Genomic DNA, 44,736 nt, shown 5'->3' with positions numbered 1-44,736 from the left:
CCGGCGAAGTCATGGCCACCTAAGTTAGTAAGGACAATCCCCGACTTAGTCATGGCTACTCTCCCCGAAGTCATGGCTATCCCCAGCGTAGTCATGGCTACCTAAGTTAGTAAGGGCAAACGCCAACTTAGTCATGGCTACTCTCCCCGAAGTCATGGCCGTCCCCAGCGTAGTCATGGCGACCTAAGTTAGTAAGGACAATCCCCGCCTTAGTCAGGGCTACTCTCTCCGAAGTCATGGCAATCCCCGCCGAAGTCATGGCGACCTAAGTTAGTCATGGCAAACCCCAACTTAGTCATGGCTACTCCCCGCCGTAGTCATGGCAATCCCCACCGAAGTCACGGCCGCCCCCACCCAAAAAAACCAAAAAAACTCCCGACGGCTAACGTCAGGAGTCCCCTTTTACTTTCCAGCCACTATATGATGGATATAGCCAATTGCCATTTGCAGCTGATCGTCATTTTTACGGTCATTTCGGAATTCTTCCACTTTAAGTTTTACAGTTGAGTAAAATAATCTATCCATGGTCGGTCCCGCTTCTACTTCAGAAGCTGCTCGAAAAGCATTAACCGCACGGGATGTTGATTCGTCAAAAAATCCGTCTACCCGGGCAACGCTATATCCTAGACCCGTCAGCAACTTCTGGCCATAAGCGATATCGTCGTGGTAATCGCCTTCCGTATAGACCTCTGAGACGAGTCGAATATGCTCGCCAAACAATTCACTTTGAACAACTTCAAGGTCTTCTTTTACACCTTTACCGTGAATCCACTTTTCTTTTGGTGTGAGCCATTTATGAGTCGACAATTTCATTTCTCCGCCGTTTGACAAATCTAATGTTTCTTGAACCGTTCCTTTTCCGAAACTCGTTGCACCGATGATATAGCCTCTTTTTAAATCTTTCAATGCAGCGCTCATCACTTCACTTGCGGAGGCACTGCCTTTATCCTGCAGTAAAACAACCGGCATTTTCTTCAGCTTTTCATCATACGGAAACTTCTCTAATTTTTCCGTAACGAGCGGTTCCAGTGTTCCGGCCGCATCTTGCATGTAAGCAAAAACCGTGTCTTTCTTCACCAAACTGCCCACGATACCGCCAACAGTATGCAAGTAACCGCCGGGATTGCCGCGCACATCGATAATCAGTGACTGTGCCCCATCCTTCACAAGCTTATCTGTTGCGTCCAGCCACTCTTGGCGGCTTTCATTGCCGAACATCGTAATCGATATGTAACCGATCTTCTGTCCACGCTCTTCAATTATTTCAGCGGATACAGTTTTTACAGGAATACTGTCTCGCACGACCGACACTTCGATATGCTTATCCAAATCCGGTCTAAAAATTGTCAAGGAAACCGGTGTCCCTTTCTTACCGCGGATTCGCTGAACTACGTCTTGCAGTGCTTCCCCTTCAATCCGCTCGCCGTCAATACGAATAATTTCGTCATACGGCTGCAAACCGGCTTTATCAGCTGGTGAACCTTTCACCGGAGCCACAATGATGTATTTCCCATTCGAACGCGTAATTTCAGCGCCGATCCCGATTCGCTCTCCTGCCAGCGATTCCTTATGGGCGGCCGCCTCTTCCTGCGACAGATACGTCGAATACGGATCGCCGATGACATCCGCCATTCCGCGAAGAGCCCCTTCAATCAACATGTCCCTATCCACTGGGTATACCCCTTGTTTCTTGATGACGTTGAACGCTTCATCGATGACTGGAAACGACGCACTTAGCGTTCCCTCTTCCTTCTTGGCACTTCCTTCTCCTGCACAACCATCCAACAGAAGAAAGACGACCGTCGCCAAAGCGGCCAGAACGACGAATAACATAAACCGGCTTCTTTGCATAATGCAATGTCCCCTCCTCCGTCCATTATATGAACGACATAGGAACATTACGACAGCAGTAAACCGGCTTTCTTCAATCTAAATTTTTAACTAGGTCCCTCAATGTCTTTTCATCCATCGGCCCGACGATTTTCTGACTAATCTTACCGTCCGTGCCTATCATAAACGTTGTTGGAATCGGGATAATCCGGTAGTCATCCATAACCGTACCTTCTTTATCCAGCGGAATCGGGAACGTCAATCTATAGATATCGATGAATTCCTCAACGCCCTTAATGCCCCGCCTCTCCGCCGTCGTCAAATTGACCGCAACAATTTCAACATTGTCTTTCTCCTTATATTTCTTATAGTATTTCTGCATATGCGGCATTTCCGCCTTACACGGTCCGCACCACGACGCCCAGAAATTTAAAATTACTTTTTTGCCCTTCAAATCCGATAGCTTAACCACTTCACCAGAAAGCGTAGACAGTTCAAAGTCAGGTGGAATCGAACCTTTTTCCAAACCAGGCACTTCGTCTAATGCACTAAAATCTGCACCAATCAGAAACTTATCGATCTCTTTTGGTTTATCCAAATTCGATTTCACCATCACGATCACCATCGACCCGATAAGCAATGCAGCTAGGATGAATCCAAGTGTTTTCTTATTCATAGTTGATCCTCCAATCTAACTTCCGCATAAACACAATCACAAAAAATAACCCCATAACTACAGTCGAAATAAGCGGTGTCTGAATAAATTCATCGGGTTGAACAGCAGCTACAAAAACATGAACCGCCATAAACACAAGCGCAAGTTGAACCGGCCAATTACTAGCTTTCCTACTATTCATCCAGAAAAACACCGTGAATAACCCAAATACAACAACCGTCACTACCTGGGCAATCATTTCACCTTCATTCAATAAAACCATCATCACCTGATACACAACTTGAACAAAAACCGCACCCGTAAAGAGTGCCCGAAACCCATCTGCACCCAGCCGGCCCTTCTTGATATCCCATAAAGTCTTCCCGGCAATAAATAGCAGCCCTAAGTAAAAACCAACTACCCCACCGTGGAAATAAACAAGCGCAAGAGGTGACCGAAGAATCGATTCGTAATCAGTGAGTACGATACTCAATTTCCAAACAATCACCAAATAAAAAAAAGCATCCCCTATGATTACCGCATGCTTTTTCCCATATCGGAACCGAACTGCACTATATGCAACAAAAAATGCTGCCATGATGGCAATCCAAGACGCTGGAACGCTGAGGCTTCCTATCGTAAAAAACGAAGTTACTGGCATACGCATAAAATCCCTTCGATAATTAATACCATAATCGTATCCAATAATAGCCTCGAAAGCCATCATTCAAGTTTATAAAAACAAAAAAAATCCGCCCCAGTCTTGGGACGGACACAATTAGTTAAAATGATACATAACGTAACGGATTAACGGCACTTGGTCCAGATGCTGACCAGTTTCCAATATGCATTTCAAAATGGAGGTGAGGCCCGGTCGATGCGCCTGTGGTTCCAATCTTCCCGATGAACTGGCCTTTTGCAACTTGCTGACCAGCGCTTGTATTAATGCTGGACAGATGTGCATAGACTGTTGTGAAAATCTGTCCATCAATTGAATGTGTCACCATGATAACATTGCCATAAGTTCCCATTTGTCCAGCATGGGAAACAACTCCGTCACCCGCCGAGACTACAGACGTTCCAGTGCTATTCGCAATGTCGGCTCCACGGTGTTGTCTTTGAGTACCGTAGATTGGATGCGTTCTCCAACCGAATGACGATGTGTAAGTTCCAGAAGCTGGTTTTGTCCATGTACCATTTGATACGGGTGGAAGATAAGACGATGAACCTCCACCACCACTTCCACCGCTACTACTATTTTGTTTGTCTCTCGCAGCTTGAGCTGCCGCTGCTTTACGTGCAATTTCAGCTTGACGCGCAATTTCAGCTATACGTTTTTGCTCCGTAATAATCTTCGTTTCAAGATCTTTACTAACCTCATACGTTTCATGCAAATCAACTTCCAATTTTTCTTTTTCGTTGGCTAATTTCTGTTGTTCAGCTTCTAGCTTATCGATTAACTTATTCTTATCTTTTTTCTGTGCTAAAAGAGAGGCTCTCAAACTTTGCAGTTGTTCTTTAGCGGCTTCTTGCTTCGCCAGTTTGGATTCGACAAGTGCTTTCTCTTCTTCAAGCTGCGCAATATCACTTGCCTGTTGCTCCATAATATCCCGATCTGCATCCATTAAAGAATTGACAGCCGAAAAACGGTCTATGAAATCTGCAAAACTATTTGCTCCAAGGAGAACGTCAAGATAGCTAACTTGTCCACCTTTTACTTGCATGGCACGAACACGTTCACGCAATACTACATCACGCTCTTCAATTTTCTTTTCAAGATCAGCAATTGAAATACGTAGCGCATCAATTTCATCGTTTGTTTGATTTATTTGTCCGATAACACGGTTAATCTGTTCATTGGATTCGGTAATTTTAGCATTAAGCGCTAAAATTTGATCCGTAATTTTTTCGATTGTTGTTTTTTTGCTTTGAATTTCAGTATTCTTTTTACTAATTCCCGTATTCAATTCACTTTTCTTCATATCAAGTAATTTCTGTTCTTTTTTAAGGTCATCCAAAGGACTTGCTAAAACGCCCGCTCCACTAATAATACTGGACAGGAAAACGATTGCAATTGTGCCCGACAACAGCTTTTTGTATCTACTCAACTTCCCAGTTCCCCTCTCACACTCTATCTATTATTTACACTTTAAGAAATTTACGCACAGACATAAAGCTGCCCCAAACACCAATCGAAATCCCCATAAATAGAATCAGTCCATTTAGTTGGTATATGAAGGGTGCCGTGTTAAGTAATTGGAACAGTTCTCCTTGCAGTTTCGGTTCCAAAAGTTCGAATAACTTGTAATAGGATATAGATATGATGAGCATTGGAGCGATTGCCCCCATAATGCCAAGCCACATTCCTTCTAATACAAACGGAATACGCACGAAGTTATTCGTCGCTCCGACTAATTTCATAATTTCAATTTCAGTTCGTCTAGCAACGATAGTTATACGGATTGTATTCGAAATAAGGAACATCGCCGTAAATAACAGTGCTAGTATCAAAACAAGACCGATATTTCGGCTCATGTTTAGTACATTGAAGAGCTTCTCCACTTTTTCTTCGCCATACACGACATCATATGTATAGTCATATGTATCAATTTTCTTTGCAATAGCGGCAGTCTGTTGTGGGTCCTTCGCTTTTACATACAGTGCATCACCAAGCGGATTGCTCTGTTTATATAGACTTAGTTCATCACCAAATGATTTAATCATCTTGTCAAGCTCAGCATCTCGCGACGAATAGACAACTTCAAGAACTCCATCTGTTGATTGGACTTTTTCTACCAGCTCTTTAATTATCACCTTGTCTGCTGCTGGATCGGCAACAACTTTAATTTCCACGTCATTCTCGATACTTTTCGCAAGATGGTTAAAATTCATCATAATCACGATAAATACACCGACCAGCAGGAGAGTGACGGTAACAGCACTAACTGACGCAAATGTCATCCAACTGTTACGGCGAATGCTCTTAAAACTTTCGCGTACATGCCGACCGAGCGTTCTAGCCTTCATAGTACTCACCTCCGTATTCGTCACGGGTAATGAGTCCGCCTTCTATAGCAATTACACGGTGTTTTATAGCGTTAACAATCTCCCGATTATGGGTAGCCATGACAATCGTCGTTCCACGAGCATTGATCTGTTCGAAAATCTTCATGATGTCCCATGATGTTTCAGGGTCAAGATTTCCTGTCGGTTCATCTGCAATGACAACTTTCGGTACATTGACGATTGACCTAGCGATGGAAACACGTTGCTCTTCTCCACCTGATAATTCGTTCGGGAACATCCGCGCTTTTTGCGTAAGTCCGACAAGCGCAAGAACATCATTCACTTTTTTTCGGATTTCTGCTGGCGGTGCTTCTATTACTTCGAGCGCAAACGCCACATTCTCGTAAACATTCAATTTAGGTAATAATTTAAAGTCTTGAAAAACAACGCCAATCTGCCTGCGCAATTGCGGTACACGTTTGTTACGCAATGTTGCAAGATTTATGCCATTAATAATAATCTCTCCACTTGTTGGTCTTTCTTCACGGTACATCATTTTAATGAACGTCGACTTACCTGCACCACTCGGACCGACCACATAAACAAATTCTCCACGGTCAATTTCGATGTTAATGCCATTTGCTGCAACGACGCCGTTCGGATACTTTTTATAGACATTTTTCATCACAATCATTCTAAAACCACCTGAATATTTTTGTCTCTCTTTTTTTCCAACAGCCCTATTATAACATGATTCGACTTTCTAAGTATTACAGTTGTGTTTCATTTAATTCTTGACTATAACATCGATAAACATAGACGATAGTTCTATTATCCGACAAAACCACTAGACCAAAAGACTGTCTCACTTGATTGTATTCGACCTTTAGGAGGGAATTCCTCTATTATTAGCAATATTTTTTGGATTAGTGGTTGATTTTATCAAATGACGAAGAGTGCCGTCGAACTGTGTGAGGAATGCGCGGACTGTAAGGGCTAACTATGTAACTGTTATGGCTAATCGACAAACAATGAGGGCAAGCAGCCGAACTGTTATGGCTAATCGACAAGCTCTACTGACTAACTCCAGCTCAGCCCACCACAAAACAAAAAAACCGCCCCAGGCATATAGCCCAGTAGCGGTTTCATCGTAAGCTTTATTTTTTATCAGAAAGCCATTTTGCAACTGCAGTTGCTTCTTCGTCACTAACTTTAATCGCTGGCATACTACCGCGACCATTGACGATTACGTCATGAATTTCCTTTTCAGACAAACGGCCACCTACTTGTGATAGATCGGGACCCATGCCACCTTTAAGTTCAAGGTTACCACCGTGACAAGCGATACAGCTCGTGCTAACCACTTTTTCAACATCAACAGATGCTGTTTCAGTACCAGTACCTGGAGTGACTGTTTCTTTCTCTTTTGCTTTGTCGCCGCCACATGCCCCAAGGACAAGAACAGCTCCCAGCATAACTGCTAAAAACTTAGTTTTCATTTTCTTACCTCCATTTATGAATTTTGTACTACCTACCTAAGTATACCAAAACAACGGGCATTTAAATCACCTAGGGATTCCCCTATATTTATCAAATCGACAACAAATACCGTCTTATCAACCTCCATCACAGTTTGTCTCAACTTTGTGAACACCGTTCGTAAACGCATCAGACGACTAATTACAGTTAATTATGCCTTCATTACTTAATATACACATAATCCATGCTTCCAAAACCTCTTAAAAGGACTATCCATTATTTTCATTAAACAGGTGGGCAAAAGAAAAAGCGCACCGAAGTGCACTCCATTGAATTCGCTACGGCGATTGAAGATGCCGCCAGTCTTAGTGCATTTCAGCTACCTTGAATGGCGACGTCACTCCGTTTACTTTAGCTATTCAGTTAGTCAACAATTCTATTAAGAAATACGTGAACGCAAGTAAGCATTGATGAACAGGTCGATATCGCCGTCCATTACCGCACTGACGTTTCCTGTTTCTGCACTCGTCCGGTGATCTTTCACCATGGAATACGGGTGGAAAACGTATGAACGGATCTGGCTTCCCCAACCGATTTCTTTTTGATCTCCCCGAATTTCAAGAAGACGTGCTTCCTCTTCTTCGACTCTGATCTGGTAAATCTTCGCTTTCAATAAATTGATTGCGCGATCTCGGTTTTTAATTTGTGAACGTTCTGTCTGACAGGTAACAATTGCGCCAGTTGGAAGATGCGTCATACGGACTGCTGAATCTGTCGTATTGACGTGCTGTCCACCCGCACCACTTGAACGATACGTATCGATTTTAACGTCTTCCATCTTAAGGTCAATATCAACTTCGCCTTCAAACTCCGGCATTACTTCAATCGAAGAGAATGACGTATGGCGTCGACCTGATGAGTCAAACGGAGAAATCCGAACAAGACGGTGAACGCCTTTTTCTGCTTTTAAATAACCATATGCATTATGGCCTTTAATCGCCAATGTTACGGATTTCACGCCGGCTTCATCCCCAGCTTGGTAGTCGAGTGTTTCGACTTTAAAGCCACGGTGTTCAGCCCAACGCGTGTACATGCGAAGCAGCATAGAAGCCCAGTCCTGGGATTCCGTACCGCCTGCACCCGAATGAAGTTCAAGAACCGCACTATTACTATCAAATTCATCACTTAGAAGCATTTGTAGTTCAAATTCATCGAGCTTCTTCTTGAATCCCTTCAACTCTACGCCAAGATCTTCTTGCATCTCTGCATCGTTTTCCTCGCGTAATAGTTCAAGCGTCATTTCAAGGTTTTCCTGTTCATCAGTCAACTCCGTATACTCGCCGACAACGTCTTTCAACGCATTCGACTCGGAGATTACTTTTTGCGCGCCGTCCTGGCTATCCCAGAAACCTGGCTCTAGCATTGCTTCATCTAACTCTTGGATTCGTGCCTCTTTGTTTTCTAAGTCAAAGAGACCCCCTAAAGTCCGCTAATTTCTTAGCTGATTTGTCGAGCTCGTTGCGTACATCGGATAATTCCATCATAATAGTTTCCTCCTGAATTTGGGTTGCCCGGTAGCTTACGCATTACCGTGGCAGTTTTTATATTTCTTCCCGCTGCCGCATGGGCATGGATCGTTACGACCGATGTTAACTGCGCGACGCACTGGTTTCTTGCGCACTTGCTCGCCATCCTCTTTCGGATTAACGGCCTGTGCTTTGACAACTTCTTCACGTTCAAGGTTGTTGCGGATTTCTGCTTTCATCACATACTTCGCTGAATCGGCTTCAATCGATGCAACCATTTCCTCAAACATTGCAAATCCTTCCGCCTGGTATTCACGAAGCGGATCCGTTTGACCATAGGCACGCAAATGGATACCGTGACGCAATTGATCCATCGCGTCAATATGATCCGTCCATTTCGAGTCAATCGCACGAAGCAAGACGACTTTTTCGAATTCGCGCATGCGCTCTTCCGACATTTCCGCTTCCTTCTCATCATACCGTTCAGTGATTGCCTGTTGGATGAACGACGTCAATTCCTCAACCGATTTCCCTTCCATAGCCGCAATTGTTACGCTTCCGTCTGGAAGTACGTTAGCACCTAGGAAATCTTCGAGTCCTTTTAGATTCCAATCGCTTTCTTTCTCTTCTGTCGTATGAATGGCTACAGCATTTGCAAGAACATTCGACAGCATTTGCTCTAGTACGCCACGGATGTTTTCTGACTCCAGAATTTCATTCCGTTCTTTGTAGATGATTTCACGCTGTAGGCGTAATACATCATCATACTGCAGCAAACGTTTCCGTGCATCAAAGTTATTACCCTCTACCCGTTTCTGAGCAGCTTCAACCGAACGCGATACCATTTTCGACTGAATGGGTGTCGTGTCGTCCATACCAAGTTTCGTCATCATCGACTTCATTTGGTCAGAACCAAAACGGCGCATCAATTCATCTTCAAGAGATAAATAGAACTGCGTCACACCCGGATCCCCTTGACGACCGGAACGTCCACGGAGCTGGTTGTCAATTCGACGCGACTCATGTCGTTCTGTTCCTAGAACCGCGAGACCGCCAAGTTCCTGCACGCCTTCTTCAAGTTTTATATCCGTACCACGCCCCGCCATATTCGTCGCGATTGTAACAGCGCCTTTTTGACCGGCTTCCAAAATAATTTCCGCTTCACGACTGTGGTTTTTCGCATTTAAAACATTATGCTTCACACCGTATTTTGTCAAATGCTTTGAAATAATCTCAGACGTTTCAATCGCTACCGTACCGACAAGTACAGGCTGGCCTTTTTCATTGCGTTCTTTGATGTCTTCCGCAACTGCCTTGTACTTACCTTCCATTGAAGAGTAAATAAGATCTGCACGGTCATCACGGATTAGCGGACGATTCGTCGGAATCGCAATGACGTTCATGTTGTAAATATTACGGAACTCTTCTTCTTCCGTTTTCGCTGTCCCCGTCATACCTGACAGTTTGTCGTACATACGGAAGTAGTTTTGGAACGTAATTGTCGCAAGAGTCATCGTTTCATTCTGAACTTCCAGGCCTTCTTTCGCTTCAATCGCCTGGTGGAGCCCGTCACTGTAGCGACGCCCTTTCATAAGACGTCCTGTAAATGAATCGACGATGACGACTTCGCCTTCTTGAACAACGTAATCGACATCGATATGCATACTCGCATGTGCTTTCAACGATTGGTTAATCGCATGGTTAAGCGTCACATGCTGTAAATCGAATAAGTTATCGATGCTGAACGCAGATTCCGATTTCTCGATACCGCTTTCCGTCAACACGACACCCTTCGTCGACTCATCATATGAATAATCTTCTTCTTTTTTGAGTGATTGTGTAAATTTATTCGCCAAGCGATACAATTCGGCCGCTTTTGCAGCTTGTCCAGAGATGATTAGTGGTGTACGCGCTTCGTCAATTAAGATTGAGTCAACCTCATCTATAACTGCGTAGAATAGCGGACGCTGCACTTTATGTTCATTATAAAGCACCATGTTATCACGTAGGTAGTCGAAACCGAGTTCATTGTTCGTGCTGTACGTTATATCCGCACTGTACGCTTCTCGTTTCTCTTCCTTTGATAAACTATTTAAGTTCAGACCGACTGAGAATCCAAGAAACTCATAAAGTAGCGCCATTTCCGTTGCATCACGGCTGGCAAGGTATTCGTTCACGGTTACAACGTGTACACCTTGACCGGCAAGCGCGTTCAAATAAACCGACAGCGTCGACGTCAATGTCTTCCCTTCACCGGTTTTCATCTCCGCTATATTACCTTCGTGTAAAGCGGCAGCCCCAATAATTTGCACGCGGAATGGATACATGCCAAGGACTCGTTTCGACGCTTCGCGAACGACTGCAAAAGCCTCAGCCTGAAGATCATCAAGCGTTTCTCCTTTTAAGAAACGTTCTTTGAATTCAACTGTTTTCGCTGTCAGCTGTTCATCTGAAAGCTGTTCCATCTGTGTTGCGAGCGCTTCGACCTTGTCCGCAATCTTGTCAAGACGCTTCAAATCCCTTTTATTCATATCAAACATTTTATTCAATACGCTAAGCATTTAGGTCACATCCTCATTAGGTTCACCCTTCATTTTAACACTGTGAATTGCACGGTGCAAATGGTCTAGCCAAAACATGTAAAAGAATTTTTTTATGCGCAGCGGGAGTGCTGTTATGTATGTAGCATCGCTGCTTGCGTAGGGCTTCAGTCACCTATATTTGTGCACTGTCCCCTGTTATAAAATAAAACAAACCCCCTATGCAGTATGACCGCTTAGGGGGTTTCCAAACTCAATCTTCTAGTTAGCTTGTTTCGATTAAGCCATATTTACCATCGCTACGCTTATAAACGATGTTTGTGCCGTCAGAATCTGCATCTGTGAAGACGAAGAATTCGTGGCCAAGCATGTTCATTTGAAGAATAGCTTCTTCTTGGTCCATCGGTTTTAGATCGAAATTCTTAGTACGGACGATTGCAAATGCCTGATCCTCTTCCGCAGTTGCATCACTGTTCTTCTCTTCGCTCTTATTGACGGATGCGAAGAAAGCTGCAACACCTTCACGTTCGCGGAACTTGCGGTTTACTTTTGTTTTATATTTACGAATTTGACGCTCTAGCTTGTCGACGATCAAGTCAATAGCTGCATATAGATCGTTATGGCGTTCCTCTGCACGGAGTGTCAAATTTTTCATTGGAATTGTTACTTCTACTTTAGTTTGCTTGTCATTATAAACTTTCAAATTCACATGTGCAGTTGCGTTCGCGCTTTCATCGAAGTATCTTTCGATTTTTTGCAATTTCTTTTCGACGTGTTCACGAATCGCTGGAGTTACCTCGATATTTTCACCACGGATATTAAAATCTAACATATGAACTCCTCCTTTAAAGTTAACCTATACAGTACACTTCTACACATTCCCCATAAAGTCCTTCTAAAAACATTTAGATTATTAAATATATTGTCGATTTGTGACGAATTCGTTCAAAAACTACTTTTATTCGTCATCTGTAGCGCGTCCTGATGCGATTTCTGAACGTCGACGAAGTTTAAGCTCCTCTACTATTAACTGTTCAATTTCTAGGTTTTCATCAAAATCATAACCATACATATATCCACCACTATATGGCTTCTTCCACACAATTACGCCTTGCAGGTCGATTATCTTTTCATAAAGTGTGAATTTGATATGCAAGCGGACAGATTCACGTTCAATAGGAATATCGAACTTCGCAAAAAGCTTTGCACCACCTGGACTGATGTCCAAGAAACAACATTCGCCCGGGCTCGATTCTACATCCGTTCCATTTTCAACGACAATCCGGAATTCAGCTACAAGTGGTTCCCCAAATGTATACCTGAAATATTCAGTCCGTTTATAAAGCATTTTCTCCACTCCGTTCTAGCGCACCAAAATCTGTTTCTCCTATTGTAGCAGACTACTTAGTTTTCAACGAACTTCAGCCAAGCTTTTCGTTCGTCGCATTGTCCCATCCAACGTCGTCACAATTTGTTCATTGTCTGCAACCGTTTCATGAATTGTTGCGTTCACTTCTTCCAGTGATGCACTCGATTCGGTCAGTAAGTCAGCAAATGAGCTAGTCATATGCCCGATGTCCGTCGTCTCCTTTGTAATCGAAGCCATCTTGTCGTCAAACATGCCGAACTTGCGGTGAAGCTCACTCAATGTGTTGTGCATGAGCCCGATTTTCATTTCAGCGTCCACCGACAATGCCGCCTGTGTAACAAGTTTTCCTGTACTGCTCGTCAAATTGGCACGCGAGCGATCATTCATCGTGTTGACATTTTCCAAATTGCCATTTATTTCAACCAACGTCACCGCTGTCAGTCCAGCAAGTTTCCTGATTTCATCCGCAACGACCGCAAAACCTTTACCGTGCTCGCCCGCTCTAGCCGCTTCAATTGACGCGTTCAATGCAAGAAGGTTCGTTTGTCCCGTAATCGTCTCGATCGACTTGGCAAGCGCATTCGTCTTCTCAATATTCTCAGTAAGCGCATCAAACGACCCGTTCAATTCAGCGAGATAGGTTTCCACTTCTTGCATACCCGAACGCAAGGTTTGCATCAGTTCCACCATGTCAGCAGATTCAGCGCGCAAACTAGCTGTGTCTTCATTCATTAAATGCGTTTCCTTGTGCATATCAGCTACATCGTCTTGTGTGCGCTCCGCATTTTTTGCGATGTTCGCAATTTGAAATGCTTCCTGTTCAACACTCGTTGAAACACTGTCCATAATTGTCAGCAGTTCCTTCTGTGCCTCCAAATGACGTCCAGCCGTCTCACCAATCGCCGTCAAGTCAGCCGCAACCTGTTCAATCCCTTCATTCAACGAACGATGCTTGCTCTCTTCTAGCAGCCTGTGTGCTGCCTGCTCAGTCGTAAACAAATCGACTTGTACCTCTAGCTTTTTCGTCTGTTTTATTTGGATGAACAGCCCCACTGCCATCAATATCAGCACAAGCACCAAACTGCCTTTACTCGCTGCAATTTGCTCCTGATACGGATAGTTCGTTAAAAATACGCCCAGAACAGCAAGCGACAATGCAAAACCATAGGTCATAATCCGCATGGATAAATGAACACTTGCAATACCAGCTATGAAAAACGCGATTCCAGCTGTCGCAACAGACGGTTCCCCTACAACCCCATTGAATATCGCCGCAAATCCTGTCAGCCCAAGAACAATCCATGGAAACATCTTTTCAATAATTGCGACCTTTTTTGCCAATGCATAAAATAATAGCGTAACAACAACCGGTATCGCCATACTCACCGTCTTCAGCATCCCTTGCCCCGTCACAAAATAAAATATCAAGCCGATGAAACTCGAACCGCCAAGCGTCACAAATAGAATGAAGTTCTTATTCGCAAATTCCTTCTGCCGAATGGTATCCACAGTGTGCATTCATAATCCCCCTTAGAAGTTCCTATCTATATACCTATTTTACTTCAAATTGATTGAATTATCCAACAGATTTCTGTAAACCTAGCATATACTCCCGATAACCGAGCATATAACACGCCGACCGAGCATATACCTCGCCAACCGATCATAAACAACGCACGACCGATCATATACCACGCTTACCAAGCATATACAACGCATAACCGATCATATATCACGCTTACCAAGCATAAACAATGCACAACCGATCATATATCACGCTTACCAAGCATAAACAATGCACAACCGATCATATATCACGCTTACCAAGCATAAACAACGCACAACCGATCATATATCATGCTTACCGATCATAAACAACGCACAACCAAGCATATACAACGCTTACCGATCATAAATAACGCACGACAGGCCAATAATTTCCCCTATTAACAGGAGCAACACTGCGTTAATTTCTTATCCGAACTGCTTCCTCATGCGTTTCATTGATATATGTGGCAATTTGTTGTTGTTCTTCAGTCAATTCGGTCAGCGTAGCATTCAACTCTTCGACGGCCGCGGTACTTTGCTCGACGATTGCCGCGAAATCCATCGTTCTTTCCTGAATTAATGCACTGTCTTCCGTAATCTTGCCGAAGTCTTGGATGAAAGTCGATAATACCTGCTGCAACTTTGTCATCGTGTCAAATAAATCTATAAAGGAGGCACTTGACTCGTCCGCTACTGCATTCTGCATCGTCACTTGTTCCAATCCATCACCAAGTTTTTTAACGGCTATTTCGTTGTAATTATTCACTTCTATCAAGTTTGCGTCAATTTTAGTTAAGGTCTCTCTTGTGAGTCCAGCCTATTTCCGAATTTCTTCCGCAACTACCGCAAACCCTTTTCCTTGTTCACCTGCACGCGCAGCTTCTATCGAGGCGTTTAGCGCAAGTAAATTTGTCTGTTCCGTGATGGCTTTAATCGCACTTGCAAAAACGTTGGTTTCGTCAATTTTACTCGATAATATACCAAACGTTTCATTTAAATCGGTGAAAAATGTGGTAAATGAATCAATGCTTTCTTTTAATTGCCCAATTTTCATAGTTCCATCTTCCGCTTTGCGACCTGCTTCATTCGCCTGGATCACGACCTGACCTAAGCCTTTTGCAATGACTTGAACCGATTCATAAGTGTTTTCTGCATTTTCCGCAATGTCCGAAATATGATCCGCTTGATGTTGACTGCCGACACTTACTTCATTAACAGCGGCAAGCATTTCACGCTGAGACGTGGCAGATGTCTCCGAATTTGAACGAAGATACGCAAGGTTCGATGTAATCTTTCCAACCGCCTCGTCAAGCTTTGCAGCAAGCGCTCCTTCTTCGCGCACCTTTTGTTCTGTCAGTTCGACAAGTTCTTCCACATGCATGAACATCCGCCCATTTTGACGGACAAGCAAGAATAAGACAAGTCCGGCTAGGAAATGAAGAAGTAATAGATTTGTTCCGCTTCCTTCAACAAGTTCAGGAGCAGTAAAAAATTGATTATTAATAAGCATGGCAATGAAACTCAATGCAAAACCAAACGCCATAATAACCATCTTGCCGTGAATTGAACCTATCACCAAAATAAGGATGATAATACCTATTGTCCCTAGATTCGCTTCCGAAAAAAAGATGACCCCCAACGCAATTGCAAAATTCATGATGAGTAATAGATAAGGCAAAAGAAGCGACAATACCTCAACTTTTTTACTTAAAAAATAGAAGAGTATCGCAAGTGCAAAAGGTATGGCAACAGACAATTGAATAGCAATCGGTGAGCGCTGTACAAGTTGGGCTAGCAAACCCAGCCCTGCAGCGAGTGCAAATCCAATCATCATAATCGAGTTTTTCCGAAGCCAATCTTCCCGCTTTAACTGAGTAATATTCATCATCTATATCCCCTTTAACATCAATTTCCCGCACACTAAAGTTTCCTTTAATCGCTCTATGTAAAATGTACCATTAATGAATCACCATTCATACAGGCGTAATTAACTAATTTTTCATTTAAAAAACCAGTCAGAGAAATAATCTCCAACCGGTTAGTAGTTATTGCTTCGTATCGTAAAATGTACCATCTCGCGCCACATTGCTGTAAGGATTGACGTAATTTTTCATATTGTCTTTCTTGGCTTGTGATTCCGCGATATCTGTACGAATCAGGTTTGTAAATAGAGCAAGTTTTTTTTGGACATCCGCTTCCGTCGCGACAAGACTTTTACCGAATACTTCTTCTTCGGGCGTGAAAGGGCCGGTAATATGCGGTTGCAACTTATCACGATCATCGAGAAGTGCCTCGATGCCCGCAATCGTCTCATCCCGACTATCTAGCGCTGTTTCTTGCGTCAACCTCACTAATTTCCCCGTCACATCACGCCATGCTGTCAGTGCGGGCCGAATCATATTTCATCTACGTTCGCGTACTGTTTCTGCCGGTTGATCTGAATAACCTGCTTCCATGTATCGCGGAACTCCGTAATGATAGCGGACGCTTCATCGAATAGGGCGCTGTCGTTTTTTATATTGCCGTCAATCAGCCGGCTGTTTGCGAACTCATAGAGGACAAGCATATTTTGTGAAACCGGGTACGACTTATCGAGTGTCAACATGAGTTCTGAAATAATTGCTTGTGCTTTTTGAATGGCCTTGTTCTTTTCTTCAATATTATTGTCATTCATCGCTCTTTTTGCTTGTAGAATAAATTTCAAACAACCGTTATAGAGCATAAGTGTCAGTTCGCCTGGCGTTGATGTATTTACTGAGTTGTTCTGGTAAGTTGCGTAAGGATTGTTAATAGCCATTTATATTCTATCTCCTTTAAGTTCACTGCTGTTGTTAATTATTACTGAATGCATTCATTAGGCTGGCCGATTGCGAGTTGGCACGATTGATTGCCGTTTCCATTGCGGAGAATTGTTTCCAGTAGCGACTTTCCATCGTTTTCAGACGTGCTTCAAAACGTTCAATTTGGCTGTTCATTTCTTTCAATGAGCGACCGAGTGAAAACGTATCGTTGACTGCCCCAGTTTTCCCTGCGCGCTGTGCTATTGATGTTTGAGTTTTATCAACGATAGTTCGTAGTCTCCGTGCAAATCCTTGATTATCCACATTAGCATCGTCTTTTGAGAACATTTCATGGACTTTATTCGGATCGTCACTTATTGCTTTTTTCAAAACTGCTTCATCAATGACAAGTTTACCATTAGCTGTATAGTCTTTCGAAGTTGAAATACCGAGACTCTTTAATGTATCGCTGCCTACAGTTCCCATAAGAGCTGTTCTCATTTGCGTCAGCATACTGGAAATGGTGGAATCATTACGAAGCGTACCACTCTTCGCTTTTTCTTCCCATTGCTTAATTTCATCTTCCTTCATATCTTTCTTCTGTTCCGCAGATAGCGGCTGGAAATCACGATATTTAGGTTCACGGATTTGTTTGTTTAAGTCTTCGATAAGTTTGTTATATTCGTCGACGAACTTAGTGACAGAGTCGAAGATTTTATTGGTGTCTGGTGCGGAACTGAATGTTACAGGCGGTGCGCCGTCCGCAGTCACCTGTTTTAATGTGAATTCAAACCCATTGACTTGAAATGTGTTGGATGAACGTTCCATATTTTCAAGTCCATTTAGTGTGAATTCAGCATTCATTCCATCAGTACTAGATTTAGGTATGCCAAGAGATTCAGCAAGTTTCCCCATAATCTCAATTGATTTACCGCCAGCGGTATCACTGTTGTCTACGCCACTATTCTTGGCAGTCATCGCGATTTTCCCGGTAGATGAATCGAAAAACGCTGTTACCCCAGTTTCTTTATTAATTTTATCCAAAACTGTTTTCAATGTATCTATTTTTGGATCGAATATTAACTTCACAGCTTCGGAAGACATTTTTCCGTCCTTGTCAATCGCATTGATTGTTATCTCTGTTTCAGTTATACCCAAATCTGCTAATGTAGATTTGGCGAATTGTTCGTCGGAAACTTTATTTGAGTTAGGAGGAATTGTATTCTTGTTCGTAATAGGGGCACTTTGCATCGTAGCATTTTTCGCTAACCTCGTAACCTTAATCGACCCCGAAAAATCACTAGTAGAACCCATATTCCTAATCGCTACATCATTTGGCGATGAAATATTCACTGTCTTCGCTGAAAACGAAGTCGACAGAATCATCGTGTCGAACGTCTTTTTACTGAAATCAAACAGCTGACGATTCGTCGTGCGGTAATCGTCCAACTGCCATTCTAAGTATTGTTTTTTCTGTGTAATTTTATCGAGAGGAATACGGTGTGCGTTCATTAAATCCGTTACCATTTTCTCCGTATCCATACCTGAAGCTAATCCACTAATTCGCATATCATCTCACGCCTTCCTTAAATTTTCCGGTCGACAAGCAAGCCGACGAACTCACGCATTGCCGCATGGATGTCCAGTAGTTTTTTGGACGGGATTTCCCGTATGACTTCGTCCGTTGTCGAATCGACGATCGTCACATAGTATTCGTTGAGCTTCTCATGAAACTTGAATCGCAATTGTGTATTCGCACTTTCTAAAAACGTGTTCATGCTGTCAGTCACTTGCTTTGCCTTGTCAGCTGGCAATTGTTTTTCATTGTCGGCTTTCTGCTGCACTTTCTCCTGAATCGCTTGCACTTGCACCACCGCGATTTCCGTGTCCGGTGCCATTTTTTCTGCTAATACATTCGCTTGATTCACTACGGCTCCGCCACCCATACGACTTACCATTCGCCAAACCTCCCTGTACTTAACAACATTCATTATGATTTATATCGGCAAGCCCAATAGGAAGTTGAGCAAATTGGCAATAAAAAGTATTGAATTTACAACAAAGTCATGTTTACTCGTTTGGATGAAAATAGGATAACACTACTATTCACTTAAGTTTATTTCATCTACTAGCTAAATAAATAAGAATAATTGCCGAAGACTATAGAGTAGTTCATTTAATGTAAGAGAAAGCGAAGGTGCTAGATATATGTTCAAATCCATCCGAACAAAAATAATTATGACAGTTATGGTGCTATTTCTTATCGGAATCTCCATTATGACCGTCATCAGCAGTACGCAGGCAAAAAATAGAACCGAAGAGAATGTTGTTAGTTCAAACGGTGCGCTCATTAATGAAATGGGTTTTGCAATTGAGAACCTCCTTGGACAATACGGCAAAGGTCTGGCACAATTGTCGACTTCTAGTTCAATTACTAACTTTGCTCTCGAAGATAGTGCAGAACCAAAAGAGTTTCTTGACACTCTTAATAAGGAGCTCTCAGGATTCTTAGATTTGTACAGTGATGCACTAATAGTTTACTTCTCGAATCCCGATCACCATATCAATTTTCCGTATGAAGATCTTGGTCCTGATTACGATCCCACTACACGTGACTGGTACTCAAACGCTGCCGCACATCCTAGTGAAGTCCAGTGGTCCACACCCTATATCGACAAAGCAACAGGAGATTATGTAATCACCGCTTCAATAGCTGTAAATGCGGGTGGTAAACTCATTGGAGTGGTAGGAATCGATTTGCAACTCATGACACTTAGTGAGAAAATTTCATCCAGTGAAGTTGGCTATAAAGGCTACCCTGTCGTATTTGATACAGAAGGGACAGCAATTGTACACCCTACATTGCAAGGCGAAAATCTTATGAACCTGCCTTTCATCGCGGAAATGTACCAAGACGGTAAGGAACAAGGCTCGATTGACTATGAATACGAAAGTATCTCTAAAGTGAATGTATACTCCACAATTCCAAATTTCGGTTGGAAGATTGGTGCTATCTATGATAAAAAGAATATTAATCAGATTGCAAGCGACTTACGCAACTCGATGTTACTTGTTGCTTTTGCCACACTTCTAGTTATTTTTGTCGTACTCTACTTCGTAATCAGCCGGACCATCAAACCGATTGTCAAGTTAAAATCACTAATGGATTCTGTTTCAGAAGGTGATTTGACCGTTCGTTCCGACATCAAAACAAATGATGAAATCGGAGAACTTAGTGATAACTTCAATATTATGATCGATAACATGAACGCCATCATTACCGTCGTCAACGGCTCTGCATCGAACGTCCGGGCAAGCTCCGAAAGTTTAAGCGCAGTCGCGGAAGAAACGAATGCATCGGGCGAAGAAGTTGCGCACGCAGTAACTGAAATTGCACATGGCGCGTCCAAATCTGCTGAGGATGCTGAAATCGTAACTGAAAAGTCCTATCTTCTAGGGCAACAAATTAACGAAATCACAACGAAAGCCGGCGTGATGTCTGACATCGCAACAAAGGCCGGTGAAATGAATACGAGTGGTCAAGGTCAAATGCAAGAGTTGAAACTGTCCTTTAACGACTGGGAAACCAATTTACAGTCCATGTCCGAAGTGATTGGTACACTTGAAAGTAAAGTGAATGCAATCGGCGGTGTCATGGAAACCATCACTCAAATTTCATCTCAAACGAATCTACTCGCACTTAACGCCAGCATCGAGGCAGCACGCGCTGGCGAACATGGCAAAGGATTCGCGGTCGTTGCGGATGAAGTTCGTAAACTCGCAGAACAATCGGCCCGTTCAACAGAAGAAGTAAAAGTGACAGTCCAGGAACTTCAAACAGAATCTAGGCTCGTGTCCGAGCAAATGAACGAAACGCGTGAGAACTTCCAACGTCAAGGCACAGTCGTAACCGACACGGAAATCACTTTCGGTGAAATTTCAACATTGATGTCTGACATGCAAGATTCAATCGACGCAGTGTACGAAGAAATCCAGAAAGTCGCGACACATAAAGATGACGTCGCTGAAACAATCCAAACAATGGCGGCAACTTCACAAGAAACAGCCGCAGCCTGTGAAGAAGTAAGTGCTTCAACAGACGAACAGCTTCGTGCGATTCAATCTGTAACTGATGCAGCGGAGACGTTGACGGAGTTGAGTGAGGAATTGAGTTTGGCGGTTCATCGGTTTAAGGTGTAAGAATTGGAAAACCACTTAGGCTATTTTGCCCTAAGTGGTTTTCATTTCCACTAATTTCTCAGTGGACTTTATAAAACAACTTCAAACTTTTATATCCCCGGATCCATCAATGACATAGCCTATTGCCGATTCTACTTGATTGAGCGGATCGTAATTACGTAAATCTTCAAAATCAAGACCCGTAATCGCCTCAATTTTTGAAATGGGTACTTGATAGGTTTTATAGTCACCGTAAACAAATTCCAAATCATCAATAAGATTTTTTTGAGTTTGTAAATAAGCAGTTGCAGATAAATTTCCATCTTTCTTAACAATGACGGCTATTTTCCAAAACTCTGCCGGTATCTGAACGCCCCTGTAAATAATGTCATCCTTCCGAAAAACGGGTCCAGTAAACACTGTCACTTTAAGGTTCGAGTTTTCGGCATTGTCCAAAATATAATTCTCCAGATCCAGCCAACTTTTTTGATTCAACTTACTATCCTGAGGAGCACAATTTGTAAAATGGAACGTATCCTCATTTGCCTTTTTTGCAGAATCTCCCCAAACAGGATCACGCCGACGGACAAGATGTCCACGATCAAGCGAATTATTTTTATATAATTCAGGGCCGCACTGGTACTCTGTTTCAATGCGGGGATCGAGATACCATTTGTCATTACGTCCCATCTGTATCAATTGATTGCCGTCAATATTCACCACCGTATAATAGGCTAAACGGCGTGACTTGCTCATGACAATTGAAAAATGCGTATAATGGAGCACATTGCTTCCGTCTTTTAACTGGGCAATATCCTGTTCAAGATCAGACGGGAATATCGGGTGTTGTACTTCATAATCATCACCAAGAAATTGAGTGTCATAACCTCTCGATGATTCATACCAGGAATCGCTTAACCTCTGGACTTCCATCTCTTCAGGGGGATAATCGGGGACATCCCACCCCTTCACGATGTCATACAATAACAATTTTTGACCATTAGTCAAGCTACTGCCTTGCTCCACGACAAACTGGATAATACTGCTTATGCGAATCCCTTCATTAGCAATAAATTCAGACCGATTCTTTGGATCTGGAACGCCTGCATGGTGGAGGGAAACTACAATCCATTCGTCATTATAGACTGGTGAACCTGAGGATCCGGGCATAGTATCTGTTGAGTAGTGAATATAATCTTCAAATACATCCATAATTTGATTTTCTCTGATTGCTATAGCTTTGGGGGCACCCGAAGGATGTTGAATAATTGATACACATTCGCCAACCAACCCTTTGCCCGTTTGCGAGATGAGTGGCAAGAACCCAAAATCGCTTACTTTTGTGCCATCAGCAGACACTTCCTCTATCGCGACTAATGTGAAATCGAGCTTCTGATCCGTTATAAAGAAACGCTCAGGTGTTAATCGAAAGCTTTTCATCGGCCTATCATTTAAGTCAAGATCAACTTCATAGTTAAATTGCGCAACACTGAACTGAGCCGTATTGTAATTCTCCAAAACATGATTATTTGTAAGCAATAATGATGGTGAGACAAGAAAGCCTGTAGCATGTCCGAGAACTCTGCCTAAACGATCGCGGATCTCGATTCTACAAACAGGATTGGCTGCTTGTCGTCCTGCTTCAAGATATGAAATTGGAAATAAATCATTTTGGCCAATAATACGTTCTATAGCAAGTCCATCACGTGGATCAATAATCGCTTTACGGGATGCGACTCGCTCAGGCGTATCTACTTCAAAAGGATTTTTAGTTTGCAGTTCACTAGCAATTCGTTCACGTTCACTAGAACGAGCGATGTAACGCTTCAATGCTTGTTGTTGTTGCAAATCTACAAGATCCATAGTTAGACTTTGAAACTCATCCAGTCGTTTAATCGACATGTTTATCCTCCCTAAATTAGTTAATCGAGCTATCCAAGTTGAAGTGAAGATTTACTTTGAATCCGCTTCGGCTCCCCCGCTAAATTTATACACGTATCCAGAAGTCTAAATTAAACATTATCTTACAGTTGTGATTATTCTAACACTTTTACCGTTTTTTAAAAAGTTACTTTTCCAGTGTATTTCAAGAAACTTTTAAACCAATAATAATCCACTATATGACTTTAGCCATTCGAAACCTGTTTTCATTCCTTTTATCTGGTCCTTATGAGTGATTAAAGGTTTTAAGAAATTCAAAAAACGTTTTGGACATTTTTCTGTCCAAAACGTTTTTCATTTTACTTTCCTATATAAGCTGTATCTTGATTCCGGTTTATTTATGCATAAGATATGGCAGACAGTTACGCACTTCCAAATGAATGAATGTGAAAACCTATGACAACATACGTACTACTAAGCTTGTTCACCTAACAATCTGGTTAATGAATTGCTTTAATGACGGTGTCGTTGTCAGCCATCTATTCCTTAACAAGAAAAAGTAACTGCCCCCCCATCGGCAGACGTGTGGACAATTACTTTTTTCTTCTCGGCCACATGCATTTTCTATCCAACTATTTACACAGTCGGACGATATGCAATATCGACCATTAGTACATCTTCTAGTCTACCATCTTAGGACTGAATGTTCAATTACTTGTTTATTTTTTATTGTATGTCTCGTTTACATTTATATAATGAATGACCAATAGGAGCGCAATAACTCACTCCTACAAGCATTTGTTGCCCCAGACACCTTCATACTGAGACATTAATCACCAATTAAACTTGACTCAATTCATTTTCAGTAGCATGTGTATTTAGGACTTACTCAGACTCAATCGTTAAGCAATATGCACGTATAACATGTAACAAGTCCTACTAATAGAAAAAAACTCTTTTAGTATCTCTGCTGCACTAGTAATTATGCGCTAAACAACTTTCCTTTTAAATAAGACTTCCGAATCGTTTATTCAATTTACTCATTATTTAATAGACTGAATAATCAGGTCATGATACAATTCACATTAGGGGACACCCATAATTTTCCTTGGTTTATAATGTATATGAACTATACGTTCCCTGAACCATTGCTGCACGGCAGAACGATAAAGGCGTAATAGGAGTAGCTGCTGAAGCAAGTCTACTTCGTGTAAAAGTATTGAATATAAAGCGGAAGTTATCTTTATGTCGCTCAAATGATATAACTGGAATTTAGGTGGCAATCAAAAAGAGATAAATCTCCCCTTCACAAAGTATAAAGGCTAGTCCCCAGAAATTTTCCGGCATTTCCTGTAAAAATTCAGCATATACATATTGATTGTACATATACATAATAGTAGGGCTAACTCTATAATTTTTTACCCCTACAGTAACTGCATCTAGATTTCAATTCAGTTACGGAAAGTGCATGACCGATTGTTGAGCACTTCCGATTGAAAGGAGGTGAAAACCAGTGACAACATACGAAATACTAAGCTTACTCATGACACTATCTGGTGGATGGATTGCTTTTATGTCGGTGTCGTTGTCAGTTATCTTTTTCTTATCAAGAAAGGAGTAACCGCCCCCCATCGGCAGACGTGTGGACAATTACTTCTTTCTTCTCGGCCAAAAACTTTTTCTGCTCAACCAGTTACACCATCGTACGTTGCGCAATATCGACCATGATTTTGTCTTACAGTTTACTAGTGTAGGACTGAGTGCTCAAACGCCCAGTCCTTTTTTATTCTATGTCTCATTTTTTATATTATGATGACTTGCCGTCGGAAGTGCAATGCTTTTCTGCTAGATTAATAACCATGTCTAGATTTCTTCATACTTAGTTATTAATGATAGATTGTGGTTGCGCATATTGGACCTATTACGGCTCACTCAGTTGGTTCCGTTCAATTATAGTATGTAACAAGCACTACAAATAGAAACAACTAGTTTACTATCTTCACCGCAACAGTGACTAAATACTGATAAAATCCCTTTTTAATTAGATTTCTAATCCTAGGAGGAGGTATAAAATGGAGAACATTGTTCATGTAATTCCATACGAAGTAATTTTTCAAGTGACAGAGGTCAATGAAGTTCCACCTGGCGTGGAATTAATTCAAGCCCCCGCAATTTGGAAGGAAACTAAAGGGAAAGGTATTACGGTTGCGATCTTAGATACTGGATGCGATAGTAGCCACCCCGATTTACAAAATCAGATTATAGGCGGTCGGAACTTTACGGACGACGATGGAAGCAATCCCGATATTTACCTCGATTACAATGGACACGGCACTCACGTCGCTGGAACGATTGCTGCACAAAAGAACGATAAGGGCGTAGTCGGAGTAGCTCCTGAAGCAAGTTTGCTTATTGTAAAGGTATTGAATAGAAAAGGCTCCGGTCAATATGACTGGATTATCGCTGGAATCAATTATGCCATTGAACAAAAAGCGGATATCATCTCTATGTCGCTAGGCGGACCAACTGATCTGCCAGAACTTCATGAAGCGATTAAAAAAGCCCTAGCTACTAATATTCTTGTAGTTTGTGCCGCCGGAAACGAGGGTGACGGTGATGATTCAACCGACGAATTCGCCTTTCCAGGCTGTTATAACGAAGTCATTAGTGTAGGTGCTATAAATCTTGAACGGAGCCCTTCCGATTTTACCAATTCTCATAATGAAATCGATCTAGTTGCTCCGGGTGAAAAGATCCTCTCTACCTATTTAAACGGGAAATTTGCAACATTAAGCGGAACGTCAATGGCTGCCCCCCATGTTTCCGGAGCGCTAGCCCTCATCAAAGGATTGGTCAACAACAGCTTCGGTCGAGAACTTTCAGAGCCAGAGCTCTACGCCCAGCTAATTAAAAGGACCGTTCCTCTAGGATTCTCACCGAAACTTGAAGGTAATGGACTTGTTTATTTGACGGTGCTTGAACACTTGACGAATGTATTTGAGAAAGAAAGTAAAAAGTTGGTTTTGAGTTCGCAGTGATTTGAATAAAAGGGGTGCTCTAGTATTTTTTCAGACGTCTGTAATCAAAACGCGGTCCGGAATTTCCGGGCCGCGTTTTATTATCCAAATTTAAAAACCATACCTGTGCATGATACGACGACGAACCATTCACATATGTGAATAGAAACGTAAAACATTTCACTTTCAATTATTTAAACCTTATTGAAGGAACAACAAAAGCCCAAGGAAACTATTCCAAGGGCTTTTGTATGTCAGTGTTGATACTTTCCTTTATTCGTTTTTAATTAAAATCCTGCTAAGTACTGTGTCGGCACTGTTGTTTCTTTTCTCAATTGCTTAGCAGCTTCCAATGTCCAGTAAGGATTTCTCAGCATGCCTCTACCAACTGCAATCAGGTCTGCTTCTTCATTCCCGATGATTGCATTGGCTAGATGTGGATCATCCAATCTACCGACAGCCATGACTGGAATCTGAAGCGCTTCTTTGATTTGTCTAGCTAACGGTACTTGGTAAGCTACATGCGTTCCAGGTCTCCCCCAAGCTGCGATTTGACCCTCACCACCAGAAGAGACGTCAAACATATCCACTCCAGCTTCCTGATAAACGCGAGCAAACTCAATGCTTTCGTTTATTCCATAGCCGCCTTCTACATATTCCTTTGCAGAGATACGCATCATTAGTGGCATATCGGCAGGCATTTCCTCTTTAGCTGCTTGAATGATTTCGCGGCCAAACTTGGTCAGATCCTGTCCATATTCATCTTCCCTTTTATTTGTAAGTGGGGAATGAAATTGATGAATTAGGTAACCATGTGCTCCATGGATTTCAATTGAATCAAATCCAGCCTCAACCGCGCGTCTTACCGCTTTACGGAACTTCTCCACCATATCTTTTACTTCATCTGTTGTAAGCGCTCTTGGTGTTTTGGACTTCTCGTCGAATGGTATTGCAGAAGGCGCTACGGGCACAATTGCATCTTCTGCTTTACGACCAGCATGTGCAATCTGAATCCCAACCTTAGCTCCATAGCGATGACAAGCTTCCACTATCTTCGCCAAGGCAGGTATTTGATCGTCAGACCATAAACCCAAATCATAATCCGAAATTCTTCCGTCAGGCTCGACATCCGTCATTTCAATCATGATAAAACCAGCCCCACCGATTGCCCTGTTGACATAATGCAAATAATGCCAGTCATTGGCAACGCCATCTTTCTTTTCAACGGAATATTGACACATCGGTGGCATGACAACTCGGTTTTTTAACTCCAAATTCTTTATTTTGAATGGACTAAACAAATCTTGCATTGCAAAAACTCCCTCGTTTAAACTATATGCATTACACATACATGTATATTAATGCTATCTATTCTCCTTGTCAAATCAAAGTGCTTCTATTGAGCACTTCGATAGACCATGGAGTTTTATAGCTTTTCTACTAATTGTTTCGTTAATCCTTCAACATCAATAGCAGACAGCTGTACTCTTAGTATTTCACGGAAAGAGACTAGACTTTTTTGCAGCTTTTGCTCACCTAGGTTTGTAAGCTGAGTATAGGTACCTCTACGATCATCTGTACAAACATGCTTTTCTAAAGCACCGCAGCTCTTCGCTTCCATATTACCCACTAATCTGGAAAGTGCACTCTGACTCAATCCAATCATCTCTTGCAATTGCTGTAATCTCAGTTTCTTGTCAGGAGCCAAGGAAAGATGATAAAGCACGTAGAACTCTTTTAGGGATAGACCGTACTCAGCCTGCAGCACGTTTTCCAATTCTTTCTTCACTTTATTTTGTATAGAGTCTATCGATAACCAGTAATCCATAAAATCATGATTAGTTGTCATATACTATTCCACCTATTCTAAATCAAATAATTCCGTACTTCAAACTTAATTATAGACTAATCATGCGTTATACTCAATTCAAACCATATGCATGCAGCAAGCATATAGTTTGAATCTGCCTCTTATGCTTGTCATAATTGAAAACAATAAAGGGGATGTGTATATTGTTGTACGAATCATCTCGCTTTTATGCAGGAACCTTACATGAATTATAAAGAAATGAGGGATTGGTATGAGTAAAGTATTCATAATCGGAGCTAACGGTAAAATTGGTAAAAAGTTAGTTACGATCTTAAACGAGACCAACGAGCATGATGTGACAGTCGGATTGAGAAACGAAGAACAGTTTCCCTTCTTTGAAGAAAAGGGTGTAAAACCAGCTTACTTTAATCTGGAAGACGACGTGGATACGATTGCAGAGACACTATCTGGAGCAGACGTGGTTGTATTTACAGCGGGGTCTGGAGGTAGTACTGGACCGGACAAAACAATCATGATTGATTTAGATGGGGCAGCAAAGTCTGTTAAAGCAGCAGAAAAAGTCGGTGTACAACAGTTCATCATGGTAAGTACGATGCACGCCGATGAGCCGGAATACTGGACAGTAGAAGCAATGAAACCTTACTTTATTGCAAAACATTACGCAGATCGCATTATCAAAGAAAGTTCACTGAACTTTACGATACTGAGACCAGGTGCGCTCTCTGATAAGGAAGGAACCGGCAACGTCACCACAAACCCAGCCGGACATAATTCATCCAAAATTCCACGTGAAGATGTAGCTCACGTAATAAAGACAACCATAGATAATAAAGCAGCTTATGGAAAAATAGTAACACTGCTTGAAGGTGATTCTCCAATCAGTGAAATCTACAACTAAAAGATTTACGTAAAGAACCGATGGCCTTTGAATAGCGATTGAGGATGCTTGTAGAGAAAGTATTTACTTATCTCTACAAGCTTTTTTATTTACTATAATCCAATGTTTGTCTATCTTAGTGACCCGTAGTTATGTAAGACATAACAATGACCAATTCACACAAACGAATAGACATACAAAAGGGTTAGATCTCTGTCTAGACGCCTGTCCCTTCATTTTATAAAACAGTTGTAGTGGATTTGCAGTATAGCGACATTCAATGGCTCCCTAAATTTATATGATTGGCACTTCTCCTATCCCCTGAAAACAATGGTTTTATTTATTTCCAACTACTTTTCATGAATATGATGCACAGCAGATATTTGACGTTAAAAATCACTTTAATAATTCTACTATTCCCTGGTTCATTTGATTAACTTGGGTAATCATTGTTTGGGATGTTTGTAATAATAGTTGGTGTTTTTTTAGTTGTATGGTTTCTTTTGCAACATCTACATCTTCCACTCTAGAAAGTGCACTCGTTAAATTCACTTCATAATTTTGGACATTTTGAAGTGCATGTTCTAAACGGTTTTGATAGGATCCATACTCCGACCTTCGTGAACTTATCAATTTTGAAACAGTATCAATTTGTTCTAGTGAGTTCATTGCTTCACTGTATGGATCAACTAATAGATACCCAAGTCCAAGTTTATCCATTCTGCAATCGTATAAGGGTATTGTTATTTGGTGCCCCTCATTCGGGCCTACTTGAATATTCAATGGGAACATTTTGTCATCTTCGTTCGAACTTCCACTATCCTCTATAATTACTTCGACTAGCTGTTTCAGTTCATCTGAAAACTCGCTGCTAATATCTAAATATAACCCATTAGTTGGGATGGACAGACGCTCTAATTGATCTTTTGTAATACTATCTTTTGGACCAATAACATTTAATTTAATAGTTGCTACTGATAACCGTTTGGCTATTTCCTCTATATCATAAATGGATTTCCCATCCCCGCCGTCCCCATCATCATTATCATGAACCATAGCATCTGTTATAAGGATGAAATTCTTGGAAGCTGATTCCCTAAAGGGATATTTTAGTGCCTCATGTATTGCTTCCAAACCTGATTCCGGAAAATCCCCACCGCCATTAGCTACCAACTCATCCAAATAAATTTTAAAATCATCTACATTAGAGGTGAAAGGATAAACAACAGATTTAATTCCCCCGTCTGTTGGTGATTCATCTTTATAGTCAACAAGTCCAATTTGAATATTAATACCTGCAGTGGATATGGAGTTAACAAACGAATCGATATTTTTCTTCACATTACTAATGGCAGTTCCCATACTCCCTGTAGAATCGATGAGGAATACAATATCCGTCATTCCTAGCGAAGATCCTGGAGGTTTATCTATTACAGGGGGACGAAGAACCTTCAGCGTATTAAATTCTGTATATTCAACAATGTCATCTATTGAACGTTTAATTTCATCTATTTCTTGTTGCACCATTTTCTTATCTTGCGTACTTAATGTATCATTCGACCCTTGAATGATTAGCTCTCTAATTCTGATTAGATTTGGATTTTGTATTTGTCCTAGCGCAGCTTCTGCTGTTTGTAATAAAGATATCCCATCTTTAATATTAAGTTCTGCTTTTTGAAGTCCTCTTATTTGCGCTTTCATTTTCTCGGCAATTGCACTTCCAGCTGCATCATCAGCTGCTTGGTTTATTCGTAGGCCTGATGATAATTTTGAATAAGAGTTTTGAACACTTGCATTCGCATTTTGGTACTTATTATATGTATTAAGAGCTGAATTACTATGATTAATACGCATATGTTCTCACCTCAACGGTTATATTAGTCTATATAAATGGTATTTAACACAACTTTACTCACTCTTCAAAAGCCTTATTCAATCCTTTGTTGCTATTATATCACTAGTTATTTTAACAAACGCCAAAGTATTCAAATATAAGTAAATAATGCCAATTATTGTAAGTGGTTTGTTGGTAAGTTAAAAAACCAATATTTCCGGAAAAATTACCCCAACATGAATTGATCCCTATCGTATTTGGCTACAAATAACTCTATATTCTAGCTCTCCGCAGCAAGGGCAAGGCACTTATTTTGTACTGGTAACTGAAAACCCCTGTTTCAAACTTTTAAATTATTCGATAATCTGATATGTTAATCATATTTTTTGGGGGATGTCTTCTGTATAACCACTTTGAATGCTTATACATAAATAGGTGGCGTTTTCCCTATCTATAGGCTCTAATGACAGTACAGTCATCAAGCCTTGGACGGATAACCCCATAAATCATTGGACCTTTGAATGCAGCATTAACATTAATGCCGAGTTGTACATATCATAATCCTCCATTACTGTTTCTCATTAAAACTCGTATATATCACATATTTCATTGCATTAGTATGTAATGAAATATCTTCACTCAGCAGATACTTCTATACACACTCTCTTTTTAAAAGTAACCCTTTCTTATCCCTTCACCCTAAAACCAGGATTAGATTGTGTCCATCCTCCATCCGTATGTACTGATGTATCCCCATCACCATCAACCCAAATTTGAGTTCCGTTTGGTAAGCTCCTCCAGTGTGGCTCCACGTGATGGCTATTCGGATTATCCACCAACGTCACTTCGCTTGCAGTCGTTGATAAACCAGCGTCTGTCGTTACACTTGCAGAATGATCAGAACCAATAGTTTGCGATTCACCATCTGCCCCATCTATTAAATCAATCATCCCAAACGCCAATCCAGTTACGACCGAAAATTTAACTAATCCTTTAGCACCATCCTTCAGACGGCTGGTGTCTCCATCTACTATCCCACCTACGACGTTCACTCCATTTTCAGCCACATTAAAAATTGTGTGAACGGCTGCTTTTGCAGTATCACCTACTGCCTTGCCCATATCACCCAATCCAGCATTTAGCTGCTGCTCATCTTGAGTAATGATTCCAGCCGCAACATCCCATGTACCGCTAGCCGCTTCGCCAAGCTTTTCGCCAGCAAATGAAGATGCTTTCTTAATGCCGTCTCCGATCTCCTCGATAAATTCGCTTCCCGTCAATTCCCCTATTACATTTACCGTTCCCCCTACAATTCCTCCTGCCACTTCTCCAACAAATGAACCTAATCCCTTCAAAAACCCCATCTTTTCACCCCATCTAAATTAATAAGTAATTGTACCTAATATAGTTATCGGTCAAATTAAGGACTTTTTTAGTAATAACTGATAAATTTCTTATATTTGGAACACAGACGTTGAATGTGGTGCGTATTTGAGAACAAACTCAAAAAAACATGAGCGACCCGTGCCTGTGCAAGATACAACGACAAAAGATCCACACATATGGGTGAAAATACAAAAAAGTCAGAAACACTCCTAGATGTCTGACCCTTTTTTCCGTATTAATTTAACTTTATTTTCGAACCCAATTCTTCATTTTCACATTACCTTACTGCTATGCAACGCTAGTGGGTACGCGACATTAAAATTAAAGTAAAAATGCGACCGTGGATTCCCAAGGCCGTGTATGATTAACCGGATAAACGTAGAAGTTGAGGTGTGCCTTGTGATTGATTGGCGGCCAATACTAGTATCCCTTTTATAATCGTTGATTATTTTTCAGTGCAACTAGTTTGGCAATCATTTCAGCTTTACTCTTTTCTTCTTTGTGTCCTTCAAACAACCGTCCCATTATTTCTTGTTCCTCCTGAACTAATTTCCGCACTCTAATTCTCTCTTCTTGATCATAGCCATGCTCCTCCACAATATCATACCAATTCTTTATTTCTAGGTCAGGAAATTCTTTTTTTCCTCTCCCACCTTCTTGAAAACTATTATCGTTGGTTTTCATGAAAGGTATGCTAAAATGATCCGCATACAATGCTGATACAAATTCACCTTTGTCCTTTTCATGCGGAACATTTCTTAGTCCATGGGAAAATCTCAATTCTTTCAACGTTCGTTCAAGTACTTTTCGCTCCCCTAAGCTCAAGTGGTCCTCATGATTAATAACTAGAATTTGTCCTTCCTTTTTATACTCTCGGAATATTGTCGAGATAAACCTATATTTCCCCACTCCATCTTCCCACTTCACTATTTCCTGCTCAACTACATCGGCAAAAACTAGTTTCCCATGATTTTTAATTACTCTATGATGGAATTCACTTAAACAAAGACAGACCCAAATATCAGTGTCACATATCGGATATTCCAAAAAATTTTCATTCATAAGCTTTACTTATGCTTTCAATTAATACAAAAATCTCTTGAACGCCACTAGTTGATATTCGATCATCTTCTAAGTTTTGCTGGAGCTTATGATAAAAACTTTTTGGTACAGAAAAGTCATTTGTCGGTTGTACCAATTGCTCGTCCATCGCAAGACGATTAATAATTTGGAGCATCCGCTCTTTTTGTTTTAAACCGCCAATAGCCCATCTAGTTGATAAATCATTTCTATAATGAGGATATAGATTGACCAATCTTGTTAATAACGATGCATAACTAACCCTAAAATGATTTTGCATCATTATTAGTTCATCAATTTTTATGTATTTTAAATTACTTAATCTATTTTCCTGTAAATAATTCTCTATCTGATTTTCTGGCATAAGAATACAACCTGCAAAAAAATCTGCTTTTTGTTCCATTTCATCGTGTTCGGCTGCTCCTTGAAGACTTACCCCACCACCCTCGCCTGTATATGCATGATAGCACTCATGCCAAGCGGAGAAATACTGCCTTCCAAGTGTATGTGCACTATTAATAAAAACACAATCGAAGCCTGCTTTATTTATGTGGAATCCGGAAAGGTCATTGTGTGCTGGAAACCTTACTACAAAAAAACCCAATCGCTCCATTGTTTCAAACGTATCTTTGATGGGTGAATCACCATCAAGATAACTTTGCCTGAATTTCTCCGCGATTGGGATTACTTCTTTATATAATTCAACTTTTCGCTCTGTCGTTATGCTTCTATTCTGCGCCAAAAGAACACCTCTTTTACCTTACTCCTATTTTCTCTTGCATAATAATTTCGTCAAAGATTAAATTAGCCATTTCAATCGTTTTTATTATTTCTGCATTTCCCTTATTAGTAGTGCGAAAAGCAATCATACCCAAGTCATCGTTCTCTTCGGCAAGTAACTCTTCTTGTGTCATGTTTAAGACCAAGCCAATTAAAGCAAAACTTTTAGTATTTAGGGCTCTTGATCCATTTTCAATACTTTCCCATAACGATAAATCTATACCAATGTTAGTGGCGGCTTCAGGAATAGTTAGTCCCCTTGAAATACGTTCTTTTTTCAACATACTTCCCAACTCATACCGTGTATATTTCGGACGAGCGGTGGGGTACGTACGGATTGCGTCCAATATCGTAGACATAAGATCCTCCCCTTTCTTTTAACACTCCTAAGTATACAAAATAACGGAGCGATTTGCAAAAATAATTCAATTTCAATGTCGGAATAGATATCTGCCATTTTCAAAGTACAGAAAATAATCAAAGTATATAATTGCACGAGTGAGTCAATAAATTTTCACTTGTGACGTTTCCATACCTGTTATATCTGTTCAATTAGGGGATGTTAAAAGGTATTTGTTATAACAACTCTGCAATCAGTCTACCACTCACCTTACAGACCAATCCAGAGCCGTTTTATTAACTAAACATTCTTCACGACGTCATTTCCAATGCTTTTCCTCGTAACAATGCTCGCAGCCATCATATTCAGTCGGAAAAAGGACAGTATAATCTTTATCCGTGTCTAGTCGATTATTAGTTGAAATTAAATTAATATTACACTCCCCAATTGTGTCCACAGTTCGGTGTACCTCTTTATTAGGACCTGTATTGACAATAAATTTATACATAATGTATCACCACCTTTTATAGCTTATTTCTACAATTAAAGTGAATTCCCCTCTTTTTCTCTAATTTTGTATAAGTAAATACAACAATATGTCGAATCCACTTTAATTAAAAAGGTTCATGTGTAAGACACTAAGCAAAGAAATTCACACACCCAAGTAAATATACAAAAAGATTCAGATATAAGTGTAATTGAATGATTAAATTGTATTATTAGGCTAGTTGTACAATCAAGTTAGCCAGTTAAATTAAAACAAAAAAATGCCATTATAAAATTTCGTGTATCATTGAAGTTGCGAGACTAACAATGAGAGGAAGTTTTATAATGGCACACACCGAGAATACCATACAAAACCGTAAAAATAAACACCTATCTCCTTTTGAACGTGGTCAAATTGCTGCGCTACACAAGGCAGGCCACTCCAATCGAGACATCGCTAGACGTTTAGGCCGTGTTCACCAAACGATTGCCAATGAACTCAAGCGTGGAACAACGATGCAACTTAAGACGGGCCGTACACCATACACAGCTTATTTCGCTGAAACAGGACAGACCGTGTATGAACGAAACAGAATGAACTGCGGCGCCAAATGTAAGCTGCTTGTGGCTACTGAATTTATTGATTTTGCTTGTGAAAAGATCGTTAATGATGGCTGGTCCCCTGATGCTGTAGTTGGCTTTACCTCCACACAAACGGATTGGAAAGACAAGCCAACGGTGTCCATGAAAACCCTTTATAACTATATCGATTTGGACTTATTAAGCGTTCGAAACATTGACTTGCCGATGAAAACAAGACTAAATACGAAGACCAAACGCGTCCGGAAAAACCGTCGTGTTTTGGGGACAAGTATCGCTGAACGTCCTCTTGAAGTTGAAGATAGAGCTGAATTCGGTCACTGGGAAATTGATACCGTTGAAGGAAAAAAGTCAGATGATAATGCATTACTGACGCTTGTTGAACGTAAAACAAGAAACTATTATGCTATCCTACTTGACGATCAAGATCATGATTCAGTTGACTACACTATGAACCAATTACAACAAGATTTTGGTGAACTGTTCCCACAAGTATTTAAGACAATTACCTCTGATAATGGGAGTGAGTTTTCCAACCTAGAAGCGAGTTTAAAAGATGTCACAGATGTCTATTTCGCACGCCCCTACGCTCCATATGAAAGAGGTTCAAATGAGCGCCACAACGGTCTTCTCAGAAGATATATTCCTAAAGGAAAGGCGATTTCTGATTACTCAACAGAAGCTATCCAACGGATTTATCGGACGTTAAATAATTTGCCGAGAAGGATTCTGGACTATCAACAACCAGCAGTTCTTTTTGAACAAGAGTTAGCTAAATTAGCTTAGTATTTCAGATATAAGTTCAAGGTCAAAACAGCTTTTTAAGGGTAGGGGGAAATAGTCTCCATTCATATATACACTGGATTTTATCTAGGTGGCTAACTTATTGTTGCAATTTACCAATTGTATTATTATACGATTGTAGTGAATTAACGTAATAACGTCATGCACAGTGGACGCGAAAATTAACGCACACGATATAATTACACCATTGATAAGTACCAATCCAACGTATGTTCCACTTCACTTTTAACCAATTCAATGAAATCGTCGTATATACCCGTAGTATGCGCTTTGTCCAGAGCATCATAATAAGATAGCCGGTTTTCTGTCTTGATGACAATTGGAGGGAACCCATCTTTCATTAAGTCTAAATTGAGTAATAATCTAGATGCCCGGCCGTTTCCGTCGATGAATGGATGAATGCCAACGAAAATGATATGCAGCCTAGCAGCACGCTCAATCGGATGCAAAGACTCCGCCTCGCCATCATGCAAAGATATAAGTTCTTCCATCTTCTCTTTTATGAGGAACGGTTCAGGCGGGACATGTTCTGCACCCGAGATATAGACTTGCTGGTCGCGGTATCTGCCCGCGTATGCATCGTCAATTCCTTTTAATATGAGCCTATGTAAGTTCTTAATTTGCCATTCGGAAAACGACTCATTATTCGCTACTATTTCTTCTACATATAGTATCGCATCCCGATGGTTAATCACTTCAAGATGCTCCCGCATTGTTTTACCGCCGACTGTAATCCCTTCGAGAACGACTTTTGTTTCTTTTAGTGTCAAAGTGTTTCCTTCTATCGCGTTCGAGTTATACGTCCACTCAAGTAGCAACTTCTCCCTTAAACTCTTCAACGTATAGGTCGGCAAAGGACGTTTTCCTTCCAGTAATTGTTTTTTACGATCGATTTCCTGAAACATATCCGTGCCTCCTTTTCATAGTGTATTTGCATGACTAGAGTCTTTTTCTTTCTCCAATCATACCACGTATAAGTACATACTTTCTCAAAAACACCTGTGGAAGATACCATGTTGACGGTTCATATCTCACCTTGAATAGACTGGAAATAACCAGCCATTTACGAACTTGGCTGGTTTCCATTTTCACTTAATATAATTGTAGTATATTTTAGAGTAATCAGCGCACAGATATCTAACACTAGTTCACAAATACAGTATTTCGAGCTTTCCAATCTTCTAATTTAATAACCCATAAATCCCTAGTGTGATGAGAGTGAAGAACCACCATTTAATCCAATTGCCAAATAAGCCGACTGCCGATCCATTGAACTGCATACGTCTTCCTTCAATGACTGTATGATTTATTTTCCAACCATAAATCATTGTGATTGACCAAGGATAACAAATTCCTAAAGTACATACAGTAACTAGTGTTCCTAGAACGCTCCATCCAATGTATTGGAGAAGTCCCCCATCAAAATATGAAGTTTTCCCTTTTCTCACTTCCATAGCTGATAGCGGATTAACTCGAATATGTGTTGTCATTAAAACCCCTCCTATTTCTCCTACTATTCTCATTATCCGAAGTGAGAGTAGTAGCTATATTCATTGAGTATCCAAGTATAGTCGCTAGTAGTTGATTTCCAGAAAATCCATAAAAATTCTCTTTTCAGCTCCTTTGTAAAAAGAGATCCTTCAATTATTTGATTTCTGCTAACGTATACATTCGATCTTGTAGACCAAAATCTTGAAGTAAGACTGCTCGTCCATCTTCAACTAGGATATCCATATAAAATACACATAAGGGATACAGTTTCGTTCGTCCTGTTAAAAAACGCTCAGTTGAGTGTCCTGCATTGTGCAATTCCTCAGCGATTACCATACTGCTACTGCAACCACTCTCTAGCATCCCAATGACAAATGCTTTCTCCGATTCTTTCAAATCGAAAGGGCCGATTGGTCTTGTATCATTAGTAAAATCCAATTCCCCGAAAAGGTTTATCGATGTCCTTTCATATTCTGAAATAGGCATTCTTTGTGGGGGCAAACTTCTCCATTCTTGCCGTTGCGCTTCATTTACACGACGGATTAGTTGTTCTTCTCCTCGCTTCGATAGTGGCAATCCGTCATTGAGTGTACTTCGCAATTCGTCAGGTAGCTCCAAAGACTCTGGTATTTCAAAAGTTAGACGCCAGTTTTCTTTAAGTCTTTGTTCAACTTCTTCAATCTCACGATCTGCAGCATTCAAATACTTCCCTATTCCCCGAATCGCTTGATCAGAAAACCCGGTTTCCGCCTGCAGATGATGAATGCCAAAGTTATGTATCTCTGCGGTTAAGCGATTAGTCACTGTGTATTGATAGCGTAGAACTTTTCCGCAATCACACTTTAATGCACCAATCTCCCTCCACCTAGGACCTGCATCTTGAAAATTAGTCATATCCACTCACCGATTGCATCACGATACTCAGCAAGAGCCAGTTGAAAAGCTTCTATTTTCTTTTTCTTTTGGAAACCCAAAAGCATTTTCATTTGTACTTCAGTTAATTCTTCTGTAACTAATGCAACTTCCATTAATTCCACACCCCCCAGTATAGTTTAATTTTATTATATTTTAACTATACCAATAGTTAAGATATAACCCACTGCCAAATTATCAATAATTCATCATTTTCAATAAATTCATTTGTTAATAACTGAAATTAAAACAACAGTGAAAAAACTATTTCAAAAGGTTGCCTTCTTTTCTATGCAATTATCATTTCCCCGAATTGTCGCATGAAAAACTTTTTTCACATAATTGTCCCCTAAACCTCAACTTTCTTCTATATAAAGAATAAAGGGGATATTCTTTATGACAACTTACCTTTCTGAGTACGCACACTTCACAAACAAAAACGATTTAGACGCAGCAACAAGACAACATGTACTCACAAATTGGAATGCTATGAACCAAACAGAGCGGACTGTTCTTGATATGATCCGTCGTTACTCCTTCAAATACGGTGCTGCACATTTGAAACACGAAACAATTGAAAAGGCCATTAAGAAATCCAACGCAACTGTACGACGCGCCATTCGCAAATTAGAAAAGCTCGAAATCATCGAACGCATTCACTATATCCGCCCTGTCATGAGCGGTCTAGGCGCCAACATTTACGTCATTAAACCTACTAATGACCAGTCGAAAATGAACAGGCCGAAGAGTGATGAAAAGCCTACTGTCAGTAAGGTTGAACCCGCTAAACCGCAAAACGAAGCTTTTCTTTCTAAAGCGATAAATACTAAAGACCTTAAAAGAACGCCTCCTCCGGAAATTGTGCCTACAACACTTTTTGGTAAAATGAAAACGCTTCTTTCTTCAACAATCGGAGCAAGTAAATTAGCACGTAATTTTTACGGCGTCTACCGAAAACAGTCCCTGCAAATGTTAAAATTCGGCATTCACGAAGACAAAGGGGAGCTTTTCGAGCAATTAGCCATACAAGCACTTCGTATTTCGATTCAAACAACCAAATCGAAAAAAGTCCGGAATCTGCCCGGCTATTATTCAGGAGTTTTGCGCGAACTGATTGGAAAAGCTCTATTCAGCGACGCTTTCATGGATTATGATGTTGCCGTTGAGGGGTTTTTCCATCGATGAAATTATTGTGTGGGTGCCAATGCAACAGAAAACACCCAAAAGTTCATACAAAGCTGCACTGTAAGACGGTGCAATATGCGCCATCGACAACGGCAAATTCATCCCAAGAGGAAGTGCAAATTGCACCCTCTAGAGAAGGCAAAATGCACCTAGCAATAACCAAAGAGTATAAGAGTATTAAAAAAGAACTTGTCGAGTACGATCTCGACGTTGTGTCTGTCATTGATTATTTGAATGACAAAGCTTAGAAGCAATTTAAAGCGTCTTCGAAGGCGACTGCGCGATTGGTGAAAGGGCGTTTCAGTGAATGGTACACAGTTAGCGGATTGCAAAAAGGTCTTTGACACGAAGGCTAAGAATTAGCTGGATGATCCACATTGGCAGAAGTATTTACTCCCTTCCACGTTATACAATGCGACGAATTTCGAGAACTATTTGGAAGAATCGAGGGTCAGTGACTTGCCTGATAGCAGTTCGCCAAAGCCACTCGAATTAGACTTTAGCGAAGGGGAGGCGTAACGTGACGCTGTGCATGACTCAATGGCAAACAATCCACATCTCTTGATACGTATTCAGAGTACTAAGATTCTCACATGAATATCTGATTCCACTTTTACTATGGCTGTTTTCGTATAGATTGTTGCTTTTTAGACCAGGCTGTTAAAAGGTTGATACAATATGGTTAAGGAGGCGTTCAAGTATGTGGACAGATGTATATGAAGACTTCAGCGATTTAACCAAATCAGAGCAATTGGCGTTGTTTGAAGCAGTGAAGCAGGATTTGTTCCCTGAAGAACCAGATAAAATTACTAAACTGCTCAAGAGCATTCGGGAAGCACGTTTTGCTTCTGGTTTGGGTTGCGTGCATTGTGGGAGTACATCAGTCAAACGTAATGGCAAATATCGCTCAAGACAACGGTACCTATGTAGTGATTGCGGGAAATCGTTTAACGATATGACTAACACGCCATTTTCGGGCTCACATTATCCTGAGAAGTGGGTCCAATACATCGAACTGATGGTAGAAGGCTTCACACTACCGAAAATCGCTAAACGCCTGCAAATTCATATCTCTACGGCATTTTACTGGAGACATAAAATCTTGAACGCATTGGGAAGCCAAGGTTTTAATCAACTACAAGGCATCGTTGAAAGTGACGAAACATTTTTTCGGGAGTCTATGAAAGGTAATGAAATAACCCATAGAATAGCGAAGAAACGTGGAGAGAAAGACGAAAAACGGGGGATTTCCAACCTCAAAATTGCTGTTGTAGTTGCACAAGACCGAACTGGAAACGTAATAGCTCGTATAGCGGGTAGAGGTCGCCCAAGAGCCGAAGAAATCGACACTGTGATAGGTGAATACATTCACCCTTCCGCCTTGCTGTGTACAGATACAGCTACGAACTACAAGAAGTTTGCCAAGCTAAAGGGACTCAAACACGAAACGGTAAATGAACGACAAAAGCAACGTGTTAAGAAAGGAATTTATCACATACAGCACGTCAACAACTTTCACAATCGTTGAAAGGCTTGGATGGTGCGTTTTCAAGGGGTTGCCACTAAATATCTGGATAACTACCTTTACTGGTTCCGTTGGCTTGAAATAGGCAAACAAATAGCATTCAAGAACGAGTCAAAAAAATGCTTGTTTCTGCTTGTCGAAAGTCAAATCACTTTACAGTAGAGATGTTAAGATGTCCTTAAAGGTTAATTATTAGGTTCATATTTGTTGCTTCCAGGAAGTTTCTTGGTTTTATTCCAGGCTTCGATTGCTTCTGCACGACTTTTACCTTGATTTTTCGGGTCAGCAAAAAAGTCACGAGTGAATTGATTGTATTCAAATTGAGGTGCAATTTTCTTCTTGAATGTGGGGTCTTTCTTTCGTTCTTCTTCCTCATTCCAAGCACCTACAACATCACGATATGTTTTTCCTACATTACTTTTAAAGTAGTTTTGGATATACGTTGAAAAATGAAATTTTGGAATAACCGTCTCAAAAAAGGCTCTCACATCTTGACTACAACTATGGTTTTCTGTAATGACTGTATTAAGACTTAAATCTACTTGTGGTTTTATATTTTTGATTATACTTGATTTTCTTATAGGTCTTTTTATCTCACCTGTTTGAAGATATGCTTCAATGCTATCTGAAATTTCTATTTTAGAACCAGAAGCACTAATTCCATTTTCTCTGCAAAATTCTTGCAATTCTTCTTTTAACCAATAGAAATCTTTAAAACTCTGGACACTAATATCTTTTGTTAGATTAGGTCTCAACAAAATCACCTCCAAATATACTTAATCACATTATAGAACGATTGTTTCGAAAATCAAAATAATAATAATAATAATAATAATAATAATAATAACCAATAACAACAAACTTTACGAAAACAGCCTTTACTATTATGCAATTGCAGTGTATTCACCGAATACCTCCTTGCACAGCATTTGATGTGAAATTATTCAGGCTTAAATGAGGGCCTACTAGCATCCGTAATTAGTGGAGTATCGGATATAGCTGTCGTTCCAGAGAACTGAATTCAGTCTTCAATGTATCCAGTTCTCCATTCAACCTCTCAATTTCAATTGCTGAAAGTGTATGTGCCAAAGCGTACTCAGCTATCCTTTTCATTTCATGCAACTTAACGTTCATCTCATCCAAGATCCGAACCTGTTCAACAGTCCATTGAAGTTGTTGTTCCAGGTGGTTCTTCTGTTCTTGTTGTGCATGGTCCATCTTGTTGCCTCCTAGTTAGCAGCTACTTAGGACATATTAAAAACTGGAATTTTTAGTAGCCTTATATAGCTAGATGTTTTACAGATTTCATTGGCACAGCCGCTTTATCAGTATCGCGTTAGACGCTACTACCAAGGCTAAATCGTGCCTCTACTTTTTTTATAGTGTATTACGTTTTTATACCTTTTATATCGGTTCAATTATGAGTTATTGAATTAGTTATTTGATACAATGGGAATAAACGTTTGCAATCTAGGAGGTGGGTTATAGGATGAACGAATCAGGGAGATTTCATAATTACATCTGTGGTAAGTTGTTGGGGGACGGCTGCATTACGAAGCAGGACGGAAGAAAACCTCGCTTTCAGTTTATGCACCGAACAGAGGATGTTGGATGGGCAGAATACTGCTATGATCACTTGAAAAACTTCATACCTCTATCTCCCCCGACCTATCGGAAAGTGATGGATTTGCGAATCAAAAAGGGCTATTCTGAAAGCTATATCGTGCAATCACGGACAGATGAAGTGATTACGAATTTGTATAAGAAATGGTATCCAAACGGGAGAAAGGTCCTTCCTTTCGACTTTATTGAAATGCATTTAGATGAACGAGCATTGGCGTGGTGGTACCAGGATGATGGCCATTTAAAGGTAGTCAACGGAACTGTTAATAAAATCATCTTATCGACTGATAGTTTTTCTAACGAAGAAAATAACCGGTTGATTCGATTGCTTTTTGATAAATTCAACCTGCGTTTTGTAATGGACGGACAAAATCGTATTCTACTCTATGACCAGTTTCAAATCATCTATTTCCTCTACCTTGTTTCACCCTGGTTGGAAGAATCAATGAACAGAAAAGCTTTGCCTGCACAACCTCTCAGACCGATTGCAAAGCGAACTACAATTTACTTGCCGGCAAATTTCAAGTTATTAAAGCCCACGTCTGAAATCAATCTGAAACTGGATAAGCTAGACACCTTGTTTGCCAATTCCAAGAAAGAGGTCTGTATCCACACTACTTTTTCAACATTCAATCCGTTATTAGCGCAAAGAGAAAACGCGAATAGTTACCAGATTATCATTGATGAAAATCATAGACAAACACTTGCGAGAATTCGACAGCAAACTGGGTTGACGATTAGTCAACTAACAAACTATTGCTTTAGTATCTGAAAAATGCAATCTGAAGTTTCCCAGACCGCGTTTTGTTAAGCAGATTAATGTAGAAGTTGAAGTACGCCCGTGGTTGTTCGTTTGTTTGTTAGTTTAGTGTGTGGTGCTTCTGCACGAAACTTTCATGTTAATTTCAGCAAACATGAAAGTTTCATGGAAGGAACAACTCAGAATTGTGTTTGAATTGCGTGGTGCACATCGCTTTTTAATTCGAAATTCATCCATGGATAGTTAAAGCAATAATGACATCTCTAGTTAGCTCTAAAACAGTTTTATTATCATGTATGAATTTTTCATCCATTGAAAAACTCGGTATATCATTCTTAAAATAATCATTTCTATATGTTTCGTATGTTGATCTAGTTTTATATATAATCGCTATCTCTTCCTCCAAAAAGTAATTTGCCAATTCCAGATTAGTAATATTAATTTCCTCTGGTAGTCTACTCATTATTTCTGAGTATTTTTGAGTAGAAAGCATATTACTTAGGTTTCTTTCAATAGCATTGATTTGCTTTATAACATCTCTCTTGAGTTGTTGCCGGATATTCTGCTTTTGCTCCTCCTGCATCTCCAACATCATTTTTGAAATGCTTGCACTTTCTTCTGCCGCCCTTGTTGCTCCTTCAGCTGCATTTGCGGATTGTTTATTAGCTTGCCAAATAAAATAACTAAATACTCCAGTAACAATAACTCCACATATAGATACAACTAAATGCGCTATTTCCATCACACTCTTTCCCCCCGTTAAATTTATTATAAACAAATCTATGCTCATCCCTTAGTTCTATATTTTTCATAATTATAATTTGAGTTGAAAACTATTTTTATCGAATACTTCGTCCTTTCTTAATCCACTGAAAATGCCAAACTAGAATTATAATTTCATTTAATACAATAAACGAATTCCCCTTTTAGTAGCGATTTCATTATTCACAATTCTTGATTTAAGATAGTCATGAAACAATATTACTAATTTCAATTATGAAAAAAACGCGGCCAGAATTTCTCGGCCCGCGTTTTTTTAACCAGATTAACGCAGAAGTTGAAGTGCGCCTTGTTGTTGGTCGGCCTGCTGTGCCGCTATGTCTTTCGAGCATATAATAGACTATATCTTCACTCTCTAATTTCTTAGTAGGGGGCGGGCACATTGGATTTGCTATGCTGATGGACATTGTTCACCTATGGATTTCGTCATCATTATTTAGTTGACTCGTACTACATTCCAACCGCGATTTGATCGTCTTACAGCTTAGTACTGTATGCGCTGTTCTGTGGACCTCTTTATTCGGACTGAGAGTGTAAAATATCTTGTGTAAATGAATAAATGCAAAAAGGAAGACCTTTTCTTGGTAGAATTAAGTCACCACAACCAATCCTAGAAAAGAGGCCTTCCCTAT

40 protein-coding genes and 2 pseudogenes are annotated in these 44,736 nt (G+C 40.5%); 8 read left to right on the top strand and 34 right to left on the bottom strand.

Annotation, left to right across the window (positions count from 1 at the left end):
- Positions 1-402: 402 nt before the first annotated feature.
- From I2484_RS14205 to flaG, 18 genes are all read right to left on the bottom strand, one after another.
- Positions 403-1,851, bottom strand: a complete 1,449-nt coding sequence (locus I2484_RS14205; protein WP_207151698.1) for a S41 family peptidase — start codon at positions 1,849-1,851, stop codon at positions 403-405.
- Positions 1,852-1,924: 73 nt separating this feature from the next.
- Entirely contained in the window at positions 1,925-2,506 is a 582-nt protein-coding gene (locus I2484_RS14200; RefSeq protein ID WP_207151697.1) for a redoxin domain-containing protein, read from the bottom strand.
- On the bottom strand, positions 2,499-3,152 hold the full coding sequence (locus tag I2484_RS14195) for a hypothetical protein (RefSeq protein ID WP_207151696.1): 654 nt from the start codon (positions 3,150-3,152) through the stop codon (positions 2,499-2,501). Before I2484_RS14195 ends, I2484_RS14200 begins: the two co-directional genes overlap by 8 nt.
- A gap of 115 nt (positions 3,153-3,267) precedes the next feature.
- The gene (locus tag I2484_RS14190) at positions 3,268-4,593 is read right to left on the bottom strand and encodes a murein hydrolase activator EnvC family protein (RefSeq protein WP_255551430.1); all 1,326 of its coding nucleotides are present in this window, start codon (positions 4,591-4,593) and stop codon (positions 3,268-3,270) included.
- 34 nt (positions 4,594-4,627) lie between these two features.
- Positions 4,628-5,512 carry a permease-like cell division protein FtsX gene (gene ftsX, locus I2484_RS14185; RefSeq protein ID WP_207151695.1) on the bottom strand — a complete coding sequence of 295 codons (885 nt, stop codon included), beginning with the start codon at positions 5,510-5,512 and terminating at the stop codon, positions 4,628-4,630.
- A complete protein-coding gene (ftsE, locus tag I2484_RS14180) occupies positions 5,502-6,185 on the bottom strand; it encodes a cell division ATP-binding protein FtsE (RefSeq protein WP_207151694.1) in 684 nt (227 codons plus the stop codon). The genes ftsX and ftsE overlap by 11 nt, the downstream gene beginning before the upstream one ends.
- A 463-nt stretch (positions 6,186-6,648) precedes the next feature.
- A complete protein-coding gene (gene cccB / locus I2484_RS14175; RefSeq protein ID WP_207151693.1) occupies positions 6,649-6,990 on the bottom strand; it encodes a cytochrome c551 in 342 nt (113 codons plus the stop codon).
- 419 nt (positions 6,991-7,409) lie between these two features.
- Positions 7,410-8,511, bottom strand: a protein-coding gene (prfB, locus tag I2484_RS14170; protein ID WP_207151700.1) for a peptide chain release factor 2 whose coding sequence is annotated in 2 segments (ribosomal slippage) — positions 7,410-8,438 and positions 8,440-8,511 — 1,101 coding nt in all. Because the reading frame shifts where the segments join, the coding sequence is not laid out codon by codon here.
- Between the two features lie 38 nt (positions 8,512-8,549).
- Positions 8,550-11,057, bottom strand: coding sequence for a preprotein translocase subunit SecA (gene secA / locus I2484_RS14165; protein ID WP_207151692.1), 2,508 nt, complete (start codon positions 11,055-11,057; stop codon positions 8,550-8,552).
- 244 nt (positions 11,058-11,301) lie between these two features.
- Positions 11,302-11,868 (bottom strand): ribosome hibernation-promoting factor, HPF/YfiA family, encoded by a 567-nt coding sequence (hpf, locus tag I2484_RS14160; protein WP_207151691.1) that lies wholly within the window; start codon positions 11,866-11,868, stop codon positions 11,302-11,304.
- A 126-nt stretch (positions 11,869-11,994) separates the two neighbouring features.
- Positions 11,995-12,384 carry a PilZ domain-containing protein gene (locus tag I2484_RS14155; protein WP_207151690.1) on the bottom strand — a complete coding sequence of 130 codons (390 nt, stop codon included), beginning with the start codon at positions 12,382-12,384 and terminating at the stop codon, positions 11,995-11,997.
- Positions 12,385-12,447: 63 nt separating this feature from the next.
- Positions 12,448-13,923, bottom strand: coding sequence for a methyl-accepting chemotaxis protein (locus I2484_RS14150; protein WP_207151689.1), 1,476 nt, complete (start codon positions 13,921-13,923; stop codon positions 12,448-12,450).
- Positions 13,924-14,371: 448 nt separating this feature from the next.
- Positions 14,372-14,728: a hypothetical protein gene (locus I2484_RS14145; protein WP_207151688.1), complete on the bottom strand. Its 357-nt coding sequence runs from the start codon at positions 14,726-14,728 to the stop codon at positions 14,372-14,374.
- A gap of 42 nt (positions 14,729-14,770) precedes the next feature.
- Complete coding sequence (locus tag I2484_RS14140; RefSeq protein WP_207151687.1) at positions 14,771-15,841, bottom strand: methyl-accepting chemotaxis protein; 1,071 nt, start codon at positions 15,839-15,841, stop codon at positions 14,771-14,773.
- Between the two features lie 157 nt (positions 15,842-15,998).
- Positions 15,999-16,352 (bottom strand): flagellar protein FliT, encoded by a 354-nt coding sequence (gene fliT / locus I2484_RS14135; RefSeq protein WP_207151686.1) that lies wholly within the window; start codon positions 16,350-16,352, stop codon positions 15,999-16,001.
- Positions 16,349-16,750 (bottom strand): flagellar export chaperone FliS, encoded by a 402-nt coding sequence (fliS, locus tag I2484_RS14130; protein WP_207151685.1) that lies wholly within the window; start codon positions 16,748-16,750, stop codon positions 16,349-16,351. Before fliS ends, fliT begins: the two co-directional genes overlap by 4 nt.
- A 34-nt stretch (positions 16,751-16,784) precedes the next feature.
- Positions 16,785-18,302 carry a flagellar filament capping protein FliD gene (gene fliD / locus I2484_RS14125; RefSeq protein WP_207151684.1) on the bottom strand — a complete coding sequence of 506 codons (1,518 nt, stop codon included), beginning with the start codon at positions 18,300-18,302 and terminating at the stop codon, positions 16,785-16,787.
- Positions 18,303-18,319: 17 nt separating this feature from the next.
- Positions 18,320-18,691 (bottom strand): flagellar protein FlaG, encoded by a 372-nt coding sequence (flaG, locus tag I2484_RS14120; RefSeq protein ID WP_207151683.1) that lies wholly within the window; start codon positions 18,689-18,691, stop codon positions 18,320-18,322.
- 250 nt (positions 18,692-18,941) lie between these two features.
- Here flaG and I2484_RS14115 point away from each other — a divergent pair, with 250 nt between their 5' ends.
- Complete coding sequence (locus I2484_RS14115; RefSeq protein WP_207151682.1) at positions 18,942-20,933, top strand: methyl-accepting chemotaxis protein; 1,992 nt, start codon at positions 18,942-18,944, stop codon at positions 20,931-20,933.
- An 81-nt stretch (positions 20,934-21,014) separates the two neighbouring features.
- Here I2484_RS14115 and I2484_RS14110 read toward each other — a convergent pair whose 3' ends face one another.
- On the bottom strand, positions 21,015-22,814 hold the full coding sequence (locus I2484_RS14110) for a DNA/RNA non-specific endonuclease (RefSeq protein WP_207151681.1): 1,800 nt from the start codon (positions 22,812-22,814) through the stop codon (positions 21,015-21,017).
- Positions 22,815-24,865: 2,051 nt separating this feature from the next.
- Between I2484_RS14110 and I2484_RS14105 the strand changes: the two genes are divergently transcribed.
- A complete protein-coding gene (locus tag I2484_RS14105; protein ID WP_207151680.1) occupies positions 24,866-25,831 on the top strand; it encodes a S8 family peptidase in 966 nt (321 codons plus the stop codon).
- Between the two features lie 266 nt (positions 25,832-26,097).
- Here the strand turns inward: I2484_RS14105 and I2484_RS14100 are convergent, their stop codons facing one another.
- Together I2484_RS14100 and I2484_RS14095 are read right to left on the bottom strand one after the other, a co-directional pair.
- Positions 26,098-27,120: an NADH:flavin oxidoreductase/NADH oxidase gene (locus I2484_RS14100; protein ID WP_207151679.1), complete on the bottom strand. Its 1,023-nt coding sequence runs from the start codon at positions 27,118-27,120 to the stop codon at positions 26,098-26,100.
- Between the two features lie 116 nt (positions 27,121-27,236).
- Positions 27,237-27,659, bottom strand: a complete 423-nt coding sequence (locus I2484_RS14095; protein WP_207151678.1) for a MarR family winged helix-turn-helix transcriptional regulator — start codon at positions 27,657-27,659, stop codon at positions 27,237-27,239.
- A gap of 232 nt (positions 27,660-27,891) precedes the next feature.
- Between I2484_RS14095 and I2484_RS14090 the strand changes: the two genes are divergently transcribed.
- Positions 27,892-28,539 carry an SDR family oxidoreductase gene (locus I2484_RS14090; RefSeq protein WP_207151677.1) on the top strand — a complete coding sequence of 216 codons (648 nt, stop codon included), beginning with the start codon at positions 27,892-27,894 and terminating at the stop codon, positions 28,537-28,539.
- 375 nt (positions 28,540-28,914) lie between these two features.
- On the opposite strand, the gene I2484_RS14085 is transcribed toward I2484_RS14090, so the two are convergent.
- From I2484_RS14085 to I2484_RS14060, 6 genes are all read right to left on the bottom strand, one after another.
- A complete protein-coding gene (locus tag I2484_RS14085; RefSeq protein ID WP_207151676.1) occupies positions 28,915-30,372 on the bottom strand; it encodes a flagellin N-terminal helical domain-containing protein in 1,458 nt (485 codons plus the stop codon).
- A gap of 666 nt (positions 30,373-31,038) precedes the next feature.
- On the bottom strand, positions 31,039-31,716 hold the full coding sequence (locus I2484_RS14080) for a hypothetical protein (protein ID WP_207151675.1): 678 nt from the start codon (positions 31,714-31,716) through the stop codon (positions 31,039-31,041).
- Between the two features lie 454 nt (positions 31,717-32,170).
- Positions 32,171-32,800 carry a hypothetical protein gene (locus I2484_RS14075; RefSeq protein WP_207151674.1) on the bottom strand — a complete coding sequence of 210 codons (630 nt, stop codon included), beginning with the start codon at positions 32,798-32,800 and terminating at the stop codon, positions 32,171-32,173.
- The gene (locus I2484_RS14070) at positions 32,793-33,560 is read right to left on the bottom strand and encodes an ImmA/IrrE family metallo-endopeptidase (protein WP_207151673.1); all 768 of its coding nucleotides are present in this window, start codon (positions 33,558-33,560) and stop codon (positions 32,793-32,795) included. Before I2484_RS14070 ends, I2484_RS14075 begins: the two co-directional genes overlap by 8 nt.
- A 13-nt stretch (positions 33,561-33,573) precedes the next feature.
- On the bottom strand, positions 33,574-33,882 hold the full coding sequence (locus tag I2484_RS14065) for a helix-turn-helix domain-containing protein (protein ID WP_255551426.1): 309 nt from the start codon (positions 33,880-33,882) through the stop codon (positions 33,574-33,576).
- 375 nt (positions 33,883-34,257) lie between these two features.
- Positions 34,258-34,446 carry a hypothetical protein gene (locus tag I2484_RS14060; RefSeq protein ID WP_207151671.1) on the bottom strand — a complete coding sequence of 63 codons (189 nt, stop codon included), beginning with the start codon at positions 34,444-34,446 and terminating at the stop codon, positions 34,258-34,260.
- Positions 34,447-34,766: 320 nt separating this feature from the next.
- Between I2484_RS14060 and I2484_RS14055 the strand changes: the two genes are divergently transcribed.
- Complete coding sequence (locus I2484_RS14055) at positions 34,767-35,810, top strand: IS30 family transposase (protein ID WP_481886411.1); 1,044 nt, start codon at positions 34,767-34,769, stop codon at positions 35,808-35,810.
- Positions 35,811-36,007: 197 nt separating this feature from the next.
- Here the strand turns inward: I2484_RS14055 and I2484_RS14050 are convergent, their stop codons facing one another.
- The 4 genes and pseudogenes from I2484_RS14050 to I2484_RS14035 all read right to left on the bottom strand — a co-directional run bounded on the left by I2484_RS14050 (position 36,008) and on the right by I2484_RS14035 (position 38,347).
- Positions 36,008-36,733 carry a Fic family protein gene (locus I2484_RS14050; RefSeq protein ID WP_207151669.1) on the bottom strand — a complete coding sequence of 242 codons (726 nt, stop codon included), beginning with the start codon at positions 36,731-36,733 and terminating at the stop codon, positions 36,008-36,010.
- A 238-nt stretch (positions 36,734-36,971) separates the two neighbouring features.
- A pseudogene (locus I2484_RS14045) lies at positions 36,972-37,318 on the bottom strand (hypothetical protein).
- A gap of 154 nt (positions 37,319-37,472) precedes the next feature.
- Positions 37,473-38,213 (bottom strand): DUF3895 domain-containing protein, encoded by a 741-nt coding sequence (locus I2484_RS14040; RefSeq protein WP_207151668.1) that lies wholly within the window; start codon positions 38,211-38,213, stop codon positions 37,473-37,475.
- Positions 38,210-38,347, bottom strand: coding sequence for a hypothetical protein (locus I2484_RS14035; RefSeq protein ID WP_207151667.1), 138 nt, complete (start codon positions 38,345-38,347; stop codon positions 38,210-38,212). Before I2484_RS14035 ends, I2484_RS14040 begins: the two co-directional genes overlap by 4 nt.
- Before the next feature lie 280 nt (positions 38,348-38,627).
- On the opposite strand from I2484_RS14035, the gene I2484_RS14030 reads away from it, so the two are divergent.
- The 3 genes and pseudogenes from I2484_RS14030 (at position 38,628) to I2484_RS14015 (ending at position 41,123) form a co-directional block, all read left to right on the top strand.
- Positions 38,628-39,416: a helix-turn-helix domain-containing protein gene (locus I2484_RS14030; protein ID WP_207151666.1), complete on the top strand. Its 789-nt coding sequence runs from the start codon at positions 38,628-38,630 to the stop codon at positions 39,414-39,416.
- Positions 39,413-39,664, top strand: coding sequence for a hypothetical protein (locus I2484_RS14025; protein WP_207151665.1), 252 nt, complete (start codon positions 39,413-39,415; stop codon positions 39,662-39,664). The genes I2484_RS14030 and I2484_RS14025 overlap by 4 nt, the downstream gene beginning before the upstream one ends.
- 452 nt (positions 39,665-40,116) lie before the next feature.
- Positions 40,117-41,123, top strand: a pseudogene (locus tag I2484_RS14015) (IS1595 family transposase).
- Between the two features lie 3 nt (positions 41,124-41,126).
- Here I2484_RS14015 and I2484_RS14010 read toward each other — a convergent pair.
- Both I2484_RS14010 and I2484_RS14005 read right to left on the bottom strand, forming a co-directional pair.
- Positions 41,127-41,696 carry a DUF6434 domain-containing protein gene (locus I2484_RS14010; protein WP_207151664.1) on the bottom strand — a complete coding sequence of 190 codons (570 nt, stop codon included), beginning with the start codon at positions 41,694-41,696 and terminating at the stop codon, positions 41,127-41,129.
- 223 nt (positions 41,697-41,919) lie between these two features.
- Positions 41,920-42,159, bottom strand: coding sequence for a hypothetical protein (locus I2484_RS14005; protein ID WP_207151663.1), 240 nt, complete (start codon positions 42,157-42,159; stop codon positions 41,920-41,922).
- Positions 42,160-42,430: 271 nt separating this feature from the next.
- On the opposite strand from I2484_RS14005, the gene I2484_RS14000 reads away from it, so the two are divergent.
- Positions 42,431-43,336 (top strand): endonuclease, encoded by a 906-nt coding sequence (locus I2484_RS14000; RefSeq protein WP_207151662.1) that lies wholly within the window; start codon positions 42,431-42,433, stop codon positions 43,334-43,336.
- A 217-nt stretch (positions 43,337-43,553) separates the two neighbouring features.
- Here I2484_RS14000 and I2484_RS13995 read toward each other — a convergent pair whose 3' ends face one another.
- Positions 43,554-44,069, bottom strand: a complete 516-nt coding sequence (locus tag I2484_RS13995; RefSeq protein WP_207151661.1) for a hypothetical protein — start codon at positions 44,067-44,069, stop codon at positions 43,554-43,556.
- Between the last annotated feature and the right edge of the window lie 667 nt (positions 44,070-44,736).

Origin of the sequence: Sporosarcina sp. E16_8 (assembly GCF_017347095.1) — a bacterium.
GTDB lineage: Bacteria > Bacillota > Bacilli > Bacillales_A > Planococcaceae > Sporosarcina.
The sequence above is the reverse complement of the archived record's forward strand: the minus strand, read 5'-3'. Positions and strand labels throughout refer to the sequence as shown.

Coding starts and splice junctions, on each gene's coding strand:
- I2484_RS14205 (WP_207151698.1), bottom strand. CDS start 1,851: ATGCAAAGAAGCCGGTTTATGTTATTCGTCGTTCTGGCCGCTTTGGCG.
- I2484_RS14200 (WP_207151697.1), bottom strand. CDS start 2,506: ATGAATAAGAAAACACTTGGATTCATCCTAGCTGCATTGCTTATCGGG.
- I2484_RS14195 (WP_207151696.1), bottom strand. CDS start 3,152: ATGCGTATGCCAGTAACTTCGTTTTTTACGATAGGAAGCCTCAGCGTT.
- ftsX (WP_207151695.1), bottom strand. CDS start 5,512: ATGAAGGCTAGAACGCTCGGTCGGCATGTACGCGAAAGTTTTAAGAGC.
- ftsE (WP_207151694.1), bottom strand. CDS start 6,185: ATGATTGTGATGAAAAATGTCTATAAAAAGTATCCGAACGGCGTCGTT.
- cccB (WP_207151693.1), bottom strand. CDS start 6,990: ATGAAAACTAAGTTTTTAGCAGTTATGCTGGGAGCTGTTCTTGTCCTT.
- secA (WP_207151692.1), bottom strand. CDS start 11,057: ATGCTTAGCGTATTGAATAAAATGTTTGATATGAATAAAAGGGATTTG.
- hpf (WP_207151691.1), bottom strand. CDS start 11,868: ATGTTAGATTTTAATATCCGTGGTGAAAATATCGAGGTAACTCCAGCG.
- I2484_RS14155 (WP_207151690.1), bottom strand. CDS start 12,384: ATGCTTTATAAACGGACTGAATATTTCAGGTATACATTTGGGGAACCA.
- I2484_RS14150 (WP_207151689.1), bottom strand. CDS start 13,923: ATGCACACTGTGGATACCATTCGGCAGAAGGAATTTGCGAATAAGAAC.
- I2484_RS14140 (WP_207151687.1), bottom strand. CDS start 15,841: ATGATGAATATTACTCAGTTAAAGCGGGAAGATTGGCTTCGGAAAAAC.
- fliT (WP_207151686.1), bottom strand. CDS start 16,352: ATGATTCGGCCCGCACTGACAGCATGGCGTGATGTGACGGGGAAATTA.
- fliS (WP_207151685.1), bottom strand. CDS start 16,750: ATGGCTATTAACAATCCTTACGCAACTTACCAGAACAACTCAGTAAAT.
- fliD (WP_207151684.1), bottom strand. CDS start 18,302: ATGCGAATTAGTGGATTAGCTTCAGGTATGGATACGGAGAAAATGGTA.
- flaG (WP_207151683.1), bottom strand. CDS start 18,691: ATGGTAAGTCGTATGGGTGGCGGAGCCGTAGTGAATCAAGCGAATGTA.
- I2484_RS14115 (WP_207151682.1), top strand. CDS start 18,942: ATGTTCAAATCCATCCGAACAAAAATAATTATGACAGTTATGGTGCTA.
- I2484_RS14110 (WP_207151681.1), bottom strand. CDS start 22,814: ATGTCGATTAAACGACTGGATGAGTTTCAAAGTCTAACTATGGATCTT.
- I2484_RS14105 (WP_207151680.1), top strand. CDS start 24,866: ATGGAGAACATTGTTCATGTAATTCCATACGAAGTAATTTTTCAAGTG.
- I2484_RS14100 (WP_207151679.1), bottom strand. CDS start 27,120: ATGCAAGATTTGTTTAGTCCATTCAAAATAAAGAATTTGGAGTTAAAA.
- I2484_RS14095 (WP_207151678.1), bottom strand. CDS start 27,659: ATGACAACTAATCATGATTTTATGGATTACTGGTTATCGATAGACTCT.
- I2484_RS14090 (WP_207151677.1), top strand. CDS start 27,892: ATGAGTAAAGTATTCATAATCGGAGCTAACGGTAAAATTGGTAAAAAG.
- I2484_RS14085 (WP_207151676.1), bottom strand. CDS start 30,372: ATGCGTATTAATCATAGTAATTCAGCTCTTAATACATATAATAAGTAC.
- I2484_RS14080 (WP_207151675.1), bottom strand. CDS start 31,716: ATGGGGTTTTTGAAGGGATTAGGTTCATTTGTTGGAGAAGTGGCAGGA.
- I2484_RS14075 (WP_207151674.1), bottom strand. CDS start 32,800: ATGAATGAAAATTTTTTGGAATATCCGATATGTGACACTGATATTTGG.
- I2484_RS14065 (WP_255551426.1), bottom strand. CDS start 33,882: ATGTTGAAAAAAGAACGTATTTCAAGGGGACTAACTATTCCTGAAGCC.
- I2484_RS14060 (WP_207151671.1), bottom strand. CDS start 34,446: ATGTATAAATTTATTGTCAATACAGGTCCTAATAAAGAGGTACACCGA.
- I2484_RS14050 (WP_207151669.1), bottom strand. CDS start 36,733: ATGTTTCAGGAAATCGATCGTAAAAAACAATTACTGGAAGGAAAACGT.
- I2484_RS14040 (WP_207151668.1), bottom strand. CDS start 38,213: ATGACTAATTTTCAAGATGCAGGTCCTAGGTGGAGGGAGATTGGTGCA.
- I2484_RS14035 (WP_207151667.1), bottom strand. CDS start 38,347: ATGGAAGTTGCATTAGTTACAGAAGAATTAACTGAAGTACAAATGAAA.
- I2484_RS14030 (WP_207151666.1), top strand. CDS start 38,628: ATGACAACTTACCTTTCTGAGTACGCACACTTCACAAACAAAAACGAT.
- I2484_RS14025 (WP_207151665.1), top strand. CDS start 39,413: ATGAAATTATTGTGTGGGTGCCAATGCAACAGAAAACACCCAAAAGTT.
- I2484_RS14005 (WP_207151663.1), bottom strand. CDS start 42,159: ATGGACCATGCACAACAAGAACAGAAGAACCACCTGGAACAACAACTT.
- I2484_RS14000 (WP_207151662.1), top strand. CDS start 42,431: ATGAACGAATCAGGGAGATTTCATAATTACATCTGTGGTAAGTTGTTG.